32 protein-coding genes and 1 other RNA gene are annotated in these 42,456 nt (G+C 55.7%); 14 read left to right on the top strand and 19 right to left on the bottom strand.

The genetic code is table 11. The features are described 5' to 3' along the window. The 4 genes from ABJK56_RS20025 to ABJK56_RS20010 form a co-directional block, all read right to left on the bottom strand. A partial coding sequence (locus tag ABJK56_RS20025; protein ID WP_347246462.1) for an SDR family NAD(P)-dependent oxidoreductase occupies positions 1 to 656 on the bottom strand: 656 nt, incomplete at its 3' end. Between the two features lie 95 nt (positions 657 to 751). Beyond that, positions 752 to 2,155: a GTPase HflX gene (hflX, locus tag ABJK56_RS20020; RefSeq protein ID WP_347246461.1), complete on the bottom strand. Its 1,404-nt coding sequence runs from the start codon at positions 2,153 to 2,155 to the stop codon at positions 752 to 754. Between the two features lie 96 nt (positions 2,156 to 2,251). Continuing rightward, positions 2,252 to 3,415, bottom strand: coding sequence for a ribosome small subunit-dependent GTPase A (gene rsgA, locus ABJK56_RS20015; RefSeq protein WP_347246460.1), 1,164 nt, complete (start codon positions 3,413 to 3,415; stop codon positions 2,252 to 2,254). Between the two features lie 96 nt (positions 3,416 to 3,511). Beyond that, the gene (locus tag ABJK56_RS20010; RefSeq protein ID WP_347246459.1) at positions 3,512 to 4,024 is read right to left on the bottom strand and encodes an FHA domain-containing protein; all 513 of its coding nucleotides are present in this window, start codon (positions 4,022 to 4,024) and stop codon (positions 3,512 to 3,514) included. A gap of 104 nt (positions 4,025 to 4,128) precedes the next feature. Here ABJK56_RS20010 and ABJK56_RS20005 point away from each other — a divergent pair, with 104 nt between their 5' ends. Both ABJK56_RS20005 and rnpB read left to right on the top strand, forming a co-directional pair. Beyond that, positions 4,129 to 5,178, top strand: a complete 1,050-nt coding sequence (locus tag ABJK56_RS20005) for a TIGR01212 family radical SAM protein (RefSeq protein WP_347246458.1) — start codon at positions 4,129 to 4,131, stop codon at positions 5,176 to 5,178. Positions 5,179 to 5,193: 15 nt separating this feature from the next. Then, an RNA gene (gene rnpB, locus ABJK56_RS20000) (RNase P RNA component class A) lies at positions 5,194 to 5,591 on the top strand. 55 nt (positions 5,592 to 5,646) lie between these two features. Here rnpB and ABJK56_RS19995 read toward each other — a convergent pair. Both ABJK56_RS19995 and ABJK56_RS19990 read right to left on the bottom strand, forming a co-directional pair. After that, complete coding sequence (locus tag ABJK56_RS19995; protein ID WP_347246457.1) at positions 5,647 to 6,153, bottom strand: hypothetical protein; 507 nt, start codon at positions 6,151 to 6,153, stop codon at positions 5,647 to 5,649. 598 nt (positions 6,154 to 6,751) lie between these two features. Further along, on the bottom strand, positions 6,752 to 7,666 hold the full coding sequence (locus ABJK56_RS19990; RefSeq protein ID WP_347246456.1) for a TIM barrel protein: 915 nt from the start codon (positions 7,664 to 7,666) through the stop codon (positions 6,752 to 6,754). A gap of 332 nt (positions 7,667 to 7,998) precedes the next feature. Here ABJK56_RS19990 and ABJK56_RS19985 point away from each other — a divergent pair, with 332 nt between their 5' ends. The 3 genes from ABJK56_RS19985 (at position 7,999) to ABJK56_RS19975 (ending at position 11,422) form a co-directional block, all read left to right on the top strand. Continuing rightward, complete coding sequence (locus ABJK56_RS19985; RefSeq protein WP_347246455.1) at positions 7,999 to 9,546, top strand: trypsin-like peptidase domain-containing protein; 1,548 nt, start codon at positions 7,999 to 8,001, stop codon at positions 9,544 to 9,546. Between the two features lie 72 nt (positions 9,547 to 9,618). After that, a complete protein-coding gene (locus tag ABJK56_RS19980) occupies positions 9,619 to 10,578 on the top strand; it encodes a phosphatidate cytidylyltransferase (protein WP_347246454.1) in 960 nt (319 codons plus the stop codon). A gap of 163 nt (positions 10,579 to 10,741) precedes the next feature. Further along, positions 10,742 to 11,422 carry a metallophosphoesterase family protein gene (locus ABJK56_RS19975; RefSeq protein WP_347246453.1) on the top strand — a complete coding sequence of 227 codons (681 nt, stop codon included), beginning with the start codon at positions 10,742 to 10,744 and terminating at the stop codon, positions 11,420 to 11,422. 119 nt (positions 11,423 to 11,541) lie between these two features. On the opposite strand, the gene ABJK56_RS19970 is transcribed toward ABJK56_RS19975, so the two are convergent. The 7 genes from ABJK56_RS19970 to ABJK56_RS19940 form a co-directional block, all read right to left on the bottom strand. After that, complete coding sequence (locus tag ABJK56_RS19970) at positions 11,542 to 12,627, bottom strand: tRNA-dihydrouridine synthase (RefSeq protein ID WP_347246452.1); 1,086 nt, start codon at positions 12,625 to 12,627, stop codon at positions 11,542 to 11,544. Positions 12,628 to 12,713: 86 nt separating this feature from the next. Beyond that, complete coding sequence (locus ABJK56_RS19965) at positions 12,714 to 14,654, bottom strand: hypothetical protein (RefSeq protein WP_347246451.1); 1,941 nt, start codon at positions 14,652 to 14,654, stop codon at positions 12,714 to 12,716. A gap of 743 nt (positions 14,655 to 15,397) precedes the next feature. Continuing rightward, a complete protein-coding gene (locus ABJK56_RS19960; protein WP_347246450.1) occupies positions 15,398 to 15,721 on the bottom strand; it encodes a DUF6793 family protein in 324 nt (107 codons plus the stop codon). A gap of 64 nt (positions 15,722 to 15,785) precedes the next feature. Next, positions 15,786 to 16,670: a phosphoribosylaminoimidazolesuccinocarboxamide synthase gene (locus ABJK56_RS19955; protein WP_347246449.1), complete on the bottom strand. Its 885-nt coding sequence runs from the start codon at positions 16,668 to 16,670 to the stop codon at positions 15,786 to 15,788. 246 nt (positions 16,671 to 16,916) lie between these two features. Next, on the bottom strand, positions 16,917 to 17,138 hold the full coding sequence (gene csrA / locus ABJK56_RS19950) for a carbon storage regulator CsrA (protein WP_347246448.1): 222 nt from the start codon (positions 17,136 to 17,138) through the stop codon (positions 16,917 to 16,919). A gap of 156 nt (positions 17,139 to 17,294) precedes the next feature. Further along, positions 17,295 to 17,729, bottom strand: a complete 435-nt coding sequence (locus tag ABJK56_RS19945; protein ID WP_347246447.1) for a secondary thiamine-phosphate synthase enzyme YjbQ — start codon at positions 17,727 to 17,729, stop codon at positions 17,295 to 17,297. 147 nt (positions 17,730 to 17,876) lie between these two features. Continuing rightward, positions 17,877 to 18,122 (bottom strand): hypothetical protein, encoded by a 246-nt coding sequence (locus ABJK56_RS19940; protein WP_347246446.1) that lies wholly within the window; start codon positions 18,120 to 18,122, stop codon positions 17,877 to 17,879. A 595-nt stretch (positions 18,123 to 18,717) separates the two neighbouring features. Here ABJK56_RS19940 and ABJK56_RS19935 point away from each other — a divergent pair. The 3 genes from ABJK56_RS19935 to ABJK56_RS19925 all read left to right on the top strand — a co-directional run bounded on the left by ABJK56_RS19935 (position 18,718) and on the right by ABJK56_RS19925 (position 24,555). After that, positions 18,718 to 20,304, top strand: a complete 1,587-nt coding sequence (locus tag ABJK56_RS19935; protein WP_347246445.1) for a response regulator — start codon at positions 18,718 to 18,720, stop codon at positions 20,302 to 20,304. A 152-nt stretch (positions 20,305 to 20,456) separates the two neighbouring features. Next, on the top strand, positions 20,457 to 22,583 hold the full coding sequence (locus ABJK56_RS19930; protein ID WP_347246444.1) for a U32 family peptidase: 2,127 nt from the start codon (positions 20,457 to 20,459) through the stop codon (positions 22,581 to 22,583). Positions 22,584 to 22,746: 163 nt separating this feature from the next. Continuing rightward, entirely contained in the window at positions 22,747 to 24,555 is a 1,809-nt protein-coding gene (locus ABJK56_RS19925; protein WP_347246442.1) for an arylsulfatase, read from the top strand. A 168-nt stretch (positions 24,556 to 24,723) separates the two neighbouring features. Here ABJK56_RS19925 and ABJK56_RS19920 read toward each other — a convergent pair whose 3' ends face one another. Next, positions 24,724 to 26,115, bottom strand: a complete 1,392-nt coding sequence (locus tag ABJK56_RS19920) for a hypothetical protein (RefSeq protein ID WP_347246441.1) — start codon at positions 26,113 to 26,115, stop codon at positions 24,724 to 24,726. A 459-nt stretch (positions 26,116 to 26,574) separates the two neighbouring features. On the opposite strand from ABJK56_RS19920, the gene ABJK56_RS19915 reads away from it, so the two are divergent. The 4 genes from ABJK56_RS19915 (at position 26,575) to ABJK56_RS19900 (ending at position 33,529) form a co-directional block, all read left to right on the top strand. Then, positions 26,575 to 27,057: a hypothetical protein gene (locus ABJK56_RS19915; protein WP_347246440.1), complete on the top strand. Its 483-nt coding sequence runs from the start codon at positions 26,575 to 26,577 to the stop codon at positions 27,055 to 27,057. A 211-nt stretch (positions 27,058 to 27,268) separates the two neighbouring features. Next, complete coding sequence (locus ABJK56_RS19910) at positions 27,269 to 28,114, top strand: purine-nucleoside phosphorylase (RefSeq protein WP_347246439.1); 846 nt, start codon at positions 27,269 to 27,271, stop codon at positions 28,112 to 28,114. A gap of 180 nt (positions 28,115 to 28,294) precedes the next feature. After that, the gene (gene ileS, locus ABJK56_RS19905) at positions 28,295 to 31,723 is read left to right on the top strand and encodes an isoleucine--tRNA ligase (protein WP_347246438.1); all 3,429 of its coding nucleotides are present in this window, start codon (positions 28,295 to 28,297) and stop codon (positions 31,721 to 31,723) included. Between the two features lie 234 nt (positions 31,724 to 31,957). Continuing rightward, positions 31,958 to 33,529, top strand: a complete 1,572-nt coding sequence (locus tag ABJK56_RS19900; RefSeq protein ID WP_347246437.1) for a hypothetical protein — start codon at positions 31,958 to 31,960, stop codon at positions 33,527 to 33,529. A 9-nt stretch (positions 33,530 to 33,538) separates the two neighbouring features. On the opposite strand, the gene ABJK56_RS19895 is transcribed toward ABJK56_RS19900, so the two are convergent. After that, positions 33,539 to 34,936 carry a DUF4147 domain-containing protein gene (locus ABJK56_RS19895; RefSeq protein ID WP_347246436.1) on the bottom strand — a complete coding sequence of 466 codons (1,398 nt, stop codon included), beginning with the start codon at positions 34,934 to 34,936 and terminating at the stop codon, positions 33,539 to 33,541. A gap of 260 nt (positions 34,937 to 35,196) precedes the next feature. On the opposite strand from ABJK56_RS19895, the gene ABJK56_RS19890 reads away from it, so the two are divergent. Next, positions 35,197 to 36,645, top strand: coding sequence for a DUF4832 domain-containing protein (locus tag ABJK56_RS19890; protein WP_347246435.1), 1,449 nt, complete (start codon positions 35,197 to 35,199; stop codon positions 36,643 to 36,645). 15 nt (positions 36,646 to 36,660) lie between these two features. Here ABJK56_RS19890 and ABJK56_RS19885 read toward each other — a convergent pair whose 3' ends face one another. From ABJK56_RS19885 to ABJK56_RS19870, 4 genes are all read right to left on the bottom strand, one after another. Then, the gene (locus tag ABJK56_RS19885; RefSeq protein ID WP_347246434.1) at positions 36,661 to 37,824 is read right to left on the bottom strand and encodes a cysteine desulfurase family protein; all 1,164 of its coding nucleotides are present in this window, start codon (positions 37,822 to 37,824) and stop codon (positions 36,661 to 36,663) included. A 147-nt stretch (positions 37,825 to 37,971) separates the two neighbouring features. After that, positions 37,972 to 39,567: a sulfatase-like hydrolase/transferase gene (locus ABJK56_RS19880; RefSeq protein WP_347246433.1), complete on the bottom strand. Its 1,596-nt coding sequence runs from the start codon at positions 39,565 to 39,567 to the stop codon at positions 37,972 to 37,974. A 49-nt stretch (positions 39,568 to 39,616) separates the two neighbouring features. Further along, the gene (locus ABJK56_RS19875) at positions 39,617 to 41,059 is read right to left on the bottom strand and encodes a class I SAM-dependent methyltransferase (protein WP_347246432.1); all 1,443 of its coding nucleotides are present in this window, start codon (positions 41,057 to 41,059) and stop codon (positions 39,617 to 39,619) included. A 67-nt stretch (positions 41,060 to 41,126) separates the two neighbouring features. Next, entirely contained in the window at positions 41,127 to 41,348 is a 222-nt protein-coding gene (locus ABJK56_RS19870; RefSeq protein ID WP_347246431.1) for a hypothetical protein, read from the bottom strand. 391 nt (positions 41,349 to 41,739) lie between these two features. On the opposite strand from ABJK56_RS19870, the gene ABJK56_RS19865 reads away from it, so the two are divergent. Then, positions 41,740 to 42,288, top strand: coding sequence for an EF-hand domain-containing protein (locus ABJK56_RS19865; RefSeq protein WP_347246430.1), 549 nt, complete (start codon positions 41,740 to 41,742; stop codon positions 42,286 to 42,288). The last annotated feature ends 168 nt before the right edge of the window (positions 42,289 to 42,456 follow it).

The following is a 42,456-nucleotide window of genomic DNA, read 5'->3' as shown; positions in this document are numbered from 1 at the left end:
GCAACATACTCCGGGGAGACGGGTGCTGGTTCTGGCCAGGCCGGTTCCTTACCCTTTTCGAGAGGCCCGTCGAAAAGTTCCGTGCGTGTGCGGCCGGGACTGACGATGAGCACATCGACCCCATGTCGGGTCAACTCCGCCCGGATTGCTTCGCTGAAACCGTGGAGTGCGAACTTACTCGCACAGTAATAGGCCCTCCAGGGGATGCCGCGATGACCCAGAATCGAACTCACGTTCACGATAATTGGCTGTCGCCCTTTTTTGAGAAGCGGCAGGGTGTAATAGGTGATTTCCACGGGCGCGAAGAAATTGAGCTCCATAACGTGCCGTAGGATTTCGGGAGGTGTATCCTCGAAACGGCCCAGGGCACCCGTTCCGGCGTTGTTAACCAGTAAGTCGATAGCTTCCAGCTTATCTGCCGCGAAGTTCACTGCGTCTCGGCGAGCGGCGGGATCACAGAGGTCACAGGCGAAGGGAAAGACTTCGGCCCCGAAAGAGCGTCCTTTTTCAGCAAGTTCAGCAAGCCGTTCTGCACGTCGGGCAACCGCTACAATTCGGGGTTGATATGGCAGAAGGGCCTCCACCAGGGCCCGGCCAATACCACTTGATGTCCCTGTAATGAGAGCCCGCACGTTATGGAGGTCGCGTCTGGCCATAGTTCCCAGTTCCTGGAGGGCCAACCGTCTCGACTGCGATGTCAGCGTAGTGGATAACGGCGCACAAGACAAGGTCTGATCAATTTCGGGGGTACTCAGCCTGTTTCTTCGGGAGCGTCGCCAAGAAGCCCGCCTGTTGCTTCACGTTCCGTTCGGGGCTGCAATAGTGCGTAAGCCAAGTCTCGCTCCTGGCCCGAGCTGTTGTGCCGCCTCCGGTGGACCGACGCCCCGAGCCGCTCAATTTGGGAAAGATACTCCTCCGGTAGACGGCAGCGAATGGTAAGGCGATTCTCATGGTGATACCGCTGCGAAAACACTTCTCCATGGGTCTTCACAAAAACTGCCACGCGGGCGTTATCCACCGTCGTTTCTACATCGACCTCGATGAACTTGCGGGCCAGAAGCTCAGACACCATTTGTGTTAGTTGCGCAAGACCTTCCCCCGTTTGTGCGCTGATGGGAAGGGCCTGGGGATAGCGCTCGAGCAACGTGTCCACACGGCGGCGATCCGCAATGCGGTCGATCTTGTTGATAACCAGGATGGTGTCTTTGCCTTCGATCCCGATTTCTTCGAGCACGCGGTAGGCAGAGCTGATTTGCTGGAGAACGGCGGGATTACTTCCGTCGGCTACATGGAGCAGCAAGTCTGCCTGTCTTGCCTCTTCAAGGGTGGCTTTGAAACTGGCGATGAGATGATGGGGAAGATCGCGAATAAAGCCCACCGTATCGCTGAGCAACACCGGTCCCCATCCCGGAAGTTGCCATCGCCGTGTGCGTGTATCCAGCGTGGCGAAGAGTGCATCTTCAACATACACATTGGCGTGGGTGAGCGCATTCATGAGGGTGCTTTTGCCCGCGTTCGTGTAACCCACCAGGGATACCGTTTTAAACTGCTTGCGTGCGATGACCTCACGCTGCCGCCGGCGATGGATGACCTGCAGTTCGCTGCGTAGCTCGTGAATGCGATGGGCGATAAGACGCCGGTCCATTTCGAGTTGCTTTTCACCTGGTCCACGGAGCCCCACGCCACCTTTCGTCTGGCGTTCCAAGTGGGTCCACATTCGCTTGAGCCTGGGTAACGTGTACTCAAGCTGTGCTAGCTCCACCGCGAGCTGGGCTTCGTATGTTTGGGCACGCCGGGCGAAAATATCGAGGATCAGTTGCGTCCGATCGAGAACCCGGGCACCGACTTCCTTTTCGATATTGCGGCCCTGCGCAGGCGAGAGGTCGTTATCAAAAATGACCAGGTCAGCGCGGAGGCTGCGAACGAGTTTTTTCACGTCCTCCAGTTTTCCACGACCGATAAAGGTGGCGGCATCGGGTGCCAAGCGGCGCTGCGTGACCTGACCGACGACGTCGATACCTGCAGCGTCCGCCAAACCGGCCAGTTCAGCAAGCGGAGGGTCTTCAACCGTTGTTGTGGGGAGAATAACCCCTACCAGTACCGCTTTTTCGGGTTCGCGACCCAATCGAATCGTCGTGCCGTTCCGGCGTTTCACAGCGATACACACCTCCTCCCAGACGACGGAGTTATTGGATTCACGCTAGACCTCTTTACCGCGAATTGTTGCGAATAACTTGCTTTGACTCTGGTTTCATTCTTCTTCAACCTCAACTTCTTCATCAAGGACAAGGTGACAGTAGCTTTCGTAACGCCGTTCGTCGATCCAGCCATCTGCCACAGCATCCTTGACGCCACAATCCGTTTCTTGGATGTGAAGGCAATTGGGGAACTTACATCGGTTGACGTACGGACGGAGATCGCGGAAGTAGTTGGCCACTTCTTCTGGCTCCAGGTCCCATGGTTGAAATTGTCTGATTCCAGGGGTGTCTGCAACGTATCCCCCAAAACGGAACCGGTATAGTCGGGCTGTGGTGGTGGTATGCCGACCTTTTTCGGTGTCCTCGCTCACCGGAGCCGTGGGGATTTTTAGGTCGGGATCGAGCGCGTTAAGGAGCGAGGATTTGCCCACCCCACTTTGACCGGCCAGGACGCTCACGCGGTCTTTGAGGGTGCGGATCAGGGCTGACAATCCAAAGCCGCTCAGCGCGCTGACCAAAAGCACTCGGTAGCCCAATTGGCTGTAAAGCCCTACAAGCGGCATGAGATCTGCTCGGTCGACCAGATCCACCTTGTTGATGCATATAACAGGTTCTACCCCTGACTTTTCCGCCGCCACGATCATCCGGTCGATCAGGTGAGGCTTGATCCGCGGCATGGCCGCACTGCTGACAACGACCACCTGATCGACATTGCTGACAATCACATGCTGCTTACCCTTGGATTCCCGGCTGATACTGCCGCGGCGGGGCAGGACCGACTCAATGACGCCTTCGCTGGGATTTTCCGGCAGTGGATAAAAGTAAACTTTGTCGCCGGTCACCACGACATGGCGCTGGTCTGTCGCCAGCCGCTTGAGAAGCCGTCTCACAACGCAGCGATACGAGTTGCCCTCTTCATCTTCGACGAGACACATCAGCCCTTGAACGGCGATGACCCGACCCATTCTGCTATCGGGATGTCGAGCGGGAAGCACCACAGGGAGCGGGGACTCGGCCTTTTCAGAGACGTCTTCTCCGATAACTGTCCCCCGCCGGGTCAGCTCATTTTTCCCCCCGACCCGCTCTTCCCGGACCAAATCGTCGTCAAGAACCTCTTCTTCGCTCAGGACTCGGTCGGTGAGATCTTTGTCCCTGGTTCTGGGAGCACGATTCTTCCGAAACTCAACCCGATACTTCTTCCTGCGGTCTTTACCCATCTAACCCGTGACGCGCCGTTCGGGCCGTCTCCGAAGTGGAATTAAAGTGAAGGTCCCGCTGTCAAAAATCTGTTACTTCTGCTCAACAGCAGAGGATTACCGAGATTGCGGTCCCGGTCGTCGCAAACCTTCAAGAACATCGTACCGCGGCTCATCATGATCGGAAAGTGTTTCCTGTTTTTCCTTGTCCGTCCCTGGCTTCGACGGCGTCACCTCCTCTTCGGTTCGCTTCGGCTTTACCAATCCTGCCCGTTCTAACAGGGATTGCGCGAAAATGTCCTGTTCCAAAGTGTCGGGAGGCGGTGGTCCTACCGCCCCCAGCTCAATAGGATTATACCGGATTTCGTATTGATGCTTGGCGATAGAGAGGATTGAACCTGGATCGAGGCGGCGCTCTTTTACCCGGACGCCATTCACTTTGACGCCGTTCGTACTGTTCAGGTCGCGCACGTACCAGTATCCCGAGACGACGAACAGCTCGCAGTGCTGGCCGGACACATTCGAGAATCGAAGGACAATGTCACAGTTCTCTCTGCGTCCTACGATCAGCCTTTTCTTCAGCAAGGGGATGGGGTCACCACCACCAAGGGGGATCAGCTCTCCAAACATAGGATTGCCTGTTCTCTGTTCCTTGAAAAGTTTCTGCTGCGCCCTTACGATGCCCTTAGAACCTAGGTTACTTTTGGAAACCGCCCTTTTAGTGTAAGCCCGAAATGCGCGAACGTCAACAAATAGACACGTCTGGGATTGGCCACTCTTCACCGGCTGTTCCGGCGGTTGATTGGCGCGCGTTGGGAAAACGCTACTTTAACCTTAGTCTGTATTATCGGCACACCTTTGGGGGAGAAACCTGGAAAATCAGCGTCGACGGCGGCTTTCACTGTCCAAATGCTGACGGAACAATCAGCCGCTTTGGGTGCACATTTTGCAATATCGCGAGTTTCAGTCCCAGCCGGCGTTACGACCAACCTACCTCCATTGCAGAGCAAATTCGCAATTCCATTGAAAACTTCAAGAAACGGCGGGCGCTCGATAGATTCATCGCCTATTTTCAACCGGGGACCAATACGTACGCACCATTGCCGGTCCTCAAGGCGATGTTCTCAGAAGCCGTCACTGTTCCCGGCGTTGTGGGGTTGGCGATCGGCACGCGGCCAGACTGCCTCCCCCCAGATGTATTGGACTTTCTGGCGGAGTTGAGTGAGAAAACCTGGGTGAGTGTGGAGATCGGCTTGCAATCAGCCCATGACGCCACGCTTCGCCGTATCAATCGCGGACACACGTTCGAGGATTTTTGCCAGGCCGTGTGGGCGTGCGCAGCGCGAAATCTCAGGGTGTGTGCCCACGTCATGTTCGGCTTACCGGGGGAAACCGCAGAAATGATGCTGGGCACCATTTGCGCCCTGCGGGATCTGCCTATTCATGCTGTCAAAATTCACAACCTGTACGTAGCACGCGATACCGCGCTGGCGCGAATTTACGAGGCCGGGATGTATCGCCCGCTTGAGCAGGATGAATACGCAGAGCTGGTTGTGGCTGCACTGGAGAGAATTTCGCCAGCGATCGTCATCGAACGGCTCACGGCCGAGACCTCGGATGCGTATTTAATCGCCCCCGAGTGGTGTCGTGATAAATCAGGCACCCTCCAACGGATCCAGCGACTTTTGGAGGAACGGGATACATACCAGGGGAAGTTGTGGGACCGGATGCCAGAGTACGCTCCGATCGCAACTCGTGAGGGCGAGATGGGCCGAAACGTATAATGTGTTATGGAGCACGGAGCGGGCTGGATGGCCGCCGGCCCGGTCTGTCGCCGGGCGGGAGGAAAGTCCGGGCTCCTCGGGATCACGGTGGTGGGTAACGCCCACCGGCCGAAAGGCTAGGGAAAGTGCCACAGAAACTAGACCGCCTCGCGGTGCCCACCGCGCGGTAAGGGTGAAAGGGTGAGGTAAGAGCTCACCAGCAGGCCGGGTGACCGGTCTGGCTAGGCAAACCCCACCGGGAGCAAGGTCAAGCAGGGGGAAGTGAGGTGCAAGCCTCCGCGGGTGATCCCGACCGCCACATTCGACCCCCGGGTAGACCGCTAGAGGGGCCGAGCAATCGGCCTCCTAGATAAATGGCCATCACCCTGGAAGGCACCAGGGTACAGAACCCGGCTTACAGGCCCGCCCTCGTGCTCCTTAACTTTTTCGGATCACCGCGCCATCTCAGGCTACTCATTCTGCTGGCCGCTATTCTCGTTCGGGGAGTCCGTCGGATGTCTGCGAACGCTCGCCTCTGTCTTGCACAGTGATTTCCCCGCGTCGTTCAAATTGCCGTAGTGGCGGCACAAGTCGCGCGTCGATCAGTTGGGCAAGCTTTGAGATGCACAGTCGGTTAATACTGGTCTTCAAAGCATGAGCCTCTTCGGCGAGGGCATCGTGAAGGCTCTTTGGAATCCTGAGAGTGATCACGCTGACGGCCTCGGTTTTTGCCGCTCGGCCCTCCTGGACTCGGCGCAATCCGGCAAGCATTTCCTGAACCTTTCGATGGGTGGCCGTTTGCTCGAACCGAGTGAGTTCCTCAGGCGTGGGGAAAAGTTGCCGGACCAGGCCCTCCGGTCCCAGGAGTTCTTTGAAAAACGTGGTCCATGCCACGCCCGCCGCGAAGAGTTGATCCGCTTTTTCTTCGACCTTCCGGCAGCGTTCTTCGACTGTTTCTGTGGTTTCCATCCTGCGGAGACTGTCAGCTAGATCCATCAGCCAATCCCTCCTCGAATTCCCCAAATAACTTTTTTGTTATGACCTACCGTACACTCTGCCCACAATGGACGGAGCCGAATAACTATTAAGACTGGGCTCTGCTCAGCATTCGTCGATAAACTGCGTGGGGCCACCGCCCATTGTAGAGGGACTCAAGCGGGCACAGCAAAAGACTTGACACCCCTCTCATTGCAACAGCACGTTGAAACTGTGGCAAAGACTGTGGCGCAACGGAGGGGAGAAGTCAAGTCTAATCCGAAAACTTTTTGCTGTCCGGCGTGCTCGTGAGGTGCATGCACTGCCGTAAGTGATTGCAGCCACAGAAGATAGGAATGTATCGGAGTGACGAAGTGTCCACTGTCTCGGCTTGGCCTAACCGGGGCACCCTCGGGCGTTGGGTTTCGAAATTGGGGAACTGAGCGCCGAAGAAAAGGCCGCCCAACACGGGCGGCCGAAGTGGCTGTCGCGATGTTCAAGCTCCTCAATCCTGGCGGCGAACAACCACCGGGGAAACGGCCTGGGTGATGGACGAACGCGAACGGTTCCTTCGAGGACCTCACCTTGGCAGAAAACCGTCCCGGCCCGTCTCAAAGGTTCAGCCGGAGTTTAAAAGCTCTGCCGCCACCTTGTCAAAGAACTTGACGCATTCTGCAATTTCGGGCAGGGAGTTTTCCCAATTGTACTCATATTCAATGGAGAACACTGCTTTCAGCCCCTGGCGTTTGATTTCTTTGAGGAGCGCAGGGACGTCTGCCTGACCGGTACCCCAGGGCACGTCATGGGCAGCCATCCCGTAACGGTTGAGGTCTTTGAAATGGAAGCAGATAATCCGGCCTTCCAGTTTCTTGATAGCTTCCAGGGGATTGATTTCCGAACGCATCCAGTGTCCCGTATCAGCACAGGCACCGATTCGCTTGCTCCGTCCTTCGCAGACTTTGAGGACTGTGTCGGGGTTCCAGTAGGTTGAGGGTTTGGGGTGGTTATGGATGGCGACGTTGATTTGGTACTCGTCGCACAACTTTTCAATGATGTCGAAGGCATCGAAGGGGGGCTCGGAAACAATTGTCTCGATGCCCATGTCTTTCGCGAAGTCAAACACCCGGCGACATGCTTCTTCATTAGCTGGCAGTCCCACCACGCCGTAATTGACGAGCTTCAAGCCGGCGTCGGCAAGCCGTTTTTTGACTTCTTTTCGATCCGCAGCGGACAGTGAATCATTGGTCTTGGCGTCGGGTTTCTCCTTGGATAGGGTTTGGCCCGGGTAAGCTTCAATGTAATGGAGGCCCAGGGACGCCGTCTTTTCAATGGCTTCATAAAACGTGAAGCGATTGAATGTGTAGGCCTGGCAGCCGAGGCGCCAGCCGAGCTTTTCGGCGTGAGGGGCGCCTTCCGCCAATCGCTGTCCTTCTGCCAGCGACACCCGTAATGGAAAGCCGGTGAGCCCACCGGCCAGCACAGCAACCCCCGTTGCCTTGACAAAATCCCGGCGAGTGACGAACGCCTGACTCATGGTGCATCTCCTTTTCGAATCAACAGGGCAAACGGCCACGGCGAACAACAGGCTCCCGCAAAACGCAGTCCATCGAGCTGCAGGAGCCCAAAAGCACACAAATGCATCATTATAATTTGGCCTGAGTCCCGGGAACACAAGTTATCCTGCTAAGTGACCAGTTCACGAGGGGCGGACGGGGCTGGTTGTGGCGCCCTTGCACGGCGAATGCGCCTAGCAAAAAACAAATGGCCGTGCAGCTCGGTTGATTCTTCAGGAGAACTTGTCGTAAACTTGCGCAATGGAGGTGGTCTCCAAGTGCAACCAAAATCAGCATTTGCTGAGGAGCTCTTATGATCATCAATCATGGCCAAAACAGTGACCATCGGTGGATTGCCGGCGGAAGGCAGTTGACGTGGATCGCGCTCGGGTCGCGACTTTTGGTGATGGCGCTCGTGCTTTGCCCGGTACTCAGTGGGAAAACTGTACGGGGCGAGGACCACGAAGCTGAGGCTATCCAACAGGCTAGAAAACTCTCCCTTGCCTTTCGCTTGGCGGCGAAGAAAGTTCTGCCGACTGTCGTAACAATCCGCACGGCAACGACGCGGGAATCGCGGCCCCGACGGTCGATCCCCGGCTTACCGTGGGGGGATAACGACGCCAATCCTGACGAGCCGGGCTTTCAGTTCGACATCCCTCGGAATCCGGATATGGGGCTGGGGGCCGGCGTGATTATCGATCCGCGGGGAGTGATCGTCACAAATCGGCACGTCATTGAGGGGGGAGATGTCGTTACCGTTCGCCTGTTCGACGGACGAGAGTTACCCGTGATCGACAAAAAAACAGACGAATTGAGCGATTTAGCTGTCCTGCAGGTTGAGACAACCGAGCCGCTTCCGGCCGCCCGTTTAGGAGATTCAGATCAATTGGACATCGGAGAATGGGTTCTGGCGGTCGGCAATCCCTTTGAATTGGAGGGGACGGTCAGCGCTGGGATCGTGAGTGCCAAAGGACGGAGCTTGCGATCGATCGGCCGCGTGCGGTTTATTCAGACTGATGCTGCTATTAATCCGGGCAATTCCGGGGGGCCTCTGGTAAACCTGGAGGGGGAGGTTGTGGGGATTAATACCGCTATCTTTTCGAGAAGTGGTGGCTACCAGGGCGTCGGGTTCGCCATCCCAATCAACCTGGTGAAATGGGTCAGTTCAGAACTTTTGGCGCACGGAAGGGTCCGCCGGGCTTATTTGGGAGTGACTCTCGATGAGGTTCTCTTGCCGCGCCCGGCGCAAGCTGGAAATGACGGGAGAAGCGCGACTGGGCCAAGCGCTGTGGTCATTCGGCAGGTGCTCCCGGATGGGCCGGCGGACAAGGCGGGACTCAAACGCAACGATATTGTGACGGAGTTTGACGGTTATCCCGTGACTGATGTTCCGACGCTTCAGGAGCTGGTGGAACGCGCGGCCATTGATCAAAAACACAAAATTCGGTTACTTCGCGATGGAGCACCGATTGAGATCGAGGTCACGCTAGAGGAATCGCCTTCGGAACGGGAGTTGGCCGAGCGACTTAAACAACGTGCTTCAGGAGAGTCTTCTGAAGTGACTCGGCGACGGACGTATGATCGGGAACTCGGGCTTATTTTGATGGATTTCGATCCCGACATTGGTCAGGCCACCGGAGTTCGCGTGACAGAAGGGGTTGTCGTTGTCCATGCAGATCCCGGCAAACCGGGCGAGAAATGCGGCCTGAGAACGGGAATGGTTATTGTGCAGGTGGAAGAACAGCCGATCAGCAATGTGGATGATTGGCAGAAGGCGCTGAAAAGAGGCAATCTCGAAAAGGGTATTAAATTGGAAGTGGCCAGCCGCATTGGGCGGCAGATCATTGTTCTGAAAAAATAGCGTTCTTCGGGAAGAGGCAGAGGGATTGAACCCGCGGGTGTTCTTTTAAGCCTCGCTGAGGTGTCGCGATCCATGGATGTCATCACATGGGGTCTTTTGGGCGGGGTTTTGCTCCTTTTGATCGTGGCCACTGTGGTGGTCCATGTTTTGCGGAAAGGGCGAAGCGAGGCAATCAATCCGGACATCGTGGACAGTCTCTCTGGTCGCCTGAGAGCCTGGTGGTTGCTTTTTGCAGGTTTAGCAGGGGCGATGATCCTCGGCAAGACGGCGACCATCGTTCTGTTCGGGATGATCTCTTTTTGGAGTCTTCGCGAGTTTATCACGCTAACGCCGACTCGACCGGGTGATCATCGGGCTCTTTTCTGGGTGTTTGTGCTTTGCACACCCGCACAGTATGTTCTGGTGGGTTTGGCACGTTACGAACTGTTTGCAATCATCATCCCGGTCTATGCGCTCCTTTTCATTCACACGCGAATTGCACTTTCCGGCGACCCGAAAAGATTCCTTGAAAGAACAGCCAAAATTCAAATGGGCTTACTTATTTGCGTGTATTGCTTGAGTTACGCACCGGCGATCTTGACGACCATCAATTTCGGTAATGACGCGTATAACCTGAGACTGTTGTTTTTCCTGGTGTTCATGACTCAGCTCAGTGACGCACTCCACTTTGCCTGGTCCCAGCTTCCCAGTCGGCACGTGATCGTTCCAGATATTAATCCAACCAAGACGTGGGAAGGGCTTCTCGGAGGTACGGCAAGTGTGACGCTGGTGGGCGCCATGCTTTGGTGGGTGACACCCTTCGACTCTGTGTGGATTGCGGCGGCCCTTTCCCTCGCGATCTCCGTCGCTGCGTTCGCGGGAAGCCTCACCATGTCCGCCATCAAGAGAGATCGCGGCGTGAGGGATTATGGGACTCTCGTGGCGGGCCACACCGGAGTGCTCGACAGGATCGACTCACTCTGTTTCGCGGCTCCCGTGTTCTTCCACCTCACGCAGATTTTCTTGACCACTCACGGCCCCGTCGCGGGATGAATGTGATGCAAAACCATTGGGAAGCGATCGACGTAGAATGGCGCGAGGGGGATCGTGATGTGTGATGGCCCACCTGCCGATTCGCAATTTGGGCACGAGTTGTAACTGCTATCCGGGTTTACGCCGTTTGTTGCTGCCAGCCGTTTAAAACCGTGGTTATTCAGTGAACCGCATCATCGCTATCGGAGACATTCACGGTTATCGACACGTTCTGGAGCGCCTCCTGGAGTGGATCGGTCCGGGAAGTTCGGACATCATTGTCGGACTGGGCGACTACATCGATCGGGGGCCTGATAGCCGTGGCGTCATTGATCTTTTAATACGGCTTCAACAGCATGTCACCCTGGTACCGATTTTGGGTAATCACGACGAAATGCTGCTCAACATTTTGGATGGCGAAAGGGAGGCATTTCAGGACTGGTTGATTTACGGCGGCGCCGCCACTTTGGCCTCTTATGGATGTGCCACGGTGGAAGGAATTCCACCGGAACACATAGCTTTTTTGAGAAATTGCGTCGCTTACTACGAGACGGAAAACCACTTTTTCGTCCACGCCAACTACGATGAACATCGTCCCCTGAATATGCTGGATGGAACCATGCTCCGCTGGTGCTCGCTGCGCGAATATCTTCCGGGACCCCATGTCTCTGGGAAAGTGGCCATTACTGGGCACACCGCACAGAAAAACGGGGAAATTCTTAATCTTGGCTATCTTGTCTGCATCGACACCTACTGCTACGGTGGTGGTTGGCTCACTGCACTCGATGTCCGGACAGGCCACGTGTGGCAGGTCTCACCCGATGGCGCTACGCGCGAACGCTGGCTCGGCGAAGCTCGGGAGTGAGGTTCCCGAAACAGATGCCGGGACACGGTGTTCTCACTTGAAAAAGCAGAGAAAACTTCCCGAGTTGTCGGGTACTCTGGGTTGCTTCAGCAGGTGCTACGGATTCAATCGACGACAGCTCAACACGAATCGGACAAACTACTCGGGGACGCCGTCTGCAGCAGGAATTGGCGGACCGCCTCTAGGATTTCACGCGGTTCATTCAGATGGAGTACGTTCACTCGAAGATGCTTGGAGCCCGGCCGGAAAGCGATAAACCGGCAAAGAAATTGCTTCATCAAGATGGTCGCTTTTGGGCTGCCAAACTGGCCCATGAGCATCTCGTATTGCTCGCGAATGAGATCGAACTGTTCTTCCGGGGTTGGTTCCGGGGGCGGTGCATTCCCAGCAAGTAGGGCCGCCGCTTCGCGGAAAATCCAGGGTCGGAAAAGGGCAGCCCGACCAATCATGACTCCATCCAGACCATAGCGCTTGAAGTTATTGACGGCATCGGCCGCGGACCGTATATCGCCGTTGCCAATGACGGGAATGCGCCGGACCGCGGCTTTCACCTCGGCAATCCGTTCCCAGTTGGCCGTCCCTCGGTACTTTTGCTGTGCTGTCCGTCCATGGACGAAGACCGCGCTGCCGCCGGCTTGTTCAATGGCTTGGGCTACTTCGCAGGCCGTAAGTTGCTGGTCTGTGTAACCCAGACGCATTTTGGCTGTCACCGGGATGGGGGACACGGTCCGCACCACCTTGGACACAATGTTGCCCACAACTTCCGGATCTTTGAGAAGATATGCTCCGCAAGCGACGCCTTTGGTGATCTGCTCCGCAGGACAGCCGAAATTGAGGTCCAGTGCGCTCACGTGAAAATCTTCAACCAGCCTTTCGGCAACTTGGGCCAATTTGTTGGGATCGTTGTCCCAAATTTGAACTGACACAGGACGCGGCTCTTCGCGTACACCCCACAGTCGCTCTGGAAGTTTTCCGTAGCGGCGATCGAGTTCGAGAAAACCTCTGGCACTAACCATCTCCGTGCAAAGCAAACCGACTCCACCCAGTCGCCGCAGGAGCTGTCGGAAAGCATAGTTGCTGTAGCCAGCCATGGGCGCCTGAAACAAAGGAGGGGAGATTTCTAGCGCCCCGATCTTCACGGCCAGGCTTGCTGGGATAGTTTCCCGGGGGAAATATTTCTGAATTCCCTCGGCCGGTTGTAGCATCAAGGATGGGGCCGTGTTGCTTTCGCAACTATTCGGATGATGCTCGAGCATACTGGATAGCGATGCGAATACCTTTTTTGCTGGCACTACTGGGCGCCGATAGCCTTGAGGTAGTCATTCAACGAAGCGAATGGCAGACAACTCGCTGCGTACTCTGCGATGGCCCTGTTGTATTGGCCAACTCCTCCAATGAATTCTAACCAAAGGTCAAATTCGAGCCGAATGGATGCAAGAAGAGTGGTCAAAGGGATTTGGCCCCGCAAATAAGCCTCGGCATCGCGCTGGCGGGCGAGATCGGCAGAAAGGAGTGCCGAGGCGGTTTGTGCTGTCGCCGCATAGATGCCCGGCAACCGATAGGCAATCTTTCCCAAGTGGACACGCCGGGCCGGAGGGATGGAGGGGGCAAGCTCGTCCCATCGCGTTTCGTACGGACCAGCAAACGGGGGCGTGACTGCAGTCGGATCGACAGCGGTGGCTGGGTGGCTCTTCTTGAGGACAAATCGCTTTTCCATCAGGTCGGCATGGGCGTCTTGAAGGGCTGCGTCCGCTGCATTTCTCTCTGCGTGAATCTGGAGCACCAGTTCGGCTCCTCCCGGACGCTCGGCTTCTCGGAGCGCCAACTGGAAAAGCTCCGACAATATCGCCGATTGTTTGATGAGCACGAAAAGCCTGTCCTGGGCTTCCACCACATCCCAATACTTAATCGTGCGGACTCCACGTTCTCCATTTCCGGCTGAGCTATCCGTCAGATATTCGGACAGCGTCAAGGGCTTGCCTCCTCGAATTTGTGTTGATTCTGTACTGCAGAAGCGTGAAAGCTCTTTGACGAAATCCTCAAGACGTGTGGCCTTGATGGAGCTGAAAAAACCTTTCGTTAATTCTGGTGTTTCGACGGCACCAGACTCCCCAAGAGCAGTCAGAAAGTAGGTGGGAGTCTGTAAGCAATGCGGTGCGGTGAGCGGCTCCCGAGGCTTGAAAGCGAAGGGCAGCCCGTCGGCCAATAGGCGGGCTTGCCGCGCGGAGGTCGCAGCATTCCCGCTATCGCGGTTGCCTGGGTTGGATCCAGAAGTCGTGCCGGAGACAATATGGCGGCTACCCTCCTCGAGGAGCATGGGCAGAATGTTGGTCGGTGTTTGACCGTAGGTTCGTAGCTCAAGAATGTATTCAAGAATCAATTCGTTGTACCGCTCAACAGATTCCAGGCAACGAAGATTCTCGGTAACGGCCAGATGCCACATCTGCATAGCAGGTTCAATATTAGCCGCGCCCGCGTTAGCCAGATCACGGTACGCCAGCCACGCGTCGCGAGCACTTCGAGCCGCTATGAAGTGGAGATAGATGGACTGCCGGATAAGTGGAAGAAGTTCGTCTATTTTGCGGACTTCCAGCGGGGCCTGGCCGTGGAACAGCGAGTCAATATACGTGTTGTAACCACCCGTGTGGGGAATGTCGTCTGGAAACGCTCGGCCCTGAGCATTCGTCATGCCGGCCCATGTGGCCAGTTCGAATTGTGCCGCAGCCAGTTGAGAACGCATATCGATAAGTTGCCCGGTGATGCCGCCTTTAAGACCTTCGAGGTAAGGACGTCGTTCTGGAGGACACGGGAAGGTTTCAAGTTCCGAGAGCAACTCTGAAAGCACGTCGACCGAAGCGACAAGTCGCACAACAGTCCAGTAAGTCTTGACAGCACGAGTGAGATCTTCTTGCCGTGAGTACCGCTCCAAAAGCGATTGCAAACTGACGATTCGATCGGTTCGCTGAAAATTTCGACGAAGGGCTGTTTTTAAACGATTGTCCAACTCGGGACGAAGTTGCGCGGCCGAAGGCCGGGATTGTTGCAGTCCGCCTGCCGTTCCTGCACCGGGTGGCGTCTGCTCTGCAAGAAGTACGACCGACCAGCCGTGAGCGAAACCGACACTTAACTGCAGGCGTGGACGATTTTCGGCAAGGCCCGCGTTGGCCCCGATGAACACCATCAGAGTGCTGATCAACGGTGACAGGTGTTTCAGTGAAATACAAGAATTCATTTCCACACTACCTGTAATCCGATAACCGCGGATTCGGTGACCTCGTCCATACCGGTTGCGAAAAGATTTCACCAAGCGGGAGCCGGCGGTGCGTCGGCGATCTGTCACGGAATTGTATTGTGGGCGATCCTGTGTCCAGTGAAAAGCATCCCGCTCAAAAAAGACCAAGCGGTTATTAACTTCTACCAAGTGTTGAGCATCACCACCAATGTTCTGGACCGTTTGACCAGCCTTAATGCTTGGTCAAACGCCCGGACTGCGGAAGCTGACTACGATTCTCCATGCACTTCAGGGCCGGCGCCTGATGAAATTACCGAATAGTCGGGAGAAGCTGTGCGGCCAATTTTCAGGGGGTGGTTCAAACACCGCCGACGCTGGGAGAGCGGTTGGTCACAGGCTTGTATGCGATGGGCTAGTCAAAAAAGAGGACGGAATGGACCGAAGAGAAGCCCCTCGTCATGGAGACTTCGACCGGCAATGCGGAATAGGGTGGATTACCTGTCCTCGGAGCCTCTTCTCACTCTTTTCTCACTTCAATTCAGTGCGCTTGGCGCCTTGTTTTGGGTGGATCAGACTCACTCCACTGTCAGATACCCTGCGCACCGAAAAATTGGGCGCGATAGAAACGAAAGCTGCCGAACCCTTGTCGTCGGGTTGAAGGTGCGAGGAAGCCAGAGCATTGCAGAAACCTGAAGTATCTCCGAAACGTGTTGGCCCGGAGCGGGGTAAACGGCTCCACGCTGCTACCAGCCCATGATCATGTTCGATTCGATGACCTTCCTGGCTCGTTCCAGGTCGGCGCCGGTCTCTTGCATGTAACGGCGGATCGCGTGGATTTTGTCTCCCGCCGCTCGGGCAAGGCATTCCCGAGCTATATGGCAAGGGTCGGTCTTGCCTACGATTCCCAGCCCGGCCTTAGAGATGACCCAACTGTTCCTCGGACGTTTCGCGATTCTGATAATGGCCTCGCGGGGATAGTTTTCTCGCACCACGTTCTTTGCCGATTCTTCATCGTCAGCCCAGGTAATGATGATGTGATACTCAGTTTCGATTTCATAAAGCGGCATAGTTTCTGCTCTGTCCTTCCCGTGAGGTGGTAATCAACATCCGACGTGCAACACCTCAGACCCATCAGGCAAATGGAAATTTTTCTCCCGTCAAACGCTCGAAGGCCTCTATATACTTTTCTCGTGTTTTCTCCACAACGTCATCTGGAAGCTCCGGCGGTGGACTGTTCTTATCCCATCCGGCGCTTTCCAACCAGTCTCGCACGAATTGCTTATCGAATGACGGCTGACCTCGGCCTGGTGCGTAGGAATCTGCCGGCCAGAACCTCGAACTGTCGGGGGTGAAAACTTCGTCTATTAGTAAAATCTGTCCATTTTCGACCCCGAATTCAAATTTCGTGTCTGCAATGATGATCCCCCGATCTTTAGCGTAAGCGGCTCCCTGCTTATAAATGTGCAGGCTTCTTTCGCGGAGTTCGATTGCGAGCTGTTCGCCTACGATCTCGATCATCCGATCGAAGCTAATGTTTTCGTCGTGGCCGGTTTCGGCTTTCGTGGCTGGGGTGAAGATCGGCTCTGGAAGCTCGTCACTTTCTTTGAGCCCCGGCGGAAGCTGAATCCCACACACCGTTCCGGTTTGGCAGTACTCCTTCCACGCGGAACCGGAAATGTATCCCCGGACGACGCACTCGATGGGGATGACTTTAGTTTTTCGCACATAACTGGTCCGGCCGGCCAGCATTTCCCGGTCGACCTCTTCGGGAAGTGGCATTTCATCCAGATTGACGGTGACGAGATGGTTGGGTTCGCCCAATAACTTAAACCAGAATGCGGAAAGTTGATTGAGAACCTGTCCTTTCGATGGGATGGGTGTGGGCAGGACCCAGTCGAATGCCGAGATGCGATCTGTACTCACGAGCAAAAGATGAGTACCCAGGTCGTAAATATCGCGGACTTTACCTTTCCGCTTCTTGAGGCCGGGAATGGACGTTTCCAAGACAGATTTCACCTTTACCAACTCCTTTAAAAAGAATCTCGCATTGCTTGCCTTCTTGATTGTACTTGACTCGCCGCTGGCTTCCGAGGAGTCCCTGTCGGCGGAAGCTCGAGAAATTGTAGCGAGGCGTCAATAATCTGACGAATTGGGCATCTCGTATGAGAGCACGAGTCAAGCACCAAGCTATACGCTTGAGAGGAGTCTCAACCGCGACATGGGTGAGAAAAGCCTGATGAATCGGATGGACCAAGAAGCGAATTATCTGCCATTACTATTAGGCATCTGATTGTTTTCATCCCCTGGATTCCGATTCTCCATTGCCTGGCGAATGGCTCGAAGCACTTCCTCGCGATGAACTGAGACGTGAGGTGGCGCCTCGATCCCCAGGCGTACAGTTCCGCCCTTAATGGCGACAACTGTGATAATAATGTCATCGCCGATGACAATCTGTTCATTGCACTTGCGTGAGAGAACGAGCATGTTGCCGACCCGGCCCCTCTGGACAGTTCAGGTGTGCATGCACCGCTGTCATATTTTATCCTCCCCGTCGAGTGCGGGAAACGGCTTTGCCCCCGTTTCGCCCGGTGTTGATTTGTTATTTTTTGAGTAAGATTGTGACTATTTTTTTCCGGGAATTCATTGGCCGATGATCGTTGCAACAACACGCCGTCGGCGGGGTCTAATATCGCACTCCAGAAGGAACACCTGTTGCCAAGTCCCGAGAACGGGCTGGCCCCCTTCCAGGGGGAGAGTCAAAGTCGCGCCTAACAACGTGGCTTGCAAGTGCGAATGGCCATTGCCGTCGTGCCAGGTGGCGTCGTGATGGTATCGGCGGTCTGGCGGCGCCAATTCGTCCATCAAAGCTGGCAGGTCTTTGAGGAGCCCAGGTTCAAACTCAATGGTTCCCAGCGCCACGGTACTTCCTACCGCAAAGAGGTGGATCAGTCCTTGTTGAATGTCTGATCGTTTAATCTCTTCCGTTATCCTGGCTGTGAGATCGACCATCTGCCCGTGGCCAGAAGTAGAGACTTCGATGTACGACCGATACATCCGCATAGTGCGTGTGTTCAAAGGGGACTTTCGAGTTTCGGGGCTTTTCTCAGCGACTGACTTTTTCGGTCGGCAGGTGAACGCGAGAGCTTATTCGGGTCAGTTGGGCTCCTCAGGAGTACGAAGGGCATCACTGCAAAACGGTCTTTGAGCCCTGAAGCTGGCACATCACTTCCGATTGATAGGAAGGGTTACCGCGTATAAAGAAACAACGGCGCCAGTAGCCATCAAACTCCACGGTGCCCAGGGAGGCGGTTCGAGCACCTTATTGGAACCAGCGCTTGCTGCTCCTGAGCGACTAACCTGGGCGGGCGGCGACTCGTGCGCTTTCAGAACAAATCGCTGCACAGCCAGCGTTTGTACTCCGAGGAACATGACAAACAGTCCGACGGCGAGAAAAAATGCGCGGCTCATAGCTCGTTCACCAAACATTGGGAAACCCGATTTGGGGTGTTCGGTATTTTTTTCGTCGAAGAGCCCAGGGAAGTGCAACCTTCTGCCGCGGAGTCAACCTGAACCGACTATACGGGGAAGTTACGGCGAGGAAGACTTTAGGGAGAAAGAATCAAAAATCATTGCCACAGTTCTTAATTTGTTTTGCCACAATTTTATATCGAAAAGGAAAGTTGTGGCCTAACGCACGATCGGCAACCGTTTACCCCCTAGCACAGTTGCCTCTTCAGGCTTTCAAATCGAGTTGTAACCTGTTAAATTTGCGCCACTTATAAAGGACACTTCCAGGCACGGGGCAGTCTGGCGACAGATCGCGAGCCGCCCATGGCCATCCGGAGTGATTCTGTCGTCTGCGCCACAGTTGTTGACTGTTGCTTTCAGAGCTCGTAGAATTGCGCGGCGAGACAGGCGATGCACAAATGGTGCCACTTTACCGCCTTGGTGAAATTTCCATAATAGTTGCAACCACGATAAGGTCGCGACGATGCAATCTCTACTCCAGCAACGCGCGCATCCGATCTTGGAAACGTCGTCTGTCCTGAATTCACCAGACAAAATGAGCTCCGAATTTTCCCCGTGGGCCACAGCGATTGTTGAGCACCTCCCAGACGCGATCTTCATCGTGGATGACAAGTTCCGTATTGAGTGGGCCAATAAGGCAGCTCGTCAGTTTGCCCCCAATGGTGATGGTTTAACTGGAAAACGCTTTTACCGGGACATCTTTCGCGATGTGACGCTTCTCAAACCGGACTATTTTCCATTAACTATCGCGAGGGATCAGGGACGTCCAGCCCGCTCGATTCTGCGGACACCCGATTCGAGGGTTTTTGATCTATATGCCGTTCGAATGGAAGCGGGGGCCGAGGGGAAAAAGCGGATACTCGTTGTCCTTAAAGAGATCACCTCTAACTACCGTCCTCTGGAACGATTGCGCGCGATTCACGAGGCTGGTAGGCGGCTGGTGGATATTGCTCCCGGAGAACTCATCAAGCTGACGGCCGAGGAACGCAAACAGTTACTGAAAAATCGCGTCCTCGCTTATCTGGAAGGTGTCCTTCAATTCAACGTGTTTGAAATTCGACTCATCGACTTTCAGACCAACAAACTCGTCCCTTTTATCTCAGAAGGGATGAGCCCCGAGGCGGCCGCCAGGGAGCTCACTCCCGCCTTTGAAGGACAGGGTATCACCGGGTATGTGGCGAAGACGGGAGTGAGTTATCTGTGTGAAGATACGCGAAACGATAGCCTATATCTGCAGGGCACGGCGAATTCCCGCAGTTCACTGACTGTTCCGTTAGTACGCTACTCTGCTAATATGGAGCCGGTCGTGATCGGGACGGTCAATATTGAAAGCCCGGTACCACGGGCTTTCACTCATGATGACCGGCTTTTCCTGGAGATTTTTTGTCGGGACCTGGTCACAGCGCTCAATATGCTCGAGCTCATCGAGGTTGAGCAAACTGAGGCGACCCTGGGGGTGATCGAAAAACTGCACCGTGCGTTGGCCATTCCTGTCAATGAGCTTGTCAGCAAGATTGTGGCAACTGAGGCATCGTTGAATCCCGATTCGGAGGGCTTGCGGCAGTCGTTGCGGGAGATTGGCAAGATAGCCCTGGAGTTGAAGGATATTGTTCACGCTATCGGGCGCCAGCTTCCCCCCACGGAATCTTCACCACTCTTTGCAAACAAGCGGATTCTGGTCGTGGATGGGGATGAGTCGGTGCTCCAGGACGCGCACGAACACCTGCCCCGATGGGGTTGCGTGGTGGAGACGGCGACCACCGGAAAAGCCGGGTTGCAAATGGCTGTGATGGCCGAAAGCGAGGGTGGATACGACGCCATCTTGAGTGCATACAGGTTGCCCGATATGACCGGGCTGGAGTTTTTCCAGGAGCTTAAGGAACACCTTAAAGGGCACGATATTCCCTTTGTCATGTTGGTGCCCATCGGACGGTATCTTTCCGACCACCAGCAGGTGAAGGCACGTCAACTGGGAGCGAAATGCCTGGTGGGCAAGTACTTGCCGCCAGAGGGTCAGGAAAAAGGTGGTCATCTGGCCCTGGATCCGTTGAAGTCAAGCCTCACGAAACTTTTCGCGGGGCAGGCTCGGGCACCGGCGAGCACGGCTCCTTCTGGCTGTTGATTGCGCGTGCCATCTCAGACTCTTCCTGATCTTGTCACTGTCCTCCGTCGGCCTCACCGGCGGTAAAATTGCAATGGAAAAGGGCTGGGACGGCCGTTAATTGAGATGACGGCCGCTGAAGGGATTTTACTCCTGAGCGCGAGGTGACACGCTTGTCGAACGACAATTTGCACGTAAATTCGCGAGGCAGTTTAGAAATTCTCGCCCCTGCGGGTGATTGGAACGCCCTCCGGGCGGCCGTTACTGCGGGGGCCGACGCTGTGTATTTTGGCCTGCAAAGCTTGAACGCCCGTCGTCGTGCCAGAAACTTTACCCTGGAGGAGGCAAGACACGCGGTGGATCTGCTTCATGCCCACGGACGCCGGGCGTATCTCACGCTCAACACCGATATTTCGTACAGAGAACTGGGCCTGGCGATCGCAGTGCTTCGGCAGGCTGCCGAAATTGGAGTCGACGCCATCCTCATCCGAGATCCGGCTCTGTTAGCCTTTCGCAAGTGCTTCCCCCAGTTGGAATTCCATTTCAGCACCCAGACCTGCATGGCGAATTCGGCCGACGTGGCGGCTGCCGCCGAATTGGGAGCGGACAGGGTTGTTCTTGCCCGGGAGCTCTCGCTCGAGGAAATTCGCAGAATTGCCCAGCAATCCCCTATTGATTTGGAAGTATTTGTGCAGGGAGCGCTTTGCTTTTCAGTATCCGGGCGATGTCTGATGTCAAGCTGGGTGGGCGGCCGAAGTGGCAATCGCGGCTTGTGCGCCAGCCCGTGCAGGGTTCCCTGGGCAGTGGAGGGCCAGCAGGCGGGCCATCCGCTTTCGATGCACGACTTGTGCGCCCTCGAACATATTTTCCAGCTTCACGAAGCGGGCGTTCGGGCTGTGAAGATCGAAGGCCGACTCAAGACGGCAGATTGGGTGGCACGGGCTGTTGCAATCTATCGTCGAGCGCTGGCGGGAGACAACATCGACGAGCTTAAATCTGAAGCACGCTCACTCACTAGTTACACCGGTCGCGAACTAACTAACGGGTATCTGATAGGTGAGAAAACGAATCTGACCGGTAGTAACCGCGGGCGAGTTGGCCGGGATGAGATCTCAGCGGATGCCGGTGATGGGATCGGGGGAAATGCCGGCGAAGTTTTCATGGAGGGAGAGGAAACCCCGGCGTTTTCCTTTGACAAAAAGGGTTTCGAATTCACGCTCAGCACGGCCAACAAGCGTATCGAATGTCAACTCCGTTGGCATGGGAATGACGTTACTTGGGAGTATCCTAAAACGGTGGTCCGCCGAGCTCATAAGGCCGTAACGGCGGCAGAACTTTGTGAAATGGTACAGGGCCGCTATTTTCAGGGATGCGCCGCCGATCATGTTGAGACCGACGATCCGGAGTTTCTCCTGGTGCCCCGAACTGTTAACGCGATTCTCGATCGCATTTCAGCGGAGATCGGTCGGATTCGCCGAGCGGAAAATAAACCGATTGTGATCGACTTTCCCGAAGGGGGTTCGTTCACTGCCAGCGATCTCGCACCCGCCACGAACAATGTGCGAGCGCTGGGTGACATGCCGAATCGAGTACGTATCGGCATTGGGCAGTTGACAGATTTCGTCAGCCGTGTACAGCCGGTGCACCTAATTGTGGACGGGGCTGGTCCAGAAGACGTCCCGACGATCGCGCAAGTCTGCCGAAAGCATGTCCCGATCGTCGCCCTGCCACCGGTGTGTTTCGAGGATGAGTTGTCGCGCATGGAGGAGCTTGTGGAACGTTGTCGCAAAGCCAGGCTGGCCGTTGAAGTCAATAGCTGGGGAGGATGGTGGCTGGCGCGTCGAGCAGGCATCGGTTTTGAAGCGGGACCCGGTTTGGGGGTTCTCAATCCACTGGCCGCCGCATTTTTGAGGAAACTCGGGGCGAGATCCGTGACCATTTCCGTGGAGGCTGATCGACGTCAAATCGAAGATATTTGCGCCTATGCTCCTGTCGCCCTCTCTCTATATGTGATGGGGCGTCCTCCACTTGCCATTTCACGTGCGGAATTGCCGGAGGAATTCTTGGGGCGCGTGTTTGCTGACCGGCGGGATTTGCGGATGAGGCCCGCCCGGGAATGGGGACTGTGGGTGTTCAGGCCCTTGATCCCATTCGACTGGCGCCGACTGCGAAATGATCGCATACGGGTGAAGCACCTGGTTGTGGACCTCGTTGGTTCACCGGACCCCGTTGGGGAGTGGCTGGGGCTGACGTCCCGGTCGCGTCCCTTTACTTTCAACTACCATCGCACTCTGCAATAATAGCGGACACCATTCCCAAATCGGGCTTGAACCGGTGCTGGGGTTGCGATCAGGGCAATCCTGAAGGCGAGTCCAAGTCGAGCCAGCTTGGAAGAGAGCCGGCGCGTATCGTCATTTTTTCATAACTTCGGTCACACAGGTTATGGGCGGGGAGGCATCACCCATGAGGCGCGAAGGTGTCGTGAGAACCCTTCTCCTGGCGTGTGTCACACTGAGTTTCGGCCTTCTGAACGCGATAACGTGCGCCGGCGAGCCTGGAGATCCGCCCAATATTCTCGTTGTCCTGGCGGATGATCAGGGTTGGGGCGACCTGAGCGTGCACGGCAATCACAATCTGAGCACCCCAAATATCGATCGACTCGCTGCTGACGGAGCCTTGTTTGAACGTTTTTATGTGAGCCCGCTTTGCGCTCCCACGCGAGCGGAATTCCTTACCGGTCGTTACCACCCCCGCACGGGAGTGCACGGAGTAACGACGGGCGCGGAGCGGATGAATCTCAATGAATACACCATTGCTCAGGCGTTCCGGGCTGCTGGCTATGCGACAGCCATTTTTGGGAAATGGCATAACGGAACCCAATACCCCTACCATCCGCTGGCGCGAGGATTCCAGGAATTTTACGGCTTCACCTCGGGGCATTGGGGAATTTACTTCGATCCCCCATTGGAGTCCGGAAGCGAGATTGTCCGCGGACGCGGGTACATCACGGACGATTTGACCGATCATGCGATCGACTTTATCAAACGCCATCGAACCGAACCATTCTTCTGTTATGTGGCCTACAACACCCCTCACACACCACTCCAGGTGCCGGACCAATTCTACGAAAAATTTGCCAGGGCGGAGATCGCCCAGCGATATCACGGTAAAGAGCGGGAAGACATCGAGTTCACGCGTGCCGTGCTGGCCATGTGCGAGAACATCGATTGGAACGTCGGTCGGCTTTTGCAAGCTCTGCGCGAATGTAATCTGGAGTCAGACACAATTGTGGTGTATTTTTCGGACAATGGACCGAATAGCTGGCGGTGGAACGGTGGAATGCGCGGTCGGAAGGGATCGACGGATGAAGGCGGAGTCCGCGTGCCGTGTATCATTCGCTGGCCGGGCCATGTGCCAGCCGGAATGCGGGTGGCACAGATTGCTGCCGCCATCGACCTTTTCCCCACCCTCGCATCGTTGGCCGGGCTGTCTTGCAAGGCACCACTACCGATGGACGGGATTGATCTTTCGCCTGTCCTTTTGGGGAAGCAGAAATTCGTGGCGCGAGAACGCCTGATTTTCGCCCATCAGGCAGGCCAGGTCAGTGTGCGAAATCACCGTTTTGTCCTTGATAACCGAGGTCGACTGTATGATCTTCTCCAAGACCCGGGCCAAACGGAGGACGTATCCGCACAATTCCCGGATGTCGCAAAATCGTTACGGAAAGCGGTCGAACAATTTAAGGAAGAGGTCCTCCCCAAGGAACCTGACACCCGGCCATTTCCCGTGGGCTACACGGAGTTTCCCGTGACGTACCTGCCCGCCAGAGACGGGGTTCCCCACGGAGGAATTGAGCGGAGTGCGAAAGCCCCCAACTGTTCCTTCTTCACCAATTGGACAAGCCCCGAAGACAGCATTACCTGGGATATCGAGGTTCACACCGCGGGGCAATACGAAGTGGTCGTTTACTACACGTGTCGGCCGGAAGATGTCGGCGTTGTCGTACGGGCCTCTTTTGCGGGGCGCAATGTGGAAGGCAAGATCACTGAGCCCTTTGATCCACCGCTTCACGGACATGAGTTCGACCGTGTACCGCGGCAGGGGGAGTCGTACGTGAAAGACTTCAAGCCCTTCGTGTTGGGCATGATCCAACTTCCCGCGCAGCGAGGGTTGCTGGAACTGCGCGCTGTGAATATTCCGGGCGATCGAGCGATCGACCTTCGTTGGGTGAAACTCACGCTCAAATCCGCCGACGACACGTCACGTCCGTAACGTGACCATTTTACCTGGCGCACCGGCTGCCGATCGTCTTTGCGGGCAGCGCATTGATGTTCCCTATGGCAAGAGACGGCAAAGTCCGAGGACCGTCCTGCAGCGGGTGATCGACATTGGGAGAGTTGGATTCCCGTTGCAGCGTACTGTTTCGAACAGCGGCTGCGGTCATTGCAGGGCGATAAATGACTTCCCTTTGGGCAGGTCAAAACAGAACACGTACCGGTCTCCGGGGCCCTGATTCTTTTTGCAGAACGTGCCAGGTCGCAGGTCCCGCCAGCTCGAGACTTCTTGAAAAACGACGCGCTGCGATTCGTGGTGAAGCTGGGGAGCTTTTTGGGGGTTTCTGGAAAGCTCGATAGTGAAGCCGGGACACGCAAATGGTGCAGTGAAGGCGATTTGTTGCCCGGCGATCGTGATTCTTGTCAACTCCCTGGCTGCCCAATATCGGGCAATTTCGGAGAGGTTCATCCAAATTAGATTGTCGAATCGCGCATGCAAGCGCTTGACAACTTCCTGAAGGATTCGGAAGCCCAGCTCCTTTCCATTGAAGAACATTCCGGGCCAGTGGCACACCATAACGGCTGGCTCGTCCCGGGTGATCACTTCCACCAGGCGGCCTGAGGCCAAATCTGGGGTGATGAATTTGTCAGGGGAGCCGGGTGTATCGCCATCCCATCCGCCGAACCAGTCCCCGGTGCAGCCGATGATCGACACGACGCACCGCGGTTCGGGGCCATCCAGTCCTGTGGCATTTTCCACCCGTGGGGCCACGCTTTCCGCTCCCGTGAAGACATCCCGAAAATAATGAGGGATTTCCACCTGAAACACGTCCCGACAGGCTTCCAGGGTCGCGATGGAGAGTTGGGGGCGTGCCCGACTTCCAAAACCGCCCGGCGTGGTAATCCCTTCGCACCGTAGTCCAGCGTTTTTCAGGATTTGGAGAGCGTACGCAATGTAATCCGTCAGTTCCTCGGCGGATCGTCCCTCGCTCCAACCCCAGTTTTCCATGAACCGTTGGGAGCGTTCCTCGTACGGCCGGCCGGTCTTTGTGTTGATGACCCACGTGTGGGTGACCATCTCGGGGTGGATGTCCCAATGGGGCATGATCTCCTCGCGAACGATGCGGAGGCTTCTCTCCAACTCCTGATGGGACCAGCCCGGCAGGTCGCGGTCCAGCCAGCCCACACAGGCGGGGTAAGGAACGACGCTGTATTTTCCTTTCACACCGTTTTCCCCGCACCACGCCATGAATTTCTGAACAAATGCATCGGGGATCTCTCGAGGGAATTGACGCCAGGACTTTTGATACTCGGCTCGGTTTGGCCAGACTTCCGCAAACTGCGGCATGGCGAAATGGGCAAGGTTCACAAGACATGTCGAATCGTCAATGATGAGCGAAACCGGCACTCGGCAGCGTGGATTGAGCACTATGACATCGGGTGTCCGCGAAGGACGCTCTCCAGGAGGTTGGAATGTCCAGCCAATATTTCGGCCTAAAGCACCGGAGAGAACAGCGGCACCAACTTGCAGGAATCGACGCCGGGAAACGCTCGCCATGGATGCCACCTCCTTCCCAGTGTACGCAGCAATGCAGTTGCCAACCGACGGACTCAGGCAGAGGCCCTTACGACTTCGTTTTAGACACCTGATGCGAAGCGATCTTGTCAATACTCCTTCCCTTATCTGGAGCGATTCAGTCAGGGGCCTCGAACGTCCCGGATTATGGTACCTTCGCGCAAACCCAATCACCAGGGCCGGTGCTGCTGACAGCCGGTCGCGTTCTCGTCATCCGGTGAGGGAAAAAACCGGACGTGACGAGGAAGTTCCACCGATAACTGAACCGGCACGCCTCTCATACCCATTCCGGGCCGACTCGCCACATCAGCCCAACGGCCTTGTTTCTGCCATTTGTGCCGTCTGCCGACATCGACGGTATTTGCGTGTTTTCGCGAGAATAATCGCCCGACTACCGCCTCCCTGCCGTGACGGGTAAACTAAAAAGCTTTGAAGCAATAAGTGACCGAGTCAACTCTGGAACAAACACGGGAACAAACACGCCCCGGCGGCATGACGGGTGGCGGGAACGTCATGGGAGCGGAGCGGCTGGATATACCTGAAACGGATAAGGAGATACACGCTATGGTGTTGGACGAAGTGCCTCCTGATTGGAATGACGAGGCCACGGACGACAACCTGGATACGGACGGCGACGAATCGTCGGTGGAATTCACGCCCACGGTACCTCCGCCCGACGACGACTTTGACGAATTCGACGAAGATGATTTTGATGATGATTTTGATGATGATTTCGAGTTTGAGCCGGAGTACGAGGCCGAGATCGAGCGTGAGTTCGGAGACCTAGAGGAAGAAACGGAAGAGGCAGAAGAAGAGGAGGAGGAAGTTACCAAAGAACCGGACAGGGAGCTCGAAGAGGACGAAGAAGAGTTCGAGGAAGAAATCGAAGAGGAAGAGTTCGAAGAGGACGAAGAAGAATTCTGAATTTGAGCAGGCTTTGATGATGCATTATCGGGGCAGGCATCAGAGTGGTTGATCGGCACTTGCGGAGCAAGCTGCCGGAACCGAACGGCTCCGGGGGGCGGTTGTTGCCGGTTGGAGTGCTAGACCTCTGGACCGATTCAGGGGGTACGGAGTGTAGCGGGATTGGCAAGAGTGAAGAACTTCTCGAATTCGGAGTGGCTTCGGCGCAGCGATGACATCAGTACTGGTGCAACAAATTCACGAGGCGGTGGCAGCGGTTCGCACCCGGTGGTCAAGGCAGGCCCATGCGGGGATCATTTTGGGAACAGGATTGGGAAGCCTGGCCGCTGAAATCCAGCAGGAGGCCGTTATTCTCTACGAGGAAATCCCCCACTTTCCCCGCTCCACAACGATCGGTCACACCGGACAGCTCGTTTGTGGTACGCTGGAAGGCGTCCCCGTCGTTGCCATGGAGGGACGATTCCACGTCTACGAGGGATATACGTATCAGCAAGTTACCTTTCCCGTCCGTGTGATGCGGGCCTTGGGTGCTGGGCTGCTCATCGTTTCAAATGCCTGCGGTGGAATGAATCCCCATTACAGAAAGGGTGATATTGTCGTCATCGACGATCACATCAACCTGATGAATGGGAATCCCCTTATCGGGCCCAACGACGACTCGCTGGGACCACGATTTCCGGACATGTCGCGGCCGTACGATCCCGTCCTCATTGACCGAGCCCTGGCCATCGCACGGAGAGAAGATTTTGTGGCCCACCGGGGTGTCTATGTTGCAGTAACCGGCCCCAATTTGGAAACACGGGCGGAATACCGTTTCCTGCGGGGAATTGGTGCTGATGTTGTCGGAATGTCCACCGTGCCCGAAGTGATTGTGGCTGTTCATGCGGGAATGCGAGTGCTCGGGTTGTCAGTGGTCACGGACATGTGTTTGCCTGATGCCCTCGAGCCTGCCGTGGTGGAGGACATCCTCCGTGTGGCAGCCGAGGCAGAACCCAAGTTGCGAAAAATCGTTTTGGGAATTCTCCGAGAGGAGGCCCGGCAACTTGGAATACTTTGATGACATTTCGCCCGGGCAGCTTTTAGCGGGAGTGTGGGCTAGCGAATGGCGGTGGGTTGCTGTGTTTCGGTCGTTGGAAAGTTCTGGGGGCTTGGTGCTTTCACTGGGGAGTTCTCGTAGTGCCATCCCGAACGGAGATGTCCCCCAGAATCTTGTGCGATAGGATCGAGAGTTAATCCTATGTTTGGGCCAGTCGAGCGCAATCCGTCGTTTCCTGCTATCGAAGAGAAAATTATTCAGTTCTGGAAGCAGAACAAGATCTACGAGCAGTCGCTGGAAATGCGGCGCGGCGGCCCGCGATTTGTGTTTTATGAAGGTCCCCCTACAGCCAATGGGTTGCCCCATCCGGGTCACTGCCTCACCCGCGCCATCAAAGATCTTTTTCCTCGCTATAAGACGATGCGGGGATTCTACTGCGAGCGCCGAGCCGGGTGGGATACGCACGGCCTCCCCGTCGAAGTAGAGGTGTGCAAGGAGTTAGGCATCCACTCCAAACGCGATATTGAAGCCTTCGGCGTCGAACCGTTTATCCGCCGGTGTCTGGAAAGCGTATTCCGCTACACGCGCGAATGGGAGCAACTGACGGAACGCCTGGGATTCTGGATCCATCTCGAAGATGCTTACGTCACGTATCACCAGAGTTACGTGGAAAGCGTCTGGTGGGCGTTGAAAAAATTATTTGAGAAAGGTCTCCTCTACCAGGGTTACAAAATTGTGTGGTGGTGGGCCCAGGGAGGCACGGCTCTCTCCGCTGCCGAGGTAGGGCAGGGATACAGGTCGGTGGCCGATCCCAGCGTGTACGTTCGGTTTCCCCTCCTCGACGAGCCGGATGTGGACTTGCTTGTGTGGACCACCACGCCCTGGACCTTGCCCAGCAACCAATTCGCTGCGGTCAAACCCGACCTCGAGTATTCGTATGTCCAGTTTGAGGGCGAGGATAGGAAACTGATCATTGCGACCGCGCTTGTGGACACGATTGCTAAAAAAGTTAGTAAAAAGGCCACGATTGCGAAGACAGTTTTGGGCAGTCAGTTGATCGGTCGCCGGTATCGGCCCCCGTACGATTACTACCACAAAAAAGACGGAGAACGTGTCGGGCGTCTCAAAAATGGGGGACGCGAGTATGTGGCATGGCGTGTGGTCGGGGCCGACTTCGTGACGATCGACACCGGCACGGGAGTCGTCCATCAGGCTCCCGCATTTGGCGAAGTGGACTACGAGGTGCTCCTCCGGGAACAGGAACGATTTGTTGAGGGGGAAGGCCCGCAGCTCATCTGCGCCGTGGCGCCGGATGGGACATTCACTGAGGAAGCACCGGATTACCAGGGACGCTGGGTCAAGGACTGCGATCGCGACATCATCCGAGATCTGCGCAACAGGGGACTTCTCTTCCATTTCGAGCAGTACGTCCACGAGTATCCGTTCTGCTGGCGTGCGGAAGAGGATCCTCTCATCCAGTATCCTCGCAAGAGCTGGTTTATCCGAACTACAGCGTTCAAGGAAAAAATGCTCGAAAACAATCGCCGGATCGGCTGGCATCCGGAAAATATCCGAGACGGGCGATTCGGCAATTTTTTGGAGAGCAACGTGGATTGGGCGCTGTCGCGGGAGCGGTTCTGGGGTACCCCACTTCCCATCTGGGTCTGTGAGAAAACCGGCTACATGGAAGCAATCGGTTCCTACGCCGAGCTTTTGGCGAAGCCGGGAGTAACCGGGATGGAAGTTTGGGAAGCGGCCAAGAAAGCGGATCCCTCGCTCTCGGAGCATCTTAAAGTTCACAAGCCGTACATTGATGCGATCGTTTATGACTCTCCGGTTTGCCCCGGTGCCAAAATGCGGCGTGTGCCCGACGTGATTGATTGCTGGTTTGACTCGGGCGCCATGCCGTTTGCTCAATGGGGATATCCACACCTGCCGGGTTCACGGGAGAAGTTGGCCGAACAATTCCCGGCCGATTTTATCAGTGAAGCAATCGACCAGACCCGAGGCTGGTTTTACAGCCTGCTGGCGATCAGCACCTTACTCTTCAGCCCGGAAAAGGACACGCCGCCGGATGATCCGCGTCGCTTCCTGGAGGTAGAAACTCCTCACATCGCGTTTCCCCATCCCTATCGGCACTGTGTGGTGCTGGGATTGATGCTTGGTGAAGACGGGCAGAAAATGTCCAAGAGCAAGCGGAATTATCGAGAGCCGCAGGAGATCTTTGATCGCTACGGCGCTGACGCCTTGCGCTGGTACTTTTTTTCCAATCAGGCGCCCTGGACTTCCATCCGGTACAGCGAACAGGCCATTCGCGAGAGTATTCCGGAATTTCTGCTGCGCCTTTGGAACGTTTACAGTTTCTTCGTGATTTATGCGCGGATTGACGGCTGGAATCCCGCCGAGCTCCTCGTCGGGGATGCTCGCAATTTGGAACACGAAGTGCTGTCGCAAGCTGAGGGATATCGACCGATTAAAGAGCGTGCCGAGCTGGACCGCTGGGTGCTCAGCGAGCTGTACCGTACCGTGCGGCTCGTTTGTCAGTTCATGGATGAATATGACAATTTCGCAGCCTGCCAGCGAATCACCGAGTTTGTGGATGCCCTTTCCAATTGGTATGTGCGGCGCAGTCGGGCACGCTTCTGGTCAGGTAAAAAAGATCAGGACAAGCTCGACGCCTACTGGACCTTGTATGAGTGTCTGGTCACTCTGGTCCGTTTGATTGCACCCTTTGTGCCGTTTCTGGCGGAAGAACTCTGGCAGAATCTCGCCGTGGCGGTCTTTGGCGATCGCGTTCGGCGAAGCGTTCATCTGTGCGATTATCCGGGCGAGTATCCGGAACTTGTTGACGAAGAATTGTGCGGCCTGATGGGAGCTGTTCGCGAAATTGTGTCGCTGGGTCGCGCTGCCCGCATGAACGTCAAGTTAAAGGTGCGCCAACCTCTTGCCAAAGTGGAGATTGTGGTGGCAGATCGCGGTCAGTCGGCGTGGCTTCAAGCCCACAGCGAACTGATCGCCGAAGAACTTAACGTTAAGAAGGTGGAATGGCGGGACCGGGCAGATGAGTATGTCTCATATACCGTTTTGCCCGACTTCAAACGATTGGGTCCTCGTCTGGGGAAACTGCTTCCCGCGGTTAAGGAATGGCTGAGCCGGGCGGACGGTGGTGCCCTCTTACGGGAGCTCGAAGAACAGGGTAGGGTAAAAGTACCACTGGCCGACGAGGAAATTGTTCTCGATAAGGAGGATATCCAAATCCGCTTAAACGCCAAACCTGGTTGGACGGCCGCCCAGGGGAAAGTCGGGGTGGTGGTCATTTCCACGGAATTGACGCCGGAGCTGATCGCCGAAGGTCTCGCGCGTGATTTTGTTCATGCCGTGCAGAACCAACGTAAGGAGTTAGACTGCGATTTCACGGACCGGATCGAACTGGGTGTGGTGGCGGACGATAAAGAAGTTCGGCAAGCATTGCTGACCCACAAAGACTGGATCATGAGCGAAACTCTCGCCATCCGGTTTGATTTTGGGCCGTTACCGGATGCAAATCCAACCGAGATGAAACTCGGCAACGCGTCGCTCAGGGTTTATCTGAAAAGGGTGCCCGGTGAAACCGCTGGGAATTCTCGATAGTTGGCGCGCCTGCGAATGCGAAGCCGTTCACCAGATGTTGTTTTAGGGTCACGTTAACAATGGGTTTTCGTTGACGTGTGACCTTCCATCTCGACTTCGTTTCTGCATTACGGGCATGCGGGCAGACCGTGCGCTTTCCACAAAAAATTGCTCTTGCACCCTATTTCAAGAGTGAATAAAACCAAGCAACTCCTCTCAATGCCGCTGCGGCCCGAAATCGGTGGGAGAAGCAGGATGGGAAAAATAGATAAAGCTCCTGAACAAGAAAATCGCGAGCATCCAGATCGTGACGCTCTTTCCGGGGAGGGGCTCGACTCTTCAGAACAATTCCTGGAAGAGCCGATTACATCGCGATTTTCGTTCGAAATCCGCGTGGGTTTGGTAATCCTGGGGGTTCTGGGATTCGTTTTGGCTGCTGTTGTGGCCTATCGATTGATGACCCTGCGCCCGAGCGAGACGGCAAAGGCATCCGGCGACCAGTCTCCTGTTGCTAGTACGGAGAAAAATACGGGGGGAGCCGTTCAGGTACCGAATGGTGCAGGCGAGCAACCCGAGCAGCCGTTGCATAGTTTTCCTCGCGGGGAACCGAACGGTTCTGGTGGGGGGCCGGTGAGCGGAATCAAAGCACCGCCTCAACCAGGCACGACTGCGGAAGGCTCAATACCCACGGGTGCGGCTTCCCAGCAGAACGATCGCAATAGATCCATTGATGCGAACGGGCCATCCCGCGTGTCTAACTCAGAGACTGTGTGGCCGGTCGTGCCACCGCTGAATCTAGACAACACCCCGGTCAATCTTGGTAACGGCCCAGCCCCACGTGACGCATCAGAGTCGCCACCCCTCGGCGCACCGTTGGGAAGTGCGTCGCACAATTCGGGCTACTACGCACTAGAGCCGAACCAGCCCGTGGCCACAGAACAACCACAGGCAGTACCGTCTCTACCCTTCGGACAACCAGACAGCACTCCTCTCAACGCGACCAACAAGGGGTCTGGTTTGACCAATCAAGGATTCACGGCGGGTTGGAATCCGAGCGAACCGGATCAGAATTCGCAGCCCATGGGTAATGATCCGATCCCGCCAGCCAATCCGTCGACTTTGAGCGGTATCGGCAGTCCCGTCCGCGATGGTGGTGGGCAGTCGGTACCGGCTGCAAATTCACTGGATTCCACTCCTATCAGTTCTGGTAGCGCAGCGTTTGGCACGCAGTCGCAATCGGTGCCCGGCACTATCCCCGGTGATTTCTTTGCCGGGGCGCCACCACTTAGCAACCAACGGGCCCCAGGCATTCCCTTCAGGTCCCCCGAAGCGAGCAGTCCAGGCCAGCAACAATCGCAAGGGCCCGTCAGCCCAACTCTGCCTTTCGGGGGCCAAAGCGAACAACACGGAGTAGGGCTGATTCCCGCGCGGTCTTCCCAATTGCCCTTGGCAGGTACAGAAACACCGGCTACGGCTTCCAGCAGCTCACAGCCCACCGTACCGCCCGCCTGGTCAGGCGCGCCGACGTCGGCTGCTTTATCAGGCATGCCCTACAGTCCACCGCTCGTTGCAGATCGTAATAACTTGACTCCGCCTTTTTCCGAGAATTCTACTGTGAGTCGGCGAGCCTACACGGTGCAGGAAGGAGAAACGCTCTTTGATATCGCCCGAGAGCAGCTCGGAAAAGCCTCACGCTGGGTGGAAATCTATCAATTAAACCGCGACCGACTCGGCGACAAGCTTGAACACTTCCGTCCCGGCATCACACTGCTCCTTCCTGAGGCCGCGGTCTCGTCTCAGGCTGCGGGGAACGTTCTTCGGCAATAGAACGGAACGTCAGTGCGCACCTTGAGGGGGCTGGCAGGGGTGGGTCAAAACGATTCGAACATCACAGACATTCGTATGTGTGGGGCCTGTCCGCAACAGAGATCCGAGGGGCTCAAAAAAATGATAAGCGTCATTGCGATAGAGAAAATCTGAAGGCGAAAATCCCAGTTCTTTCGCCTGCTCGATCACAGCACGGTCGACGAAAGCCCCTGCAGCATCTGTGGGACCATCTTCACCATCGGTCCCTGCCGAAAGAATGATTACCTCCGGGGGCATTGTTTCCCAAAGGAATTCGGCGGCTGCCAAAACGAGTTGTTGATTACGGCCTCCCAAGCCTCTGATCTCTGGCGGGGCGAGCCGGACGACGGGTTCGCCTCCGCTGATTCGACAGCGAGGATCGGGTGAGGCAACCATTTGCAGAGCGGTTTTCGCCAATTCCCGCCCAATGTCTTCCGCAAAGCCTTCCGGTTCCCGGGCGCTTTCAGCCTCCACCTGATATCCCAGTTCGCGCGCCCTGGCTGCTGCCGCATCTACAGCCGTGCGATTATTCCCAATCACAAAGTTGAAAAATTGACACTGCGGCCCCACACGTTCTCCACGATTCGCCATCTTCCTTTCCAGGACTCGAAAAATCTCTTGGGGCAGTCCAGCTTCACGGCCACCGTATTTGTTGAGAGTTTCCAGCGCGTCCTCCGGCGTGGATGTGTCTGGAACAGTTGGACCGGAAGCAATGACATCCAGCGGATCACCCAGAACGTCCGAGATGATGAGCGAAACCAACCAACCGGCACGGCAATATCGTAAAAGACCGCCGCCCTTGATCCGACTGAGCTGTTTTCGCACCGTGTTGAGTTCGGTAATGTTGGCGCCTGCTGCACTGAGAAATCGTGTTACCGCTTGCTTGTCCTCCAGCGTAATGCCTGCGATAGGAGCTGGGAGCAGCGCGGATCCTCCCCCAGAAAGCAAACAGATACAAAGATCGCTCGGTTCAGCATCCTGTACCAGCTCCAGAATTTGCTCGGTACCATAAACAGCTTCGGGTGTCGGCTCGTTACAACCGGCGGGACGGGCCCCGTGGAGGTGAATCCAACGCGTCGGCTGAACACAGTCTTTGGGGACATTGACCCACCCGGTCAATTGTTTGTCCCGTGCCACTTGCTCCGGAATCACTTTCTCCAAACCGGCAACCATTCCAGATCCCGCCTTCCCCGCCCCCACGACCACAATCTTGCGAACGCTGCCCAGGTCCAGCGTCAATTCGGTAGGATCTCCAAATTCAAGCCGGTCCTGCGTGGCCCGGACCCATCGCTGGACGAGAGTATCCGCCTGCACTGCCTTCAGTCCCGCCATCCAGATTTCGATGGCGTGTTCCCGAGCAAGTTGATTGACGTCGTCACGGTCAGCCATGTTGCGAAACTTTCGTTGTCCCTGCGGGCATAGTTTCCGAGTATGGAGAGCGGTGATTCCGCGTTCTAATCACATCCTGGCCATTGTCGAGTTTATAACACATTCGCGATACCGCCAAAAAGGGGTGTGCCTCTGCCTGTTCGTTGTACGTGTACCGTGCGAGCAAGGACTTTGTTACAATCGGAGCAACGCAGTATAAAACATTCACGGCCTGCCTGTGCGACATGCCATCTGGGAGCCCCATGCCAGCGAGGTAATCTATGAAGGCCACGTGGTTGATTTCGACCAATCTAGCTGTGTTAACGTTGGTCAGCAGTTTCGTTCTGGCGGAGGAACCGGGATGGGTAACCGTTCGGCCGGTGGAAATTGAGGACATTCTTGCCAACCCAGGAATGGGTTGGGAAACGTTTCATCGCACCGCCGCCAACGATCGCAATCTCCCGGACTGGATTCCCTCGACTGTGCAGTACCTTCGATGGGGCTGGGGAGAGCTCGAGCCAGAACCTGGGCGACTCAACATCGAGCTTATCGACAAAGTTCTCGCTGAATCCAGATCCGCTGGTCAAAAACTGGCCTTTCGCGTAATGTGTTGCTCCACGACTCGCGGACGGCCCTACCATCCACGCTGGCTTCGCGATATTGGGGGGCGGGTTATCGTTACGCGTTATGGAGATGTTCAAGGGTTGGAAGTCCCTGATTTGGATGATCCCATCACTCTTAAGGCCCATCTGGATTTTATCCGCCGGCTGGCGGCAAAGTATGACGGCCATCCGGATCTGGACCATATCGATCTCGGATCGGTGGGTTGGTGGGGAGAGTGGCACATGAGTAGGTCCGAGCCTGCCCGCATGCCGCTCCCCGAGAATCAACGAAAAATCATTGATACGTACCTGGAGTCCTTTAGAAAGACACCACTTCTGATGCTCATCGATGGTCCCGAGATGCTTCACTATGCGACAAGCCGCGGGACTGGTTGGCGAGCGGATTGCCTGGGCGACATGGGTGGCTTTTCACGAAATTGGTGCCATATGCGCAACGCTTATCCCAGTACCTTGAACGAAGCGCAGGCCCTTGAAGTTTGGAAAACGGCCCCCGTGGCCTGGGAAACTTGCTGGGATATTCGCAAATGGGTCCAAGAAGGCTGGTCTTTGCGATACATCTTCAACTACGCCTTGGCTCTCCATGGCTCCTATTTCAACAACAAGTCAGCTCCGTTACCTCCGGGTGACGAAGTGCGTGAGGAGGTGACTCGTTTTCTCCGGCGGTTGGGCTACCGGCTGGTTATTCGAGAGGTACGACATCCGGCCATTGCTCGAGCTGGAGAGAATATGCCTGTGACAATGGTCTGGCAGAACGTCGGTGCAGCGCCCTGCTACCGGCCGTACAGGATAGCTGTTCGACTGACGGGCCCTTCAGGAAAGACGTTCATCCATGTCAGTGAGAGGACGGTCCGAGAGATCCTCCCGGGAGAGGTCGAGGTCTTCACGGAAAGCTTCATGCAAAATCCCCCCGATTTGCCGCCAGGAAAGCCGGTCACGATCGAAGAAATAGTTCCAATCGAGCGCACGCTGGAGCCCGGCGAGTATTCGTTGGCCATTGGCGTCGTGGAAAGTCTGGAGAGTCACACCCCGGTGGTCCAGCTTGCTATTTCTGGAAGGGCCGCGGACGGTTGGTATCCTTTGTCCCGCCTTCGCATCATCCGCCAGTGAAACACGGCCGGCCCTTCACCGCAAAACATGTTTTCGTAACTGTTGGGACACCCGCGCAATCGTATGGGCAGCAGTCCGCAGTTCTTCCGCTGTGGTCTTGGGACCGAAGCTGATTCGCAGGGAGCTTTTCACGATTTCCCTGGGAGCGCCGAGCGCAAGAAGGCTGGGGGAAGGCTCTGGGGATCCGCTCGAGCAGGCCGAGCCAATCGAGCAACAGACTCCTTCCAGGTCCAGCGCGGTGAAGAGGATCTGATTGTCGATACCAGGAATGGCCAGATTCACCGTCTGAGGCAACCTTGGTGCTGTCTCCCCGTGGATGATGAGATCGGGAATCAGCGCTTTGAGTGTTTGTTCGAATTCCTGCTGAAGAGCCCTCATTCTCGCGATATTGTCTTCCAGTTCCGCGAGGGCCAGGGCAAGAGCTGTTTCCATTCCCACGGCCAGGGCCACACTTTCCGTGCCGGGACGCAACCCCTCCTGCTGTTCGCCCCCGTACAAAATCGGCCGTAGCGGTGTCCCTCGTTTGACAATGAGAGCACCAATTCCCAGTGGCCCACCAAACTTGTGCGGCGTCACAGTCATGGCGTCGGCATCAAATTGCCGAAAAGAAACAGGCATCTTGCCAACGGCTTGTACGGCGTCGGTATGGAAAGGCACTCCATGGCTGTGACAGATTGCCGCGATTTCGGCAACCGGCTGCACCACCCCCGTTTCGTGATTTGCGGTGGTTACGCTGACCAGCGCCACCTGGGGAGAAATCCACCGCCGGAGTGATTCGAGGTTGACAACTCCGTTCGGGTGGACATCGAGGGTGTCTAAGCGCCACCCCCAATCGACCAGCGTCTCAGCGGCCCGCAACACACTGGGATGCTCAATCGAGGAGATGATGATTCGCCCAGGCATTCCTTCGGTCCGCGCCAGAGCGATACCCAGGATGGCCAGATTATTGGCCTCTGTTCCGCCGCTTGTGAAGATCAGGCGATCGCCCTCGCGGGTCGGCTCAGCACCGAGCAGGGCGAGGATGTGGTCCCGGGCTTCTTCTAGGCGTTTTCTGGCTGCTCGACCAAACTGATGCTGGCTCGCCGGATTACCAGGGACGTTTTCCCAGACATGGACCATTGCCTCGACGACCTCACGGCGGATCGGGGCCGTCGCATTGTAATCCAAGTAAATAGCCATAGCCCGGTGACCTTGATACCATGCGAAAGATTCATGATGTACCAATATCCGTTTTATCGCATTTTACGGATGATTGGCTGCTTTTGAAATGAGACGGTGTGAGACGAGACGTGCTCACTCATTGCCAAGTCGCCATTCCTGACATACTCACTGTGGATCGGCTGTGATTTGCGCGAATAAGGCTGTCAGACGGACCAGTGGGAACGGATCAATGCAATCTACCCGGCTTTTCTGGTGGGGGCGCTTGATGAAAAGGGGCACGTGACGGTGATCGGGATCAGCGTCGCGAAATTGGGGGTCCGGGTCTCTCCGCCAACCGTGATCGGACGTCATGACGATAAATGCCTCGTCGAAGAGATTCTTGTGTCGAAGGCGATCACAGATCTCACCAATAACCGTGTCCAGACGCAAAAGATGGCGGCGGTACTGGTCAGGAGTTCCGAATGTACGGTCCTGCTTCGGACTATAAGGTCCCACAAATTCACCCTGTGGATCAAGGACGAACGGGCCGTGAGGAAGTGGCCAGTGAATAAAGAGGCACATTCCAGGACCAAGTTGATCAATGAGACGAAAGGCCTCATGGTGAAATTCTTGCGATAATCGAAACCAGTGCCTGCTGAAAAATGCGCTATCCCACCGCCGCCACATTAAACGGGAGAGGGGGTCCGTTAAAAACCGTAAATTATTGAGCAAGACCAAGCCGGTTTGAGTAATCACTGAATCACCCCTGGGATCATTGGAATAGCTGCGACATTGGATGCCGCGTCCTTCGAGGAGAATCTCATAAGGATGGTAAAAACCCAGGACGCGCACCTGATAGCCCGCCCGTAGTAAATCATCAAAAAGAGTCCGACACTCATTGACTCGCCTGTGACCTTGGGAAGTTCGCCAGAAGAGCTGTCCGTGATATGGCAACAGTTCCCCGTCGGATTCCTGGTAGATTAGGCGCGGTAGAGAAAAATAAGTAGCGGAACCGGGAGATTGAGCGTTGTGATGGACATCTGCCCGAGACGCAACGTCCGTTAAATGACTAAACTCCGGCCGGATTTGTCGGGTCTCGAAGGTTCGCTCGTAGGACCATTCATCGAAAACGAAAATGACAATGGGGGGGAGGTGAGGCAGCCCGGTCCTTTGTAAGGCGGTAGGATAAACCAGGGATGAATCTACCCGTTCTGCTGGGTTCCAAGACTTCCACGAAAGGACCTGTAATAGGAGGATCCAGGGCAGGGGACTTAGGATGAGACACAGAGCAACCGCTCGTTTCCATAGCCGTTGGAAAAACAGCAACACTAAGGCTGTAATAACGGCCCATGCTATCCAGAAAAACCAATCGTATTTGGCAGTAAACCCGACGCCGGCGAACATTGACGTTAAATCGGATAGAATTGCATCTGTCAGGAAGAGAGTAAAAATAAATTGAGCGGTTTTGCGAATTACACGACTACGAAGTATTCTGGTGGTAAACCAGCACAGGAAAATAAAAGCCGCGACGATTCCCACGGCGATAATCAGTGCTTGGCTATCTTGGGAGGACCAGAAGTAGTGATAGCGATTTTGTTCACTGGTCCATGAGCGAAGCTGTCCCAAATAGAACAGGCAACTCGCAGATGTTGAAATGGCAGCCGCGCGGAGCACCTGCACAAAAAAAAGACGGGAAGACGATGTGTAATCTTGAGGAGTCAACCCTTTTGCCAACGCACACCCGGCCGGTGCGTCTTTTGGCGGGACTGCTATCGCATTCATATGAGTATCACTATCTGTGATTTAACATTTAACTGAGTGTATTTGGTGTCTAGTCTTTTCGACGAAGCCAAAAAAGCATTCTTTCCGAGTCAGGCACCGGGAATTCTCGGACGATCGAGAATCGCTGGGAAAAGGTTCGACGGAACGCTGACAGCGTTATATGCTCGAAGGAGTCGCTGCGGAACTGCGTGAGCTTGCGGAACATGGGATCGGAAGGGGGAACAAACTCGAGAATAATGCCGCGAGAGGACAGATCAAAGAGAAGCCCTTCGATCCGTTCGAGAGAAAGGTTCCCGGTAACAATCAAATGATGGATCAAAGCAAGGGCAAGTACATAGTCAGCTCGAGCCCTTTCGAGGAAGGGTTGACGCTCCTTGTTATTGAGGCCGATGCCTGGAGAAGGATTGGTTATATCGAGAACGACAGGCCAGATCGCAGAACGGGTATTCCGCAAACGACGATAGAGCATTTCAATGGCATCATGATCCTGGTCTGCGGCGATGACACGGCTCCCAATTCCGGCGGCCAGCTCGCTATAAAGACCGGTATTGCAACCAAGGTCCAGGACCCAATTGGGTTTCTCGTGGAGCAAGATTGATCGGACGAACTCCCGTTTGGCCTGTTCGGCTCGGTCGGTGTAACTGCACGTACGCGTGTAATCCGTCCAAATACCCTTCGGATGGTATCCGCCAGCCAGCCGGAGAATTTTACGACGTAGTCGCCGTAGGTTCCAGAGCATGGGCTCTCGGTTAATAGAAATGCTAGAGCCGGGTGCCGACGAGGTATGAATCTTTGATTCTGAATATCGAGTGAGAAGCCAAGGCAGGGTGACATCCAGGAGCAAAGCAGGTCGCCACCGACCTAAACGTCCCATTGCCCGAACCATAAAAAGGGGGTCTCTCCCGTTTAAACTGGAGAGAAAATAGGATCGTAAATCCCAGTTTGTATATCGAGCCAATAAGAGAGGGTAAAGGAAGAGCCGCTGAAACTGTCCCAAGGCATACCAGACATCGAATCGGGATGGAACATCGAGGGAACCCAGATCAATGAACACCGGCCGGGTGCCCACGAACTGCACGTTGAAGGGTGTCGCATCCTTGAGGGAGAAACCCGCCTGAACAATTTCCATCTGCAGATCGAGTGTGAGCACTGCGGCGTCGGCCAGCATTGAGACCGACCATTCGTAGGGATATGTGATTAGCGGCAAAGGATCGTGTTCCACAAAGTGGTGCCATCCTGGGTTTTCGCGTTCCAGAATACCCTGAAGCTGTGGCTCTCGGACAAAGCGGCTGTCTACCACCCATTCCCGAGCGATCAATTTGGCGAGGATGCCGAGTTCTTCCGCCCGGCGCAGACGCGCGGCAAGTTCAGGGGCGATCGCGCGATAGACGTGACCTTCCCGGGTAAACACATATCCTTCAGGGTCGCGGAATGATGCCTCGACACGTCTGCTCAAAATGTCTCGTGTCAACGGGCATGCTTGGGCGGCCATGCGGAGCCTCCAGGATTACACCAGAATTCCTTTAAGGACGCGAACACCTGGGCGAAGAGCGGAACCGTTACGCGGCTTTGCGTTCCGGAACAGGGGAATCCGCCTCTGCGGCCTCGGACGGCATCTCGCCACGGGCTCGGCTTCTCTTCAGAACTCTCGTGACGGCAGAGAAGACAAAATCGCGAATTCGGCCGACGAAGGCGATTGCACCAATAACGGCAGCGATGAGGACCTGAAGAAGAATGGCCCCCGAACCGGGATCAATGTAAGCCAGAAGCATTTGTGCCATCGTTCGATTCCCTTGTGTCAGAAAACGATATGGCGGATCAACTACCGAACCGGGTAACCGTTGGCGGGAGGAGGACCAGCCGCCGTCTAAGGGGAGGGGGAGTTTACCAAAAGCTGTGGGCCGCCCGGAAGACGAATTTCAGCGGCCGGTATTGGAGAGAATAACATCGGGGAATGGTGTTATGTAGCTCTGAAGTGGTGCCGAACCCTGTCGGTGACGAAGCCCACTTTTGTGGTATTGAGGATCTGGACCCACGTGCGCGGGTCAACCGAAGCGCAATTCTTACCGATGAACCGGCCGGGGAGATCAAGTGTTTCGGAGGGTCAAGAGGCGCCGGACCCTGACCCCAGTCAGCGACGTTTGGCGAGTTCCTTAGGTTAGGGAGGTTCCTATGAAAGTTGCACGCGTAGTACTGGTTTTAGCGGTGTGCTTAATGATGTTCTCGGGTGCGGCCTGGGCCGAGCAGGGAAAGAAGGCGAAAAAGCCGGGAGCTGAGAGTAAGAAGCCCAAAGGTCCGCTCACGGTGGAAGAAATGTGGGCTCAGGTGGACACAAATAAGGACGGCACAGTGGAGCTCTCTGAGCTCGTGGCGTTGAAGCCACTCAAGGGCGACGAGGCACGGGCAAAGAAACTCCTGGAAGCCTGGGATGCCAATGGTGATGGCAAGGTGACCAAGGAGGAGTTCAAACAGTTCGTAGCCAAGCAGGAAGAGGCCCGCAAAAAACAGTTTTCCAAATTTGACACCAATGGTGATGGTGCTCTCAGTGTGGATGAACTGAAGGGCCTCAAACAGCTCGGTGGTGACGAGGCAAAAGCCAAAGCTTTGCTGGAACGGCTGGATGATAACAAGGACGGCAAGGTGACTGTGGAAGAGTTCGCGAAATTCCGCAATTTGCTTCAGACGCCGGCTCCCACCAAGGGTGCTCGAAAGCAAAAGTAGTCACCAACGTGCAGGGTGGTTAAGCTCGACTGTCCCCAGCGGGGATGGACAGGGCACATTCGGAGTGCGGGCCCTTCTCAATGAAGAAGGGCTTTTTTTGTGCCTCTAACGTCAAACGCCTGACGCTGGAACCACTTCAACTCCCGACCACCGGGTTCAGAGGGAGTT

It is taken from the genome of Thermogutta sp. (assembly GCF_039793925.1).
GTDB lineage: Bacteria > Planctomycetota > Planctomycetia > Pirellulales > Thermoguttaceae > Thermogutta.
The sequence above is the reverse complement of the archived record's forward strand: the minus strand, read 5'-3'. Positions and strand labels throughout refer to the sequence as shown.

Bases quoted from the DNA above. Each gene is read 5' to 3' on its own strand.
- ABJK56_RS19900 (WP_347246437.1), top strand. From the start codon at position 31,958: ATGGGAAAAATAGATAAAGCTCCTGAACAAGAAAATCGCGAGCATCCA.
- rsgA (WP_347246460.1), bottom strand. From the start codon at position 3,415: ATGGGTAAAGACCGCAGGAAGAAGTATCGGGTTGAGTTTCGGAAGAAT.
- ABJK56_RS19880 (WP_347246433.1), bottom strand. From the start codon at position 39,567: ATGAATGCGATAGCAGTCCCGCCAAAAGACGCACCGGCCGGGTGTGCG.
- ABJK56_RS19935 (WP_347246445.1), top strand. From the start codon at position 18,718: ATGAGCTCCGAATTTTCCCCGTGGGCCACAGCGATTGTTGAGCACCTC.
- ABJK56_RS19995 (WP_347246457.1), bottom strand. From the start codon at position 6,153: ATGGATCTAGCTGACAGTCTCCGCAGGATGGAAACCACAGAAACAGTC.
- ABJK56_RS20005 (WP_347246458.1), top strand. From the start codon at position 4,129: ATGCGCGAACGTCAACAAATAGACACGTCTGGGATTGGCCACTCTTCA.
- ABJK56_RS20010 (WP_347246459.1), bottom strand. From the start codon at position 4,024: ATGTTTGGAGAGCTGATCCCCCTTGGTGGTGGTGACCCCATCCCCTTG.
- ABJK56_RS19875 (WP_347246432.1), bottom strand. From the start codon at position 41,059: ATGGCCGCCCAAGCATGCCCGTTGACACGAGACATTTTGAGCAGACGT.
- ABJK56_RS19965 (WP_347246451.1), bottom strand. From the start codon at position 14,654: ATGAATTCTTGTATTTCACTGAAACACCTGTCACCGTTGATCAGCACT.
- ABJK56_RS19895 (WP_347246436.1), bottom strand. From the start codon at position 34,936: ATGGCTGACCGTGACGACGTCAATCAACTTGCTCGGGAACACGCCATC.
- ABJK56_RS19970 (WP_347246452.1), bottom strand. From the start codon at position 12,627: ATGCTACAACCGGCCGAGGGAATTCAGAAATATTTCCCCCGGGAAACT.
- ABJK56_RS19890 (WP_347246435.1), top strand. From the start codon at position 35,197: ATGAAGGCCACGTGGTTGATTTCGACCAATCTAGCTGTGTTAACGTTG.
- ABJK56_RS19985 (WP_347246455.1), top strand. From the start codon at position 7,999: ATGATCATCAATCATGGCCAAAACAGTGACCATCGGTGGATTGCCGGC.
- ABJK56_RS19865 (WP_347246430.1), top strand. From the start codon at position 41,740: ATGAAAGTTGCACGCGTAGTACTGGTTTTAGCGGTGTGCTTAATGATG.
- ABJK56_RS19910 (WP_347246439.1), top strand. From the start codon at position 27,269: ATGACATCAGTACTGGTGCAACAAATTCACGAGGCGGTGGCAGCGGTT.
- ABJK56_RS19925 (WP_347246442.1), top strand. From the start codon at position 22,747: ATGAGGCGCGAAGGTGTCGTGAGAACCCTTCTCCTGGCGTGTGTCACA.
- ABJK56_RS19980 (WP_347246454.1), top strand. From the start codon at position 9,619: ATGGATGTCATCACATGGGGTCTTTTGGGCGGGGTTTTGCTCCTTTTG.
- ABJK56_RS19940 (WP_347246446.1), bottom strand. From the start codon at position 18,122: ATGAGCCGCGCATTTTTTCTCGCCGTCGGACTGTTTGTCATGTTCCTC.
- ABJK56_RS19920 (WP_347246441.1), bottom strand. From the start codon at position 26,115: ATGGCGAGCGTTTCCCGGCGTCGATTCCTGCAAGTTGGTGCCGCTGTT.
- ABJK56_RS19960 (WP_347246450.1), bottom strand. From the start codon at position 15,721: ATGCCGCTTTATGAAATCGAAACTGAGTATCACATCATCATTACCTGG.
- ABJK56_RS19870 (WP_347246431.1), bottom strand. From the start codon at position 41,348: ATGGCACAAATGCTTCTGGCTTACATTGATCCCGGTTCGGGGGCCATT.
- ileS (WP_347246438.1), top strand. From the start codon at position 28,295: ATGTTTGGGCCAGTCGAGCGCAATCCGTCGTTTCCTGCTATCGAAGAG.
- ABJK56_RS19990 (WP_347246456.1), bottom strand. From the start codon at position 7,666: ATGAGTCAGGCGTTCGTCACTCGCCGGGATTTTGTCAAGGCAACGGGG.
- ABJK56_RS19885 (WP_347246434.1), bottom strand. From the start codon at position 37,824: ATGGCTATTTACTTGGATTACAATGCGACGGCCCCGATCCGCCGTGAG.
- csrA (WP_347246448.1), bottom strand. From the start codon at position 17,138: ATGCTCGTTCTCTCACGCAAGTGCAATGAACAGATTGTCATCGGCGAT.